Annotated in this window: 42 protein-coding genes and 3 pseudogenes; 19 read left to right on the top strand and 26 right to left on the bottom strand. The window is 55.1% G+C overall.

From position 1 onward, the window contains the following. Nucleotides 1-253, top strand: a pseudogene (locus AC1Q8Q_RS28335) (hypothetical protein); the annotation flags it as partial. A gap of 45 nt (nt 254-298) precedes the next feature. On the opposite strand, the gene AC1Q8Q_RS28340 reads toward AC1Q8Q_RS28335, so the two are convergent. Continuing rightward, complete coding sequence (locus AC1Q8Q_RS28340; protein WP_205896172.1) at nt 299-1252, bottom strand: LLM class oxidoreductase; 954 nt, start codon at nt 1250-1252, stop codon at nt 299-301. Between the two features lie 370 nt (nt 1253-1622). On the opposite strand from AC1Q8Q_RS28340, the gene AC1Q8Q_RS28345 reads away from it, so the two are divergent. Beyond that, nucleotides 1623-2060, top strand: coding sequence for a nuclear transport factor 2 family protein (locus AC1Q8Q_RS28345; protein ID WP_168758110.1), 438 nt, complete (start codon nt 1623-1625; stop codon nt 2058-2060). A 61-nt stretch (nt 2061-2121) separates the two neighbouring features. Beyond that, nucleotides 2122-2472, top strand: coding sequence for a hypothetical protein (locus AC1Q8Q_RS28350; protein WP_168758109.1), 351 nt, complete (start codon nt 2122-2124; stop codon nt 2470-2472). Between the two features lie 51 nt (nt 2473-2523). Here the strand turns inward: AC1Q8Q_RS28350 and AC1Q8Q_RS28355 are convergent, their stop codons facing one another. The 4 genes from AC1Q8Q_RS28355 to AC1Q8Q_RS28370 all read right to left on the bottom strand — a co-directional run bounded on the left by AC1Q8Q_RS28355 (nt 2524) and on the right by AC1Q8Q_RS28370 (nt 8439). Continuing rightward, nucleotides 2524-4146 (bottom strand): acyl-CoA synthetase, encoded by a 1623-nt coding sequence (locus tag AC1Q8Q_RS28355; RefSeq protein WP_017338345.1) that lies wholly within the window; start codon nt 4144-4146, stop codon nt 2524-2526. 133 nt (nt 4147-4279) lie between these two features. Further along, the gene (gene gcvPB / locus AC1Q8Q_RS28360; protein ID WP_150636859.1) at nt 4280-5836 is read right to left on the bottom strand and encodes an aminomethyl-transferring glycine dehydrogenase subunit GcvPB; all 1557 of its coding nucleotides are present in this window, start codon (nt 5834-5836) and stop codon (nt 4280-4282) included. Beyond that, nucleotides 5833-7236, bottom strand: a complete 1404-nt coding sequence (gene gcvPA, locus AC1Q8Q_RS28365) for an aminomethyl-transferring glycine dehydrogenase subunit GcvPA (RefSeq protein WP_168758108.1) — start codon at nt 7234-7236, stop codon at nt 5833-5835. The genes gcvPB and gcvPA overlap by 4 nt, the downstream gene beginning before the upstream one ends. A gap of 36 nt (nt 7237-7272) precedes the next feature. Beyond that, nucleotides 7273-8439: an ATP-NAD kinase family protein gene (locus AC1Q8Q_RS28370; protein ID WP_017338342.1), complete on the bottom strand. Its 1167-nt coding sequence runs from the start codon at nt 8437-8439 to the stop codon at nt 7273-7275. Between the two features lie 160 nt (nt 8440-8599). On the opposite strand from AC1Q8Q_RS28370, the gene AC1Q8Q_RS28375 reads away from it, so the two are divergent. Further along, on the top strand, nt 8600-9184 hold the full coding sequence (locus AC1Q8Q_RS28375) for a TetR/AcrR family transcriptional regulator (protein ID WP_168758106.1): 585 nt from the start codon (nt 8600-8602) through the stop codon (nt 9182-9184). Between the two features lie 31 nt (nt 9185-9215). After that, nucleotides 9216-10133, top strand: a complete 918-nt coding sequence (locus tag AC1Q8Q_RS28380; protein ID WP_492615785.1) for an AraC family transcriptional regulator — start codon at nt 9216-9218, stop codon at nt 10131-10133. On the opposite strand, the gene AC1Q8Q_RS28385 is transcribed toward AC1Q8Q_RS28380, so the two are convergent. The 9 genes and pseudogenes from AC1Q8Q_RS28385 to AC1Q8Q_RS28425 all read right to left on the bottom strand — a co-directional run bounded on the left by AC1Q8Q_RS28385 (nt 10078) and on the right by AC1Q8Q_RS28425 (nt 19513). Continuing rightward, complete coding sequence (locus AC1Q8Q_RS28385; RefSeq protein ID WP_168758104.1) at nt 10078-10842, bottom strand: cytochrome c oxidase assembly protein; 765 nt, start codon at nt 10840-10842, stop codon at nt 10078-10080. The two genes, AC1Q8Q_RS28380 and AC1Q8Q_RS28385, sit on opposite strands and share 56 nt — an antisense overlap. A 57-nt stretch (nt 10843-10899) precedes the next feature. Next, nucleotides 10900-12876: a primary-amine oxidase gene (locus AC1Q8Q_RS28390; protein WP_492615786.1), complete on the bottom strand. Its 1977-nt coding sequence runs from the start codon at nt 12874-12876 to the stop codon at nt 10900-10902. A 346-nt stretch (nt 12877-13222) separates the two neighbouring features. Then, nucleotides 13223-14629, bottom strand: a complete 1407-nt coding sequence (locus AC1Q8Q_RS28395) for an APC family permease (protein ID WP_168758102.1) — start codon at nt 14627-14629, stop codon at nt 13223-13225. Between the two features lie 81 nt (nt 14630-14710). Continuing rightward, the gene (ucpA, locus tag AC1Q8Q_RS28400; RefSeq protein WP_240963484.1) at nt 14711-15544 is read right to left on the bottom strand and encodes an SDR family oxidoreductase UcpA; all 834 of its coding nucleotides are present in this window, start codon (nt 15542-15544) and stop codon (nt 14711-14713) included. 42 nt (nt 15545-15586) lie between these two features. Beyond that, the gene (locus AC1Q8Q_RS28405) at nt 15587-16585 is read right to left on the bottom strand and encodes a helix-turn-helix domain-containing protein (RefSeq protein ID WP_017338335.1); all 999 of its coding nucleotides are present in this window, start codon (nt 16583-16585) and stop codon (nt 15587-15589) included. A gap of 271 nt (nt 16586-16856) precedes the next feature. Further along, nucleotides 16857-17006, bottom strand: coding sequence for a hypothetical protein (locus AC1Q8Q_RS28410; RefSeq protein ID WP_168758101.1), 150 nt, complete (start codon nt 17004-17006; stop codon nt 16857-16859). 67 nt (nt 17007-17073) lie between these two features. Further along, nucleotides 17074-17333, bottom strand: a pseudogene (locus AC1Q8Q_RS28415) (SulP family inorganic anion transporter); the annotation flags it as partial. Nucleotides 17334-17757: 424 nt separating this feature from the next. Next, nucleotides 17758-18597, bottom strand: coding sequence for an NAD(P)-dependent oxidoreductase (locus tag AC1Q8Q_RS28420; protein ID WP_492615787.1), 840 nt, complete (start codon nt 18595-18597; stop codon nt 17758-17760). A gap of 4 nt (nt 18598-18601) precedes the next feature. Next, nucleotides 18602-19513, bottom strand: a complete 912-nt coding sequence (locus AC1Q8Q_RS28425; protein ID WP_492615788.1) for an SDR family NAD(P)-dependent oxidoreductase — start codon at nt 19511-19513, stop codon at nt 18602-18604. A 275-nt stretch (nt 19514-19788) separates the two neighbouring features. Here AC1Q8Q_RS28425 and AC1Q8Q_RS28430 point away from each other — a divergent pair, with 275 nt between their 5' ends. Further along, nucleotides 19789-20709, top strand: a complete 921-nt coding sequence (locus tag AC1Q8Q_RS28430) for a LysR substrate-binding domain-containing protein (RefSeq protein ID WP_168758098.1) — start codon at nt 19789-19791, stop codon at nt 20707-20709. Nucleotides 20710-20885: 176 nt separating this feature from the next. Here AC1Q8Q_RS28430 and AC1Q8Q_RS28435 read toward each other — a convergent pair whose 3' ends face one another. Further along, nucleotides 20886-21806, bottom strand: coding sequence for a LysR family transcriptional regulator (locus AC1Q8Q_RS28435; protein WP_168758097.1), 921 nt, complete (start codon nt 21804-21806; stop codon nt 20886-20888). Between the two features lie 70 nt (nt 21807-21876). Here AC1Q8Q_RS28435 and AC1Q8Q_RS28440 point away from each other — a divergent pair, with 70 nt between their 5' ends. Further along, entirely contained in the window at nt 21877-22791 is a 915-nt protein-coding gene (locus AC1Q8Q_RS28440) for an SDR family oxidoreductase (protein WP_492615789.1), read from the top strand. Between the two features lie 253 nt (nt 22792-23044). Here AC1Q8Q_RS28440 and AC1Q8Q_RS28445 read toward each other — a convergent pair whose 3' ends face one another. After that, nucleotides 23045-23929 (bottom strand): LysR family transcriptional regulator, encoded by an 885-nt coding sequence (locus tag AC1Q8Q_RS28445; RefSeq protein WP_179053938.1) that lies wholly within the window; start codon nt 23927-23929, stop codon nt 23045-23047. Between the two features lie 166 nt (nt 23930-24095). Here AC1Q8Q_RS28445 and AC1Q8Q_RS28450 point away from each other — a divergent pair, with 166 nt between their 5' ends. The 3 genes from AC1Q8Q_RS28450 (at nt 24096) to AC1Q8Q_RS28460 (ending at nt 27351) form a co-directional block, all read left to right on the top strand. Beyond that, on the top strand, nt 24096-25451 hold the full coding sequence (locus AC1Q8Q_RS28450) for an MFS transporter (protein ID WP_492615790.1): 1356 nt from the start codon (nt 24096-24098) through the stop codon (nt 25449-25451). A 15-nt stretch (nt 25452-25466) separates the two neighbouring features. Continuing rightward, nucleotides 25467-25922 (top strand): type II 3-dehydroquinate dehydratase, encoded by a 456-nt coding sequence (locus AC1Q8Q_RS28455; protein ID WP_492615791.1) that lies wholly within the window; start codon nt 25467-25469, stop codon nt 25920-25922. 133 nt (nt 25923-26055) lie between these two features. Beyond that, a complete protein-coding gene (locus tag AC1Q8Q_RS28460) occupies nt 26056-27351 on the top strand; it encodes an OprD family porin (RefSeq protein WP_492615792.1) in 1296 nt (431 codons plus the stop codon). A 432-nt stretch (nt 27352-27783) separates the two neighbouring features. Here AC1Q8Q_RS28460 and AC1Q8Q_RS28465 read toward each other — a convergent pair. The 9 genes and pseudogenes from AC1Q8Q_RS28465 to AC1Q8Q_RS28505 all read right to left on the bottom strand — a co-directional run. Beyond that, nucleotides 27784-27971: pseudogene (locus tag AC1Q8Q_RS28465) on the bottom strand (histone-like nucleoid-structuring protein, MvaT/MvaU family); the annotation flags it as partial. Between the two features lie 54 nt (nt 27972-28025). After that, nucleotides 28026-29444: an aldehyde dehydrogenase family protein gene (locus tag AC1Q8Q_RS28470; protein ID WP_020797504.1), complete on the bottom strand. Its 1419-nt coding sequence runs from the start codon at nt 29442-29444 to the stop codon at nt 28026-28028. Between the two features lie 12 nt (nt 29445-29456). Further along, nucleotides 29457-30497: a homoserine dehydrogenase gene (locus tag AC1Q8Q_RS28475; protein WP_489325016.1), complete on the bottom strand. Its 1041-nt coding sequence runs from the start codon at nt 30495-30497 to the stop codon at nt 29457-29459. A 114-nt stretch (nt 30498-30611) separates the two neighbouring features. After that, on the bottom strand, nt 30612-31049 hold the full coding sequence (locus AC1Q8Q_RS28480) for an Lrp/AsnC family transcriptional regulator (RefSeq protein WP_020797502.1): 438 nt from the start codon (nt 31047-31049) through the stop codon (nt 30612-30614). Further along, nucleotides 31046-32434, bottom strand: a complete 1389-nt coding sequence (thrC, locus tag AC1Q8Q_RS28485; RefSeq protein ID WP_033045436.1) for a threonine synthase — start codon at nt 32432-32434, stop codon at nt 31046-31048. The genes AC1Q8Q_RS28480 and thrC overlap by 4 nt, the downstream gene beginning before the upstream one ends. An 18-nt stretch (nt 32435-32452) precedes the next feature. After that, nucleotides 32453-33343: a LysR substrate-binding domain-containing protein gene (locus tag AC1Q8Q_RS28490; RefSeq protein ID WP_033045435.1), complete on the bottom strand. Its 891-nt coding sequence runs from the start codon at nt 33341-33343 to the stop codon at nt 32453-32455. Between the two features lie 51 nt (nt 33344-33394). Then, the gene (locus AC1Q8Q_RS28495; protein ID WP_020797499.1) at nt 33395-34831 is read right to left on the bottom strand and encodes an amino acid permease; all 1437 of its coding nucleotides are present in this window, start codon (nt 34829-34831) and stop codon (nt 33395-33397) included. Nucleotides 34832-34965: 134 nt separating this feature from the next. Further along, nucleotides 34966-36234 (bottom strand): cystathionine gamma-synthase family protein, encoded by a 1269-nt coding sequence (locus AC1Q8Q_RS28500; protein ID WP_489325017.1) that lies wholly within the window; start codon nt 36232-36234, stop codon nt 34966-34968. A gap of 475 nt (nt 36235-36709) precedes the next feature. Further along, entirely contained in the window at nt 36710-37603 is an 894-nt protein-coding gene (locus AC1Q8Q_RS28505) for a transporter substrate-binding domain-containing protein (protein ID WP_492615793.1), read from the bottom strand. Nucleotides 37604-38124: 521 nt separating this feature from the next. Between AC1Q8Q_RS28505 and AC1Q8Q_RS28510 the strand changes: the two genes are divergently transcribed. The 9 genes from AC1Q8Q_RS28510 to AC1Q8Q_RS28550 all read left to right on the top strand — a co-directional run bounded on the left by AC1Q8Q_RS28510 (nt 38125) and on the right by AC1Q8Q_RS28550 (nt 45371). Next, nucleotides 38125-38553: a thiol-disulfide oxidoreductase DCC family protein gene (locus AC1Q8Q_RS28510; RefSeq protein WP_492615794.1), complete on the top strand. Its 429-nt coding sequence runs from the start codon at nt 38125-38127 to the stop codon at nt 38551-38553. A 105-nt stretch (nt 38554-38658) separates the two neighbouring features. After that, nucleotides 38659-39219, top strand: a complete 561-nt coding sequence (gene folE, locus AC1Q8Q_RS28515; protein WP_033044513.1) for a GTP cyclohydrolase I FolE — start codon at nt 38659-38661, stop codon at nt 39217-39219. A gap of 35 nt (nt 39220-39254) precedes the next feature. Further along, the gene (locus AC1Q8Q_RS28520) at nt 39255-39965 is read left to right on the top strand and encodes an SDR family NAD(P)-dependent oxidoreductase (RefSeq protein ID WP_492615795.1); all 711 of its coding nucleotides are present in this window, start codon (nt 39255-39257) and stop codon (nt 39963-39965) included. A 14-nt stretch (nt 39966-39979) separates the two neighbouring features. Next, the gene (locus AC1Q8Q_RS28525) at nt 39980-40285 is read left to right on the top strand and encodes a DUF6482 family protein (RefSeq protein WP_083350156.1); all 306 of its coding nucleotides are present in this window, start codon (nt 39980-39982) and stop codon (nt 40283-40285) included. 25 nt (nt 40286-40310) lie between these two features. Next, the gene (locus AC1Q8Q_RS28530) at nt 40311-41849 is read left to right on the top strand and encodes a cryptochrome/photolyase family protein (protein WP_492615796.1); all 1539 of its coding nucleotides are present in this window, start codon (nt 40311-40313) and stop codon (nt 41847-41849) included. Beyond that, nucleotides 41846-41986 carry a DUF2256 domain-containing protein gene (locus tag AC1Q8Q_RS28535; RefSeq protein WP_080725393.1) on the top strand — a complete coding sequence of 47 codons (141 nt, stop codon included), beginning with the start codon at nt 41846-41848 and terminating at the stop codon, nt 41984-41986. The genes AC1Q8Q_RS28530 and AC1Q8Q_RS28535 overlap by 4 nt, the downstream gene beginning before the upstream one ends. 637 nt (nt 41987-42623) lie before the next feature. Next, nucleotides 42624-43082 (top strand): hemerythrin domain-containing protein, encoded by a 459-nt coding sequence (locus tag AC1Q8Q_RS28540; protein WP_492615797.1) that lies wholly within the window; start codon nt 42624-42626, stop codon nt 43080-43082. 769 nt (nt 43083-43851) lie between these two features. Further along, nucleotides 43852-44424, top strand: coding sequence for a TetR/AcrR family transcriptional regulator (locus tag AC1Q8Q_RS28545; protein ID WP_168758092.1), 573 nt, complete (start codon nt 43852-43854; stop codon nt 44422-44424). Continuing rightward, on the top strand, nt 44421-45371 hold the full coding sequence (locus AC1Q8Q_RS28550) for a DMT family transporter (protein ID WP_492615798.1): 951 nt from the start codon (nt 44421-44423) through the stop codon (nt 45369-45371). Before AC1Q8Q_RS28545 ends, AC1Q8Q_RS28550 begins: the two co-directional genes overlap by 4 nt. Nucleotides 45372-45519: 148 nt before the next feature. Here AC1Q8Q_RS28550 and AC1Q8Q_RS28555 read toward each other — a convergent pair whose 3' ends face one another. Beyond that, a complete protein-coding gene (locus AC1Q8Q_RS28555; RefSeq protein ID WP_492615799.1) occupies nt 45520-46422 on the bottom strand; it encodes a TerC family protein in 903 nt (300 codons plus the stop codon). Nucleotides 46423-46485 lie beyond the last annotated feature (63 nt).

The following is a 46485-nucleotide window of genomic DNA, read 5'->3' on the forward strand; positions in this document are numbered from 1 at the left end:
GCGTGCTTCCCTGCTGGCCAATGTAGAGATTTTGCCGCAGGCCAGACAGGGGAGCTACTTTTTCAACAGAATCGGCCAAAAACAGTCGTTGGAAAACTCTATGGGTCCAACAGTTTTTCCCACCATTGCTAGGTTTTCCAACTGTTCCGCGTTAGCCGTCTTCGTGCTGGCTATGCTCCATGGTAAAGCGATTCAAGCCAAGTCGGGCTTCAGTCGCGATACCCTGGACGCGGTAGTCGACCAAGCCTTGTAGCCTTGTCCATCAAAATCGACCGTTCCGTTTTGCTTAGCTTCATTGTCACGCTTCTGGATAGTTGCCAGCAAAATAAGGAACCACGTACTCACCCAGCTCCTGAACGACTTCGTGCGCAGGGCGGCGACCGTATTTGAGATTCAAGCCGACATGGTTGACCCCTATCTCTCTCAACGTTTGCAGGTAATGGATCAGGAAACGATGGCCTGACCTGAATCCGAGATGAATAGGCGTGGCTGCTTCTTCCGGATCTGGCGAGAGATCAACATAAAGTGACTGCGAGAATGGCTTGAAACCTTGAGTCAACGACCGCCATTTTTTAATCGTCACTGCCTGTTGCACCACGTCCTGCGGATAGTAGAGCCAACCGTCGGCATGATTGGCGATCCACTCCAGCGATTGACGCGAGTGTCCCGTAACCATAACAGGGATGGTGCCCAGTAGAGGCTTGGGTAGAAGGTCTGCGACGGACAGTTCTACCCTAGACGTGGAGATCCTTGGCGACTCTTCGCTCCATACACGGCGCATCACCGCCAATGCTTCCTGAAACAATTCCTGGCGTTTTTCGAGAGAGGCGTTGAAGGCCGAGAACTCGGTTGGCCGGTCCCCTGTCGCAAGACCAAGCACGAGGCGCTGCCCCGACAGTCTGTCTACCGAAGCTGCTGCCTTGGCGAGATGCAAGGGATGACGCAAGGTCGAAACGATGCTGCCCGTCGCGAGCGCGATACGGGTCGTCTGCGCCGCCACATATCCCATGAATACCCATGGGTCATAAATGTGGCCCACATCACCGAACGAAGGAACATTCAGAGGAACATCCCTGAAATACACCGCCGAAAATCCGTAGAGTTCCGCCATTTGCGCGGTACTGATCTGTCGCGCTAAATCCATCTCCGGGATAGCCCCTGCGTAGGATTCAATCGCGAAGTAAAGCCCAAGAGTCAGGTGCCCCTCGCGGTACATGGCCGAGTATCCGCGGTGATCTTTGAAGTCATGCATGTTTGACGATTGATCCAAGTGAAGAAGTGCCGCAGGCAATCTCCTGGCCAAGCCTGGTTGGACAGAAGCTTGCTACATACGCCATGTATGCAGAGCAAAATACAACATACAATCCGTATGTCAATCGACAGATGTGCCCCTTCACCACAAAAAATCCCCTGCTGCTCAATCGATTTCTACGAAAGCCCAGCCTTCCATCGCTCCAGGATTTACGAAAAAACATACGGTATGCATGCCGCTTGACATGCGTAGCGTATGTTAAATGGCATTACTAACATACGCAGCGTATGAGAAATTCCGCCACACGGACGCCATACCTTCATCACCCGCAGAAAAGTTCCAACACCACGTAAGCAAACAGGGAGTATTCATGATCGACAGTCTCGTTGGGTACCAGTCGCCCTCCATGATTTCCGACACCGCGACCCGGGAGTCACTCAATGCCTTTATCACGAAAGTCCTGCAGGGTTTTTCCACGCCTAGCTCGGACGTCGCCAAGTACTTCACCGATCCGGACGTCGCGATCGCCGGCTCAGGCCTGGACGAGTTCTTCATGGGGACCGAAGCGGTACAAAATGGCGTGACGTGGGTGACCACCCTGAACATCCGATGGGAACCACGACTGGTGGTGTCCTGGATACGCGGTGACATTGCCTGGGCGCAGATCCGAATCGACGGCCACACGTTTGAAAACGCTGAGCCAACGGTCGTCCAGTACGTTACGACCGGGGTATTCCAGCGCAAGGGCGACGGCTGGACCTGGTTGTACTGGGGTGGCAGCGAACCGCAAAAAGTAGCTCGGCTGTAATCAGATACTGCCGCAAGTTCGACCAGATCCGAGGCCGTTAACTCCTAGCATTCCTTTACAGATGGACGACAACGGTGGTCAACAAACGAGTGGATTGCCGCTTACGGTCAAGGTTCGTAATCCCCCAACCCAGCCTGTTTACCCAACCTCGATTTCCCGTCTCCTCCCCACCATCGGTATTGCACCGGAGGCCCAGATGCCTTTTTTCAGAACCTATGCCTTTCATCTCGACAATGCTTCGCTTGAGAAGTATTGCCGACCCGCTGATTTTTTTGCCTGCGATACGTTGATGCAGGAAGAGGTCGGCGAGCTTGGCGTCCCCCACGCCAATAAAACCTGCGAACAGGATCTGCAAACGCTGAAGCCTTCAGCCAACCATCAGCCTTCTCCATTTAAACTGGAGAGAGGCTGATAGCCTTTGCCGGCTACTCCAGCTAACGCGCTCTAAACTTGGGCACTCTTTTCAGAGTGCCTTGGCCCAATCGCGCAACAAGTACTTTTGGATCTTGCCTGTCGATGTTTTCGGCAACTCGATGAACACCACGGTTTTCGGCAATTTGAAGCCCGCCAGATGTTCACGACAGAACAGGATGATATCGGCTTCCCGGGTGTTCTGATAATCGACTTTGAGCTTGATGAAGGCGCAAGGAGTTTCGCCCCACTTTTCGTCCGGACGGGCGACCACTGCGGCCTCCAGTACTGCCGGGTGACGATAGAGAACGTCTTCGACCTCGATGGTGGAAATGTTCTCGCCGCCCGAGATAATGATGTCCTTTAGGCGATCCTTGATTTCGACATAACCGTCAGGGTGACGCACCGCCAGGTCGCCGGTATGGAACCAGCCGCCTTCGAACGCTTCACTTGTCGCTTCGGTGTTCTTCAAATAGCCCTTCATGATCGTGTTCCCGCGCATGAAGATTTCGCCGACACTTGTGCCGTCCAAGGGGACAGGTTCAAGGGTTTTCGGATCGGCAACCATCAGCCCTTCCAGGGTCGGATAGCGCACGCCCTGGCGCGACTTGATCCTTGCGCGCTCATTCAGCGGTTGCTCGTCCCACTGGTCATGCCAGGCGCAAACGGTCACCGGGCCGTAAACCTCAGTCAGCCCATAGACGTGTGTGACCTTGATGCCCATCTCCTCGACCGCACCGATGACTTTGGCCGGCGGTGCGGCGCCCGCCAGCATGGCGTCGACCGGATGATCGAAGGCAGCCTTGGACGAGTCTGGCAGATTGACCAACGCATTGAGGACAATCGGCGCACCACACAAATGGCTGACCCGATGTTGATGAATCAAAGTGAGAATTTTCTGCGGATCGACCCGACGCAGGAATACATGAGTCCCAGCCAACGCAGTCACCGTCCATGGATAGCACCAGCCGTTGCAATGAAACATCGGCAAGGTCCACAAATACACCGGGTGGTGCCCCATGGCCCAAGTCATCTGATTTCCCAGTGAATTGAGATAGGCCCCGCGGTGGTGGTAAATGACCCCCTTGGGATTCCCCGTGGTGCCGGATGTGTAGTTGAGCGAGATGGCTTGCCATTCATCCTCAGGCCATTGCCAGGCGAACTGTGGATCACCTTCAGCGAGGAAGGCTTCATAGTCCAGCGTGCTAACCGCGCTGCCTTCGCCGTACTCCGGGTCGTCCACATCGACAACCAGTGGCGGATGAGAGAGCAAGCTTAAGGCTTCACGAATAACAGCGTGGAACTCCCGATCGGTGATCAACACCTTGGCTTCGCCGTGCTCAAGCATGAAGGCAATAGCTTGCGCATCCAGCCGCACGTTCAGGGTATTGAGTACAGCGCCGATCATCGGCACGCCAAAGTGGGCTTCGAGCATGGCCGGGATGTTGGGGAGCATCACTGCCACGGTATCGCCCTTGCCGATACCCCTCTGGCTTAGTGCGCCAGCCAGGCGCCGGCAACGTTCATAGGTCTCTTGCCAGTTGCGGCGGATGGCGCCGTGGATCACGGCGGGATACTCACCGTAGACAGAGGCTGTGCGCTCGATGAAGCTCAGCGGAGAAAGGGCGATATGGTTGACTGCCGAGGGCGCCAGGCCCGTTTCGAAAATCGACATGAGGTTATCCTGTGGGGGAAATCACCAGCCTGTTTTACTGTGCTGGAAACCTCCGATGGCTGATTGTTAGCTCTGATCAGGTTTCAAAACGGCCCCGCCTGATCAACGGGGCCGCTGCGTGCAAACGCCAGGTTCAAGCAGTCTGTTGCTTGGTTTTGCGCAGGTGCGCACGCCAGGTCATGGCCCAATGAGCCGGGTCTTCCAGCGGTGCGCTCTTCAACCGGTGAATCGCCTGGTTGTGCGGCGAGGTCTTGACGATCGCCGGATTCGAGTAAGCCTCGTCGGATATGTGCGCAAGCACCGCAATCCAGGTGTCCAGCGCCTCTTTACCGTACATCTCGCCTGCCTCGGGGGTGAACGGCTCCGGTACCAGCCACGGGTGGTGACTGCTCCACATCGGATCAATACCGAAATCGCTCATGCGGTTTTGCACGTCATGGACGTCGACTCCGGTTTCCTCCTTGAGTTGCTCAAGGCTGTAGCGCGTCATCTCCATCCGGTGGCTTTTAGCCTCAGGGTGTGAACGAGTCACGCCACGAATAGCCAGCAAGCCTTTTTCCATGTAGTTGTTGGCCAGTACCGAAATGTCCGACGCCTCAGCCATCCCTTTTGCGCCCATGGCGCGGGACCAAGCGTAGGCCTTGAGGATGACCGGAACGTTGCCCCAGAACTCGCGGATCTTGCCGGCACTCTGCGGACGGTCGTAATCCAGGCTGTATCGTTCACCGTCAAAGGCCACCACCGGTGCCGGCAGGAACGGTGCAAGTTCTGCCGAACAACCATAGGCGCCCACTGCCGGGCCTCCCACTCCACTTTTCGGTGCGCCGAACGTCTTGTGGAGCATGAACATGCACGCGTCGAAACCGAGCTCTCGCGCACGAATCTTAGTCATCGCGCCGTTGAAGTTTGCATGGTCGTAGAAGCACAGACCGCCCGCTTCATGCACCACGCGCACCCACTCACGAATTTCCGGGTTGTACACGCCCATGTCGTCGGGGTTGTTCACCATCAGCGCTGCCGTGCGGTTGGACACGGCGGCCTTCAGGGATTCGAGCGACGGGTAACCGTTCTCTTCGATCATCAGGGTGATGACCTTGAACCCGGCGGCAGCTGCCGTCGCGGCGCTGCTGGGGTGCGTCTGGATGGTGGTGATGATCTCGTCACGCTGCTCCAGTTCGCCACGGGAAGCATGGTAGGCACGGGTCACCGCGCAACTGGTGTACGCCGCGTCAGCACCGCCGCCTGCCTGGAAGATGAACTGGTCCATCCCGGACAACTCGCGCAGAATCGTGTCCATGCCATGCACGACTTCGAGCGCGCCTTGCAGGGTGTCCTCGTCCTGATGTGGATGCACGTGAGTAATTTCAGGGCGCCATGCCATCGCCTCGTTGATCTGCGCGTTGTACTTCATGGTGCAGGTGCCGAACAGGCTGATGTTCATCATGCCCAGGGTCTGCTGCGACAGGCGCAAGTAGTGATACAACACCTCGGGCTCGGACAGTTCCGGCAACGCCGGTTTGCTGGAGCGCCTCATGTTCGCGGGAATCAAATCGACGGCGCTGCCGACAGCCGCTTGCACGTCAGCCTCAACGTCGGAAAAGATCACACCGCGACGGCCGGGATAGCCCATCTCCAGAATGACGGGTTCGCTCCAGACGGGAGCATGGTATTCCTTGAGTGGAGTGCTCATTGTGCGATTACCTCTTTAAGTGCAGCAGTCAGGCGCTGAATATCGGCTTGTGTGTGAATCTCGGTGACGCAGTACAGGGCGCTGGCCCCAAGCGCCGGAAAGTCGTGAGTCAGATCTTTGCCGCCGAAGATCCCGAGCGCGAGCAACTGCTTGTTGATGTCCTTCACGCTCAGCCCAGTGGCGTCGAAATTCACCACGAACTCCTTGAAGAAACCGGAAGGGAATGTCACTGCCAGACCGGGAACTTCACTCAGCAACTTCGCCGCGTAGTGAGCACGTTGCAGGATGAGATTGCCTACATCCTCGAAGCCCTTTGGTCCCATCATCGCCATGTAGACGGCATTGGCGATGGCCCACATGTAGACCGAATGACCGGTCCAGTCATTCCCCTTGTCACGCAAGCCGTAGGACGATTGTTCGAACAAGCTCAGGCCAAAACCATATTCGCCGGGCTTGGTGGTTTCGGCGATACTGATGAACAGCGTCGGGTATTGGTGGGCGTACAGTTCTGAGTCGCGGGTTGCAATGAAGCCGCTGACCCCGCCACCACAGTTCATATGCACGCCGAGCGGCTGAGTGGTACCCACTACGATGTCGGCGCCGAAATCAATCGGTGCGGCCATCACGCCGAGGGAGATCGGATCGACCCCAACGATGACTTCGGCACCCGCTGCATGGGCAATGGCGGCGATTTCGGCCCCTTGCTGTTCGATCACACCGAAATAAGACGGTGTTTCGAAATAGACCGCAGCCGTTTGCGCACCGATCGAGGCACGGAGGTGATCAATATCGAGCAAGCCGGTTTTCGGGTCAAAGTCGACGAGTCGCACGACGATGTGGCCCGGCATTTCCACGGGTTCGCAGTAGTTGCGGATGATGGAAAGCCGCTCAGGATCGATGGCACGGACCACCGCCACTTCGCTGCGCCCGGTAATTCGGGTTGCCATGCGAATGGCGTGACCCGCAGCGCAACCCCAGCTGCGCACCGGCAGGCCGACCAGATCCATGTTCAGCAGCTCGCCGAGCTGGCTGCAGAACTCGAACCAGGCTTGATTGCGACCGTGGTCGGAGCTCGGCTCACCAAACACCGAGGTCAGCCATTCATTACGGCGCACGACTTCGTCGCACGCTGCCGGAACGTGATGCTGCCAACAGCCGGCGCCCAGGAAGTTAAGGTTTTGCTCGCAGGTCTTGTTTTTCGACAGCGTGCTGAGCAGATGCCGACGCAGCTCGCTCTCGTTGAGCGCCGGCGGCAAATCAATCGGACGTTGCAGGCGGTGTTCATTGGGAATTTGCTGGAACAACTCCTCAATGCTGTCTACACCGATCGAGTCGAGCATCTCCTGTTTGAGTGCAGGAACAGAATTCGCCATGTAGGGGTGGGCGACATGATTACTCATGGGGTTATCCTCGTTTTTATCGGATGAAACAATTGATCAGGATCGAACCCTGAAGAAGACGGACCGGTCAGGCCCTGTGTGCACGCGTATGTGGCCGCTGAGCATGGCATCGACTTCGGCGTCACCCGTGTCGACGCGCAAGCAGCCGGTATCGAGGGAAAGGAGCTTGTCCATCGAGGTGATCACGATGATGTGTTCGCGCCCTGCCCGGCGAATGACCTCGGCGCTGATCTGCTGGTTGCCACGGCCGAACAAGCTGCCGTGACCGCCCAGAACGCCGACGATGATGCGTGTCTCGTACCCTTCCATCAGACGGATCAACGCGTGTTCATTGAGGTCGGCACCCACCAGCGCACCGTCCATGACCGCGTCTACGCCCAACAGCGTCGACGGCAGGCCGAGCTCGGTCATAATGCGTCGCGTGGTGGTGCCTGGCCCCAGCAGGTATAGGCAGCCGGGTTTCATGTCCCTGACAACCTGTCGGGACACGGCGTCGAGCGCCATGTTTTCGTTGGCCAAGGAACCGGCCTTGGCGTTTTGCGTCAGGTGACGTTGGTGCGGGCTGCGGGCGTAGCCATACAGCCGCGCCGACACCTGATCGTTGCGCATGGCAGCCTCGTCGATGTCCATGACCTCGGCTTCGCGAAAGCGCACCGACGAGTCGCCGGCAACGAAGCGTGCCGCAAGATGTCCAGCGTTCTGCGGATTGGTGCCGAACACGGCGGAATACATCTTCACACCCGTAGGGATACCGAGGATCGGTACACGATCACTGACCTTTTCCAGCACATCGCGCGCGGTGCCATCTCCGCCGGCGAACAAAAGCAGATCGACCGAGGCATGCGCCATGACGAGCGCGGCATTTCGGGTGTCATCGGGCCGGCTCGCTCCCGGCGACGACGTATAGACGACAATCGGGTCGAGACCGGCGGCGCGCGCGACATCTTCGCCCAGCTCACCCGAGCCGGTGATCAGCCGGAATGGCGTCGTCGAAGCCGCCAGACGCTTGAGCGCGATCAAGGCCCGATCGCTTGAAACGGGTTGCGCACCGCGGCGCCTTGCTTCCTGCAAAACCTCGACCCCGTCGGTGCCCTTTAGCCCCACGCGTCCGCCCATTCCGGCGACCGGGTTGAGGATAAATCCCAGGGTTTTCCCCTGACCTGCGGGGTGCAGTGAAATATCGGAATCGCGCTGTTCACGCATTGCTCGGTATCCTGTGCGAAATGGCGGGGCTCCCGAGGCTGAGAGCACACAGCTCAGACTCATTGCATACGCCTCGTATGTGATACACAATACGACATACGCGAAGTATGTCAACTTACATACGCAATGAATGTTAAATTCTTTATAGGGAACACGACCGATGGCGCAGAAGCGTGCGGACATGATTGCGGAGACTCGCGGCAAACTGATCAAGGCGGCGCGAGACGCATTTGCTGCGAAGGGATATGCGGAAAGTTCGATGGACGATTTCACCGCTCAAGCGGGTCTGACCCGGGGTGCGCTGTACCATCACTTTGGCGACAAAAAGGGCTTGCTACAGGCCGTCATCGCCCAGATAGATGGAGAAATGATGGAACGGTTGTCGGTCATTATCGAAGAGGCCAGCACAACCTGGGACGGCTTCATCGATGAGTCCATCGCCTACATCAAGATGTCCCTGGAACCTGAAATCCAGCGCATTCTCTTCCTCGACGGGCCAGCGGTACTGGGCGACCCGTCGCAATGGCCGAGCCAGAACGCGTGCATCCGAAGCACCCAACGCAGCATTCAAAAGCTGATTGACGAAGGAACGATCCGCGTGGTCGACACCGAAACGACGGCGCGCCTGATCATGGGTGCCCTGCTCGGCGCTTCCTTGTGGATTGCACATGCTGAGGATCCCCAGACCGCCTCTGAAAAAGCCGTCGAAAGTTTCCGGGCATTGGCGTCCGGATTGCTGCTGTAAGGACAAGCGACAGGCGTAACGGTGCCGCACGATGCACAGGCAGACTCAACACTTCGACGAAATCATCGAACACGCCGCATCACTGGCGCACTGGTCGCAACACTACGAAAAGCTGACGCCCGGTGCTTTTCACGGTGCCCTGCAGGACGTGCAACTGAACGGCGTCCGATTGTTCCGTGAAACCCTGAGCAGCGCTGTTGCCCAGCACACGCACACGCCTGCCCAGTGCATAAACCTGCTGCTGCCGGTGAACCTGCCGAGTCAGCCCGACGTGGCGCCGAATCGAAGCCTTCTTGCCGACGGGCTGAACTTCCTGCCCTACGACGACGATTTTTTCTTCGTCACACCGCCGGACACTGACTACATTGTGGTTTCGTTAAATTGCCAGGTGCTTGAACAACTGTTGGTCGCTGAGGACGTTGAACTGTTCTACCGTCGACCCAGGGGTTACGGAATGAAGCTGTGCGCCGGGGGTCTACAAGGTGCCCAGGTTGCCATGACCGGCCTGCTTGATCAGCTCCAAACCCTTGACGACCTCAATGATCAAGCCCTTCAGAACTGCGTACTCGATACGCTGCTCGACGTGCTGGAGCCGCAAAACCCGGTGCGCTTACAGGGACTGGGCGGCAGCCACCAGCACATTGTCAAATACTGCCATGAGCGCGTGCTGCAAAGCCCTGCAGGGGAATCGCTGTCGATCCTGAACTTGTGCAGGGAGTTGAAGATCCCCCGCCGCACGCTGCATTACAGCTTCGAAAAAATCGCCGGCAGCTCGCCTCTGACGTATCTGCGCGCCGTCCGTTTGAATGCCGCCCAGCGCAGCCTTACCGAACACCCGGCCCCCAGCGTTGCCGATGTGGCGTACCGCTGGGGGTTCACCCATCAAAGCTATTTCAGCCAGGAGTACAAACGCCTGTTTGGCCATTCACCCTCGGCCCAACGGCGTTGATAGTCGGCCCAGGTTTGCGGTGCATAACACGATCGACCCACAGCAGAAGCAACGCCGACAGGCACATCAGCGCGCCCCCCAAAAACTGATCCAGTTGAGCACTCATGTTCCCGACACCGTGCATGTGCATCATCGAGTGACCGTGCATGGGATACAGAGGTGGACTGAGCAGCAGCATCACACCGACCAGCACTTGCGGTAGCGCCACCCCCAGGCTGAAGCTCCACTGCTTGCGCAAGGGAACATCCGCGCGCTGGCAATAACGCCCCATTACCCGGCACAACCACAACCCACTCACGGCCATGGCCCATTTCATCAGCGCATACAGCGTGGCATCGTCCATCAATCGTTGATGCAATTGCGGCAGCATCCATACGCCGCTCATTGCACCAAACGCAATCACCACCCAAATGCGCACCGCCCTCCCTTCCTTTGTGAAACCCGCTTCACTGGCCGGCTCCCGGGCGATGGCAAACAGTAAAAGGATCGGCGCCAGGTGATGAATCAAGGCGCTTTGCAGGCAGTGCAGCCAGACGCTGTGGCGCGCAGCGGCGTCCAGCGCCGGCTGCATGCCCAGCAAAAACACCAGCGCAGCACCGCCCAGCAACAACGGTTGACGCTTCCAACCCTTAGGCCCTCCGCTCACCCAGCAAACAAACACGGCTATCGGCAATAACTCCAGCCAGGCCCAACTCGAAAATCCAGACATGACAACCACCCTCGACCCAAGCGCAGAGCGCTTGGGCATTCATCGATAGAGACCTGATCAGGCGTTGTGTTTGCAGCAACTGGCCGGCTGACCGTCCTGGACACTGGCTTGGTCCCTGCTCGCCGGCAAGTCCATGGCCGGGTTGCCGTTGAAGAAGTTATTGGGCTTGAGTTTGAACCCAACGTATTCCACCGGCATCACCGGGAAATCCTCCGGTTTGCAGATGTGGGTATGGCCAAAGGTGTGCCATACCACCAGATCCTGGTTCTGGATCTCGCGGTTGTTCTGCGTGTACAGCGGGAGGCCGTCACCCCGATGCTGGTTGGGGTAATCGCCGGAGCCGTAACGCTCGCCGGGCGCGTAAGGCGTCACCCACAGGTGCTTGCTGGCAAACCCTGCACGTCGACCAAACGAGCTGTCGGGTTGGGCGAGCATGACCGGATTGTGCTCGGCCATCAGCTTGTAGCCGGGGTGATTGCCGACGGCGTTCTTGACGTTCGGATTGATGATTTTCCAGAAGCGCCCGGTCTGGCCGTTGGCCTCACGGGCGGCGTCCAGCTCATGGGTAAACGTGGTGGTCACACTGTCGAAGACGTTGCCCCAGGTATTTCCCTCGCCTTGCGGGCGCGACTGGAAATTGGTTTCGGTCACAGAGTTGTGCTCGCCATCCACCATCATGTGCAAACGCGCACTGAAAAAATGCTGGTGGGTCGGACCATAGAACTCGGGTGTGACCATGCCGCCCCCGCTGGCGGGGCGTTGACCGGGAGCTAACGCGGCGGTCTGGATGATCCCGGTCAGCTTGGCTTCGAGTTGAATCGTACCGTCCTGATAGAGGTACCAGAAAAACCCGTAGTCGTAGTTGGCCACGGTGCAGAAGAAGCTGATCACCAGGCGCCGGGAGCGACGCATTTCGAACACACCGGTACGAAACTCATAGTGTTTCCAAAGCGTGCCGTAATCTTCCTCGTGCATGCAGATAGCATTCTTCATGACAAAAGGTTCGCCCTGATCATTGACCGAAGGCACATCGAAATAACGAATCGCCCCCAGGCAATCACAGCCCAGCTCCAGTTGGTTGGCCAGACGACCGAGCCCGTATTCGCCGCCATCGAACGCGCATTTCCAGTAATGATTGAGCTCGTTGTCCGAATAGGGAACGCCCATGTCGGTGACACTGGCGCGATAGAGGATCGGGCGCACGACGTCACCGTCCTTGTAGCCCAGTTGGTGCAGAACCAGCCCTTCGCGCGGCGTGAAGCCGACGCGGAACTCCCAGTTCTGCCAACTCACTTTCCAGTCATCGACAGTGAAGCTCACGCCCTCGGGCTGCGTGATGTGCAACGGTTTGAGTCCGTCACGCGGCTGGCCCAGGGACGCGGAATCGTAGTTGATCGTGGCTTTGGGAATCGGCGTCAGACGACCGTCGTCCAACAGCTCGATGACCTCGCCTTTGTTCAGGTCGATGATAGCAACCAGTCCTTCGATCGGGTGGGCGTAGCCGTTGTCGGTCAGCTTGTCACGGTAGAACGCGACACCGCGCATCAACCGCTTGCCCTGATAACGTTCATCATCGCCGAAATGCCCGAATGACCAGGGATCGATCTGTACGTTTTCAATATCGGCATCGGTGAGGCCCCGGCGCTTGACAGCCGCACGCCACTCGGGGTCGTTTTGCACAGCTTCCACGCACAGGTCGAACTCCTCAATCATGATCGGTGCATGACCCTGGGTTTCAATGTCGACCGCTTGCCAATCGACAAGGGTTTGGCTGTTCAAATCAACCAGCGCTTCGAAGGTGTTGCCCGTCAATTTGTCCAGCACCAAGGCAAATGCACGCCTGGAAAATGCCTGGCCTGGCACATGGGCCAATACCTCACGCTTATCCGGCTCGGCGAGATGCAGGTACGGGAAGCGGCATTTGTCGTGAAGGTTTTTTTCCCGTTTCAGGATGCCGCTCGCCAAAGCAAGCTCCTCTAGCGAAAGCGGGTCAAGCGGGTGGGTCGCGGTGGTTATTTTAAGATTAACGTTCATGCTTCGTACTCTTCCAGTCAAATGTACTTTTGGGTTTAAAGGCATTCGGATGATGAAGAAACTGCAGCACTGCGGTAAGTCGGCCTATAAAGGCTACGACCAACTACCGCAGGCGCATTAACACAAATTGGCAGAAACATAGCGGGCACTCGCCAAACTAAAAGAGCTGGCATGTTTCTGGCTTTTTAATCGCTCAAGGCACAGCGGATAAGTGATCCGGCAACGCTGCGGTCAGGTCGGCAACCCTCCTGCGCGTTCCAGTTATCCAGACTTTAGTCATCACTTTGCACTATCAAAGAGCAACCTGCACTAATGCGGTGCTTACAGCGTCCGACGGACTGTTGAATTAATTGTTCTTTGAATGGCCTTTAATCACGCCGTAAAAGAACAGCACCACCAGAAGTAATGGCGTTCCGTTCACCCAAGCAGATTCACTGCCGGTCAGCAGCCCGTAGTTCTCATAGATCAAGTAAACCGCCACGCTAAGCCCCGCCAGTGCAACCAGTGGGCTGACCAAGACTTTGAGATACTTGCGAGAGCTGACTTTCTTGAAATGGGCAACCACCGCCAGCGAAATGAATGCCTGAAGCCCGATGAGCCCAATCGTTCCCAAAGCCAGCGTCACCGGGAAAAGGAAGACAAACGCGTCGTAACCCAGCGACGATGGGACGGCGATGCAGACTGCAACCAACACCGTTACTAGAAGACTCGCATTGGCCGGGGAGTTTTTTTGCGGATGAATGTTCGATAGCACACGCGGCAAATGTTTATCTTTGGCCAGCACATGCACGTAGCGAGTGGCCGCGTTGTGCAGCGACAACAAACAGGCGAAATTGCTGGTGCACAGCATGATCGAAACAAGGGTGGCCGTTGTGCCTCCCAGGCGTGTCGAGAACAGGTTGATGATCAGTTCGCCTTGCGCCGATGCCGCTTCGCCCTTGATCGCTTCTACCCCGATGCCACCTACAATCAGCCAGATAATCACAAAGTAAGCGACAGCCACCAAAGCTACTGCGAGACGCGTGGCACCCGGAATGGATTTTTCCGGCCGCTTGGCTTCCATCGCATACAGCGCTGCGGACTCGACACCGAGGAACGCTGCCAGCGCGACCATCATTCCGACCCCGAGGCCGGGCGACGTTATTGCATCAATCGATACCGCTTCAACTGGAAACGCAGCGAGGCCTTTATCCATGAAAATGGAGATACCGAGCAGAAACAGCATGAAGAACTCAGCAAGCACCAATGGCACCAGGATCTTCGCGGCAAAATCAATGTTCTCCCGGCCTAGATAAGACGCCAGCGCCATGAGCAACAATGTCCATGACGTCCAGCCAATATCCACGCCAAATGTTTGCAAGGTCAAATTGGTGTAGTAGCCCGACACAATGGCCAGGGCAATGGTAATTGCCAGGTAGGACGCCAATGCTACCCATGCCGCGCCCGCGCCAACTCGCGGACCAAACACCACTGATAGATACTTGTAAAACGCGCCAGCACCCGGGATCGCGCGAATTAACTCGCCATAGCCGACCGAGAAACAAACCATCAAGAATCCGGCCAGCAAAAATGTTCCGGCCAGCCCCGGACCGTTGCCGAGTTGAAAGCCGATGGGCGCGGCTGTGAGAACAGCGCCCAAAGGTGCGGCGGCGGCAATCACTAACAATGCGATCTGATAAGTACCCAGGTTGCCCTTCAGCTTTTCACTGACTATAGGCGCCTCTTCATGCAGGGATTCGGTTAGCTCTGTCATCACAAAAGCTCCACTCTTTTATTGTTATGGATCACGCCAATGGGTCGATGCAGTAGCGTCCTTGCTGAAAACTCACGTGGGTTACATCCCGATGCTGACTGTCTCAGGCAGCGTGCTGGCACCATCGATCACGATTTGCGCACCGTTGATGTAACTGGACTCGTCGGACGCGAGGAATGCCGACAACTCACCGACTTCATCGGGCCTGCCCAGGCGTTTCATGGGAATGGCTGTGGCCAGTTCATCAAGAACCGACTTCGGATCGTCCGGATTGACTTGCCTGGCGACCTGCTCCGCCATCGGTGTCCATATGAAGCCCGGGCAAATGGCATTGACCCGAATGTGATGGGGAGCCATTTCCACCGCCAGCGCCTTGGTGAAGCCAATCAGCGCGGACTTGGACAAGGCATAGGCCACCTCACCCGGATCGGCCGTCAGGTCACCGGTGACGGACGACATGACGACCACCGCACCGCCGCCGGAGTTGATCATGTGCGGCAGAACCGCCCGGGCGGTATGCCATGCACCTTTGACGTTAACGTTGATGTGCAAGTCGAGATCGGCATCGCTGGAATCCAGAAACTTCGCCAGTCGGCAAACGCCGGCATTGCAGACCAGCGCATTCAAGCGGCCAAAACGCTGCATGCCTTTTTCGGCAATCAGGCGCATGGCCTGCGGATCGGTCACATCACCGACGTGCGCAAGTACCTCCACGCCGTAGGTATTTTTAATCTCTGCTGCCACTTCATGGATTGACTCATCAAGATCAACCAGGATCAAGCTGGCCCCATATTTTGCGTAGATGCTGGCATGAGATTTCCCCATTCCTTTTGAAGCCCCGGTAATCAAGGCCACTTTCCCGTTCAACTTACTCATGATGTCCTCCGGTTTTTTTGAACAAAAAAATCCCGTCATGCCCGGGTCGTGTCCCCGGGCATGCTGTTTCACAATCAGGTATTAAGTAATTACCGTCGAACGATGGTTTTTAAGTGTTTCCGACGGCCGTTCGCCAAACAGATGTTTGTAGTAGACGCTGAACATGCCCATATGCCAGAAGCCCCAATTGGCGGCCACTTCACTAATCAAGGTTGGCTTATCGCTGGAGACAAGTTCTGCCCTGACGCCGTTCAAACGTATGTAGCGCAGATAAGTCACGGGGCTGATCCCCAAGACTTTGTTGAAGGCATAATGCAGCGAACGATGACTGGTGCGCAGCCCCTCACACAAATCTGTCACCGTTAACGCTTCACTTTTTCTTGAAAGAATATAATTGCGTGCACTGTCTACAACATGGCGATGAATGAACTGCTCTGCGTGAGATTTCTTCGAAACGGGCAAGTCTGCTGTCATGCCAAGGAGCAATTGCATGATGTCGAAGGTGAGTTGTTTTTTGGCTGACGCCGATTCGAGAATTGAAGGATTGTCCTCGACGGCACGGAAAAAGTTATCAAAGCCTTGCCGGAAGGCTGCACATTTTTCGGGCGCCAGTGCACTGACTTCCTTGGTCAGCGCGATGACACTCTTGTCATCAAACTCATCATCAAGCGAGTATTTCCTGAAGGCTTCAACATCGACGGATGCACCATAAATATCCGAATAGCCGGGGGTCTTGAATTTGAGTTCGGAATCCGGCCGGAGAAAGAACACGGAATCAATGCAATCTAGCTCTTTACCGCACCAGTAACCGTGGCCGCGCAACGCGATGGGAATGCCCAAGGCAAACTTGCCAGGCAGGGTTTGCCCATGTTGATCCACCGCTTGATTCATCACCTCACGGAAAATCTGCACCACACCCACGGAAATTTCAGTGACCGAACCTGCGAATTGCCCCGGGCTTATCTGCAGATACTCTTGCTGCCACTCCGACAAAGAGTTCGCCAGCACATTGGCGTCGGTGACAGAAACGCTCTGTAATCCTGCTTGCTGAGATTTTTGCTGGACCGGTTGCGATCTCATGGCATATCTCCTGGGCGCATCAGTGTTCTTTTTATTATTCGAATGGCGGCTTTACCGACTATCGAGCCTGTGCCTCGCGTCCTATGCTCAATGGCTACAGTTTCAAATTTACACGATGCTTATTGAGCCGGGGGGCAAGGGGCCCGAGATTGCGCATTTTTTTGATAGCCACGTCATCCTGTAGCAACGGCGGCACCACTCACTGCCCCCTCGTTCTCCCAATCCGCCAGATCAACCGGATGACTCTGCACATAACTGCCAACGGCATCGTCTAGCGTGGGAAAATCCGTACCTTCCCCAGTAACGTGTAAAACTCGAATCGCTTGAACTCACCTTGACTGGGGTCTTTCATCTCGGTCACGCACAATGTGATGCCCGCTGCGCGCTGGGTTTCCTCCACTTCGACCAGAATGTCGGCCAAGCTCACATCCAACAGCGGCTTCGGCCGCGGGCGTGCGTTACGAACTGCAGTTGATCGCAAAACCTTAGAAAAAACCGGCGGCCAGGTTGACTACGCCTGGCCGGCCATTTCCTGGTTGGGATCCACGTAGGTTCTGGTCCGCGCCGCGTAGACGCGAGACAGTAGGTCGGTGTCGGCGAAAGAAACCAGCGCCACGGCGCAACCGACAATCAGCATGGGAACGATATTGGCGTTGGTATTCCAAGAGATGGTAAATCCCGGCATCCCTTGTGGGAGAGAGTCGAGGACCGACAGCCCGGAGCTTGCTGCAAGGTTCGGCACAGCCAAGCCAGACTTCTTTCTCCCAAGGCATCTCTTGGCTCAATTTTGCAGTTGCTGAACGTCATCTATGGGTCGATTCTGTTGAAAAAGTCGGTCCTTCCAGACTGCGCTCGCACTGATAGCTGAAAATGCCTTTTATTCGCGCAGCTACGCGAAATCTGAGCCCGGAATCCTCTCCTCTAAATGAAGATTTCAATCTCAAGCGCGTACTTTACTGCCGTGGAAACCATGGCCGACTTTTTCAACAGGATCGGTCGATAACTGCCTGTTGTGTAGGGCAGAAACCGGCCAGCAGCGGGCATTCGCCAACAACCTGAACACTTTCGATGCCCAGGTGCCCAGAGCGCTAGGTTCAGGGCACCCGCGCAGCCGGCAGCCTGCACCTTGTTTACGCCAGCTGACATCGATAAGAGTTTCTGATTGGCGGGCTTCAGCCGGCGAGCTGTCCTACCAACTCCACTAGTCCATCAGCACCTGCAAGGCAGCGGTCACGCATGACTTGGGGATTCAAACCAGCGTCAAGAATAGCGTCGGCAAAATGCTCTATGTCTTTGTGCATAAGTCCCTGAAGATGCGGAGCAATATCTGCGGTGATCTCGTTATTGATCGCTCGCAAAACTGTGCTCGAACCGCTGCTCATAGCAATGACCTCATGCAGCTGTACCAAGTCCATCCCTACAGATTTACCCAAGCTGAAGACATCCACTGCGTTCTTCAAATTGGACATGGTCAAGGCGTTATTCAGTAGCTTCGTCATCTGGCCGGCGCCTGACGGTCCTAACAGGGAAACTCTTCGGGAAAAAGTCTCGAAGACTGCACGCACTTTGGAAAAAGTCTGCGACTCACCACCCACCATAGTGGTCAACGTACGAGCCAGCGCGCCTGGTCTTCCTCCGCTTACAGGAGCATCAAGGTACGGGATTCCCCGCTGTTGAAGTTCAGCAGCCAGACGGCGACTTTCTCCCGGGTCTCCGGTGCCATGGTTTACAAGAACGGCGCCGGGCTTCAGCCCATGCCGAAGCCCGCTGTCCAGGAGACTGACGATATCTTTGTCGTCGGTGAGGCATAGACAGACAACATCACAATTCTCGGCAAGCGTCTGAACCGTTTTCTCAACGATGTGAGGAGCCCCTGCCAAGGCTTCCAATGAATGGGGGCGACGAGCCCAAATGTGCAGCTCAAATCCAGACTCGGCGATTGCTTGAGCCATCGGACCTCCTTGGTCACCGAGCCCGATGAAGCCTACCTTCAAGGTTGTTTTTTTGGACATAACCTCACCCAATCATCCGCGTGGCAACTTCCCACAACCGCTGCGCGTTATCTGGGTCAACGGCGTAGGGTGCCACGCCTGTGTAATCGGCAGGACGCTTGGTGACCACCAACGCTTCATTACAGTCCTCGAAATAACGACCACCAATGCCTTCCAACAGTGGAGACGCCGCCAGTAATACAGATGTCGCTGCACCCTGTTGCACGTTCTTCTGACGTTCAATTGGGGTCTTGAGCCCACCGGTGTGCTTCTGAAGGTTGGTTGCGATTGCCCCAGGGTTCAAAGCGTTCGCGAAAATGCCTTGCTCCGCCCAGCGGCGGGTGGTTTCTACGGCAATGAGTGCGCATGCCGACTTGGCCTGAGCATATGATGCGAAAGCATCGTATGTGCGGAAGTCGAAATTGATGTCATCGAAAACCACTGGCCCTAATAGATTAGCGTTTGAACTCAGCGATACAATTCGCGCACCTTCAGCTTTGATCAGGGCGTCTTGCAAGCCAAGCACGAGCGCAAAATGACCGAGAAAGTTGGTTGCAAATTGCATTTCCCAACCCTGTGATGTCAGCTCCCTCTCAGGAACGGCCATGATCCCTGCGTTATTGACCAGGATATCAAGTGGCTCTGACCAAGACACAGCAAACGATTTCACAGAGGACAGATCCGCCAGATCGATTGAGCGGATTTCAACGGTGCCCCTGCCCCCAGAGCGCAGTTCGGCAGCAACCGATTCCGCCGCTTCCGGACGCCGTACTGCAAGCGTCACGTCTGCGCCGGCATTGACCAATGCGCGCGCTGTCTCAATACCGATACCAGAGGCTCCGCCGGTTACGATCGCCCGTTTACCAGTGAGATCGACCCCTTCAATGATCTCTTGTGCAGTTGAATGAAACCCGAACGGTGTAGTGATACGCGTCATGAATTATTGCTCGCATGTTTAATGGCCGCTGAGTCGAACTGACTTGCGGGATCACCGGATGACCGGCGGATGAAGATGCCTTCAACTCCAAGCGGCAACTGCACTGGGTACCGAGCCGGATCGTGCTGAGCCGAATCAAATCCCTGAATGCTCTGGATGCCAACATCCCCCTATGAAATCCGATCCGCGCAAAGTTGCTGTGGACCAAGATAAGCCTCAGCACTGTCGCAAACAATCGGGCTAATATTGGATGAACTGATGCAGGAATTAGCACAATGCAGAAATCCGGGCTGCTCGAACTTAACGCCGTGGTCGCAGTTTCTACTCATCGCAGCTTTCGTCGTGCGGCCGTGGAATTGGGAATGTCGCCATCAGCACTCAGTCATGCGATCGCTGCACTGGAGAAACGCCTTGGCGTGAGGTTGTTCCACAGAACCACGCGAAGCGTTTCTCTGTCTGAAGCCGGGGAGCAATTTCTGATTCGTGTGCAGCCCGCTCTGCGTGATATTTCCGCGGCTATGGAGGCGGTAAGCGAATTCCGCGATACACCGGCGGGAACCCTTCGTCTGAACACCTCCGAAGGTGCTGCGCAAATGGTGCTGACTCCAGTGGTACTGGAGTACCTAAGGCGCTATCCAGACATGCGGGTAGACATCGTTACCGATAGAAGTCTGGTTGACATCGTTGCTGGTGGATTCGACGCCGGCATACGGTTGGCGGAAAGCGTTCCGCAGGACATGATTGCCATTGCGATCACTCCCCCACTCCGCTTTGCAGTGGTCGGTTCCCCTCAATACTTCGCGAAATGCAAAAAACCAAAGGTTCCGGCAGATCTCCTCGTACATAACTGCATACGCGTGCGCTTCCCCAGCGGCACGATCTACAAATGGGAATTCGAGAAGCGCGGTGAAGAGCAAGCAGTAGACGTCAGCGGATCGTTGACGCTCGACAGCCACCACCTGATGTTAGAGGCGGCTTTGCAAGGCGCCGGTATCGCCTGGACTAATGATTTCGCCGCTTCTGCCCATATAGCGTCAGGAAGCCTTATCCGCGTATTGGAGGACTGGACTCCTTCGTACCCGGGGCTGCGCCTTTACTATCCTGCGAATCGCCATATGCCAGCGGGACTCAGGGCTTTCGTCAACATCGTCCGTGAGATTGTGTCGCAGACCTCAAACATGAAAAAGAGAGGCTGAGCTTTTACACTCAAGTTGGGGGCTCTACCCCATCTACCTGCCTTCGCATTAACGTGCGAGGAGTTTTTAGCGAAGGTGATACTGCCTGTGCTTTATATCCATCGGAGGATCCAGTGAATTCGATCTTGATCTTGTAGCGAAGCGGAATTGTGGCGTGTGCTCAAATGGAGTAGGCGTCAATCGGCACGAAAGTGTTGGCAGAGCGATTGTTGAAAATGCTCCAACAGAAAGTCGACGAACACCCGGGTTTTGGCCGGCAAAGATTTTTTGGAGGAGTAGTAAATCGAGACAACGCCTAGATCCACATACCAATCTGGCAACAGTCGAACCAGCTCACCGCGCTGCAACCTGGGCCACGCGCGATCCAAGGGTAGCAGTGCGACACCTAAACCCATCACGGCACAGCTGCATAGCGCTTCCGGGTCGTTCATGATCGCAGCTGGTTTCAGGTTAAGATCGAACCGTCCCTCTTCAGAATCACGAAGCGTCCAGCTCAGCAAACGCCCTGAGTTTGTCGAACGCATCACGATGCCATCTACCCCCTGCAAATCGCTGGGCGTAGTGGGTAGCGGTTTACCCTCAAGCCATGACGGAGCTGCGACAGCCACGAGATGAAGTTTGGACAACTCGCGCGCGATGACGCCAGGTGACAGTTCCATTCCACCACCGATAGCGACGTCAAAACCTTCGCCGATCAAATCTACGCGTCGGATTTCCAAGTGCCAATCCGGTACCACAGCGGGGTAACGCTGCTTAAAAGTCTTGAGCAATGGCAATACATAATCATAAGCGAGTGATGGGGCCAAATTGACCCGCAATCGCCCTTCGGGGACTTCTCGGGCATCACCTATTTGAGCGATGGCATCCTGGATAGTCTCAAGACCTTGGGAGACCTGTTGATAGAACAACTCTCCCGCCTCGGTAAGGGTGAGGCTTCGGGTGCTGCGTTGGAACAAGCGAGTCCCCAAGTTGGCTTCAAGACGAGCCACGTTTTTACTCACGGCAGCAGAGGAAACCCCCATCCGCCGTGCGGCTTCGGAAAAGCTGCTGGCTTCCGCGGCACGGACGAAGGATTCGAGATTACCTAGGGTTTCCATATTCATCTCCAACTTTTGGTTAAAGCTGATACTACCTTTTGAAGACTAATTTATCCTTGATGCTTTGGTCATGATGGCTTCCCACCTGGTTATCAAGATTGGACATCAAAGCACCATGGCAAAAATTCTCGTTACTGGCGCGACAGGCAGATTGGGCAATGCTGTCCTGCGTTCACTGGTACAAAAAATCCCGGCATCGGAAGTCGTAGCAATGGCGCGTGATACTGAAAAGGCCAGGCCTCTGGCCGAATTAGGTGTTGAGGTACGCTACGGGGATTACACGGACTACGATTCGCTGGTGGCAGCTTTCAGGGGATTAGAAAAAATCTACCTGGTGTCCGCCGTCGCGTTCAGTGATCGTATTGGCCAGCATAAAAACGCGATCACTGCCGCCAGCCGGGCGGGTGTTCGTCATGTGGTCTACACCAGTATTCAACGGATCAACGACGAGCTGGCGCCTATTGAAGGCGTGACAGAGAGCGATATAGCTACCGAGCAATTGCTGGTGAAGTCCGGCCTCACGTACACAATCATTCAACACCCGTTATACGCCGACGATTTGCCCTTCCTCATTGGTGCTAATGCAGCAAAAGAAGGCTTCAGTGCCCCAGTAGGTAAAGGTCGCGCTAGCTTCGCCACCTATGCAGAGCTGGCAGAGGCCGGTGCTTCACTGTTAACCCAAACAGGATATGAAAACCGCACTTGCCTGCTGAACGCGGGACAGACTTGGTCATTCCAGGAGATCGCTGACGGCCTGGCCTTACTGACGGGCAAGGCGATTAGTTACCAACCGATTTCCGTTGAAGCATTTATCGCCGCTCGAGAGGCTGAGGGCTGGCCCACTGCGGTCGCGAAATTCCTCAGTGGCTGGGGTAATGCCATCGACAAAGGCGCTTTCGACCAGAGCAGTCATGCCTTGGAAAGACTGCTGGGGCGTAAGCCAAAATCCCTACACGAAATGCTTCGGAAAGTTTACTCCCTGTGAGTCATCATTCTTAGCTTCTGTGTGAAGAGCCGGCGGGTTGAGGCCTGAATGCCAGGACGTATGTACTGGTCAAGCAGCTGCGAAGTCAGGTCATAGAATCAAACTCCTTCCAGTTTCCAGCTATCATTACAGCTCGAAATTGGAAGGATTAACATGCCAAACCGCCGCTCGCCTTCGACTTTGAATTGCTGGAGTCAAAGAATACCTTCATGCGCGAAAATGTAATGACCAGGCGATTAAGTTCGCAATAGCATCAACCCCAACCATGAGCTTCCTCGATGAAGTGCAACACTGCGCTGGAACGCTCATCAATGCGCGAAATCAGAGAAAGCTCGCTGACCATTTCCGGCTGAGCCAACGGAATTATCCGCACGCCAGGCATGGTCAGTCGGGTCATGGTTTCCGGCACGATACTCAAGCCAATACCCGCTGCGACCAGTCCGGGGATGCTCATCAACGAGGGCACATACATGATGTTCTCCGGATGCAGTTGATTCTGTCGGCAGGCCTGGAGTGTGTGCGAGGTTAAGCCGATACCGGCAGTGTCCTGCAAAAATACGAATTTCTCGTGCCGCAGCATCGCCAGCTCGCCGGTAAAGCGTTCGGCTAGTTCGTGGTTGTCCGGCATGAGCAGGACGAGATTGGACTGACTGAAATGATGCGTGCGCAACCGGTCTGGAAGGTGATCCTTGAACACCCTGGCAAAGGCCAGATCCAGCTTGTGATCGAGCAGCATTTCAAACTGCGCGCGAATACCCGCATCCACCAGCGACACTTTGACTTCGGGGAAAGTGCTGAAGTAATGCCGCAGCAATTGCGGCAAGTTGGCCTCGAACAATGCCGAATGGTAGCCGATGTTGATTTCGCCGACTTCACCCCTCCTGGCACGCCGCGCAGCCGCAATCGCCAGTTCGCTAGACTCAATGGATTGCCTGGCATGGGGCAGAAACGCCAGGCCGGCAGCGGTCAATGCCACGCCACGGTTCTCACGCCTGAACAGTGCCAGGCCTAACTCTGATTCAAGGGTACGCATCAATTGACTGAGCGCCGGTTGTGCAATGCCCAGCTGCTCGGCGGCCTTGCTGAAATGCTGGAGGTCGGCCGCAACGACAAAGGCCTTCAGATGTCGCAGTTCCATTAGGCGTACTCATAAGGTTGGCTTATGTATTTGTGCAGATTTCGATAATTATTCTGCAAGCAGGATGCGTTAACGTCTACCCACTTCGACGCGTCCTTCCAGTGGCCCTGCCCCGAATGGGAACGTGTGAGTACCCATAACCATAAAAACAACGACGAGCACCTCTATGAGCACGACAAGTCACGAGACTCATGATTCGCGCATGCCTCGCAAAGCGGTGACCGCCGCGACTATTGGCACCGCGCTGGAATGGTTTGACTTCACGCTGTATGGCGCGATTTCGGCAACCATTTTGCCTAAGCTGTTTTTCCCGGCGATGGAACCAACGGCGGGCCTTCTGGCCTCGCTGGCAACCTTCGGTGTGGGTCTGGCCGCTCGCCCATTGGGCGCGATTACCTGTGGCTACCTCGGCGACAAACTGGGCCGTCGCAACCTGATGCTGGCCACCGTGACCCTGATGGGGCTGGCGTCGGTACTGATGGGCCTGTTGCCGACTTATGGTCAGATCGGCGTCTGGGCACCGATCCTGCTGGTGCTGCTGCGCATCATTCAAGGCTTCGCGCTGGGCGGTGAGTCCACCGGCGCCCAACTGATGGCCTTGGAACACGCCTCACCTGATCGCCGTGGGCGCTATTCGGGCATGCTGGGCCTGTGCTCACCGCTTAGCCAGATTTTGGCCAACGGCGTGCTCATGGGCCTGGCCGCCACATTGTCCAGCGAGCAGTTTGAAAGTTTTGGCTGGCGAATCCCCTTCCTCCTCAGTTTCATACTGGTGGCGGTCGGAATCTTCATCCGCCTGAAAGTCGATGAAACACCCGCGTTCGTTGCCTTGAAAAAGACTCCGGTCAAACAGGAAAAAAGCCCACTTAAATCCGCCGTCGGCAGCCACTACAAGACCATCCTGCGCTTGATGCTGTTCTTCTGCTCGCCCGCCGCCCTGTTCTATCTGATCGTGATCTTTTCCCTCAGCTACCTGACCAAGCACCTGGGCTTTAGCCAGCAGACGGGTTTTATGTCGCTGATGGTGGCAAACGTCTGCGCGATTTTCGGTGCACTGGCCGGTGGTTACCTTGCCGATCGCTGGGGTCGAAAAAAGGCGCTGGCGCTGGGTTCGTGCATGACCTTGCTGATCCTGTTCGTGTACTTCCCGATCCTCAACACCCTGAACGTCCCCGCCATCATGGCAATCATGGGGCTGTTCCTGGGCTTCACCCAGTTCCAGAGCGGTATCCAGCCCGTGGCATTCGCGGAAGCGTTCCCGACCCAGGTTCGCTATTCGGGTTCCGCACTGGCCTACACCGGCGCCAACCTGGTCATTGGCGGCCCAATGCCAATGATCGCGGTCTATCTGATGGCCCAGTCGAACAACTCGCCGTGGCCTCTGGTGACGCTGCGCGCGGTGATCAATCTGATCTCGCTGGCGATGATCGTCATCGGTCCGGAAACCCGAGGTATTGACCTAAATACCGTCGCCGCACAAGACACCGTTGATACCACCCCCACCGCCATACTTACTAAATAAAGCAGCAGGACGACCATGAACCGCACTGTCTTCATCCTCAACGGCCCTAATTTGAACCTGCTGGGTCGTCGCGAGCCGCACATTTACGGCGACACCACGCTTGATCAGATTCGCCAGGCCAGTGAAAGACTGGCCGAGGAACTTGACCTGGTCTGCGACTTTCGCCAGACCAACCACGAAGGCGTGATGGTCGACTGGATTCAGGAGGTTTTTGAACAGGGCGCGGCGCTGATCATCAACCCGGCCGGCTTTTCGTTTCACTCGATTCCGGTACTCGATGCCCTGAAGCTGCTCGACACACCGCTGATCGAACTGCACCTGTCGAACATCCACGCCCGCGATGAACTGCATCGTTACTCGATCATGTCCGGCGTGGTCAACGCCGTGATTTGCGGCATGGGGGCCGACGGTTATCCCCTGGCTATCAGGGCCATTGATGAGCTGCTGCGCCGCAAGGCCCTGGGCAACTGACGCATCTCATCGCTAACCCCTGATACGGCGGTCTCTTTGGCAGAAGGTTGCCCGGGCCGCCTGCGCCTGAAATCCAGGTGCTGACCTCATAAGTGCACACAAAAAAACAATAATCCACTGCGAGAACACCTCCATGTACTCCCCTCTTTTTCACTGCAACGTGCCCGTACGACGCTCCTTGATAAGCCTGGCCCTGGCACTCGGTGCAGGACAGGTCGCCGTTGTCCAGGCCGATGAAAACAGCGGTTTTATCGAGGGCGCCAGCGCCACGCTGAATCTGCGCAACGCTTACATCAACCGCAATTTCGTCAACCCCACCTACCCCAGCAGCGCCGCGCCTCAGGGTAAGGCTGAGGAGTGGACGCAAAACTTCATCCTTGACGCCCGCTCCGGTTATACCCCGGGAGTCGTAGGGTTTGGTGTTGATGTGCTGGGGCTTTATTCACAGAAACTCGACGGTGGCAAAGGCACGGGCGGCACTCAGCTTCTGCCTATCCATGATGACGGACGCCCGGCCGACAATTTCGGACGGCTTGGCGTTGCCGCCAAGGCCAAGGTGTCGAAGACGGTGGTCAAGGTAGGCGAATGGGTCAGCACGCTGCCGATTCTCCGTTCCGATGACGGCCGTTCGTTGCCGCAGACCTTTCAAGGCGCCCAGATCACCTCCCAGGAAATCAGCGGATTGACGTTGTACGGCGGTCAGATCAGGCAGAACAGCCCGCGTAACGACGCCAGCATGGAAGACATGTCCATGAACGGCAAAGCGGCGTTCACGTCTGACCGATTCAACTTCGGTGGTGGTGAATACACCTTCAACGAGAAACGCACCACCATTGGACTCTGGTATGACGAACTCAAAGACATCTATCAGCAGCAATACATCAGCTTGACCCACAGCCAGCCGGTGGGCGACTGGACGCTCGGCGCCAACATGGGCTTTTTCACTGGCAAGGAAGACGGTGCCGCCCTCGCTGGCGACATGGACAACAAAACCGCCTTCGGCTTGTTCTCGGCAAAACTGGGGGGCAACACCTTCTATGTGGGCTTACAGAAACTGACCGGAGACACTGCCTGGATGCGCGTCAACGGAGCCAGTGGCGGCACGCTGGCGAACGACAGCTACAACTCCAGTTTTGATAATGCTCAGGAACGCTCCTGGCAGGTGCGCCATGACTTTAATTTCGTCGCAGTGGGCCTCCCGGGACTGACCATGATGAACCGCTACATCAGTGGCGACAACGTGCACTCGGGAGCGTTTACCGATGGCAAGGAATGGGGGCGCGAGTCAGAACTGGCTTATGTGGTGCAGTCCGGCACGTTGAAGAACCTAAGCGTCAAATGGAGAAACTCAAGTATCCGCAAGACTTTCAGCACCAATGAGTTTGACGAAAACCGGCTGTTCATCAGCTACCCAATATCGTTGTTGTAGGGGGGGGGGGGCAGTTGAGCCAACTGCGCTCATCGGTACCCGGCCTTGCGAACCAAGGCCGACCCACAAAGGCAAACAGTAACCGGAGTGCAACGAGCTGAGCCGAACCTGAGTAGAGGAGCCGTGTCTCCTCCATACTCTTGCCTAGCGACATTCCCATCTCAATAGCCATAAACCCGGTAACCAGCCCGAATGGAACCACTGCGGGAGTCAGTGGGATGAGCGTCCGAATTACGAATTGATGTGTCAACAGCGCTCGTGAATCTTTTTGCTTTTGCGTGATTGACGGTCGCAGGCATAGGCGCTGATTCGCACCAGGTGTCGATGGGAGGGATGAAGTTGGGTTTAAGCCCGCGACGTGTACGCGGTGTGCGAAATTTAGGAGCCCACAAAAAAGGGCCCTCGACGGGCCCTTTTGTTCTCAAACCAAAATCACTTGGTCAGCCAGGACTCAACGGTCGCGGAGCCGTGTTGCACTTTCCATTCCTTCAGCGTTTTGTGATTGCCGCCTTTGGTTTCGACGATCCGCCGGTGTGCGGCTTTTTGTAGACTTTTACCTGACGAGGCTTACGAGTGCTGGTCCTGGACTCAGTAACTGGTGCACGACGACCGGACATCGGGCGTCAGAAAAAGCGTCCACCCGATGTGAGTCAATCGCAATTTTTTTTGTAGGTTTAATCCAACTCGCTGATGCAGACCACTTTAGGCTGCGTCATGTCCTCATACGCAAATCGAACACCTTCGCGCCCCAGACTTCCGTACTTGAAACCACCGAAAGGCATGGCATCGAAACGATAATCCGAAGAGTCATTGATCATTACGCCACCCGCTTCAATCTGACGCGATAGTTTTAAAGCCTTGGAAATATCACGTGTAAAAAGACCTGCATGCAGGCTGTACTCTGTTGCGTTAGCCAGAGCAACGGCGTCGTCCAGATGATCAAAAGGTTCCAGGATAACCACCGGCGCGAAGACTTCCTGCTGCCAAATCGTACTGCTATGTCTCACATGCTCGAGCACGGTCGGCGCATAACTTCCAGCTTGGCGTTGGTGCCCACACAGAAGGACAGCACCTTCGGCCAGTGCTTCATTGACCAATTGCTCCGTACGGCGCGCCGCCTGCTCCGTAATCATCGGGCCTACATCCGTTGCTCGCTGGTTAGGATCACCTACTACCAAGGCGCGCGTTTGACTGACAAAACGCTCACGGAACTCCTCATAAATTGAACTATGTACGAGGATGCGTTGAGTGCCGATGCAATTCTGCCCTGCTGCCCAAAAGGCACCCGACACACAGGACTCAACGGTCGGGCCGATATCACAATCTTCAAGCACAAGAACCGGGGCATTTCCCCCCAGATCCATTGCCAGCTTCTTCAACCCGGCGGTACGAGCAATGGCCTCACCCGTAGCAAAACCACCCGTGAAGGAAATCATCCGTACGTCGCGAACCTCCACCAATGCTTTACCCAGGTCAACGCCACCCGTAGCCGGGGTAATCACAGAGGGTGGAAGCCCCGCTTTCACCAAGCACTCGACGAGCTTGAGAGCAGACAGCGGCGCGAGTTCCGAGGGTTTCAAAATCACGGCATTGCCGCCGGCGATGGCCGGGCCGAGCTTATGGGCGACCAGATTCAGCGGATCGTTATAGGGCGTGATGGCGACGATAAGTCCCAACGGCTCCCGTGTGAACCAACCTTGCCGCGATTCCGATCCTTCATAAGCCCCAAATGGAATTACTTCACCGGCGTTACGACGCGCCTCTTCCGCCGATAGCTTCAACGTGTTCACGCAACGCTTCACCTCCTTCTCTGCTTGTCGCAGCGTTTTTCCCGCCTCTGCAACGATCAGCTTGGCAAATGCATCAGACTCAAGCTCCACACACCGAGCGGCATCCTCAAGAATGCGCGCACGCAGGTGACGAGGCATTGCCGCACTCTCGCGCACGCCGATTCGCGCGCGCTCCAGCAAGCCAGGAACGGCGGCTGCATCAAGGCAAGGGACGCTCCCTACCAAGCGACCATCGAATGGACTGAACACATCAATCTGTTTGGCTTCCACAAGCTGGATACTGGCCATGCTGGATACGCTCATGACAACCTCCTGTTACTTGCCGTGGGTGGTGTGAATGGCGACGATGTCCGACAGCAATGCAAAGGCCGTCTCGATACGCCCTGCCCCAGGCCCGGACACCGTGACAGCTCCCAGCAGTTCGGTATTGAATGACACGGCATTCGTGGCGCCGGCGATACCTGCCAGAGGATGCGAATCCAGCAGCAGCCGGGCCTCGACACTCGCTCGAACCGAGCCATCGGCTGCTCGATCGGCTGAGCCAATCAGTTTCCAGCTCGCACCATTGGCACTTGCCTGAGCAATATCTTGCGCACTGATATTGCTGATGCCCGAACACGCTACATCACTGACATTCAGTCGTGCATTCAGCAGTTCATTGGCCAGGATGACCACCTTGAGGCGTACGTCAAACCCTTCTACATCGGCGGTTGGATCGGCCTCGGCGTAGCCGAGTTGTTGCGCTTGCACCACGGCATCGTTAAACGCAAGGCCATCTTTCATCTGGCTGAGCACATAGTTGGAAGTGCCATTGAGGATGCCTTCAAAACCTTGGACGTTAGCACCCGCCAAGGCCTGCTTGGCCAGGCGAATCACAGGAGTGCCACTCATCACCGCCCCCTCGTATTCGAAAGCCACCTGGTTGCGACGGGCCAACGCTTTGAGCTCGGCCCCGTGCAGCGCAATGGGCCCCTTATTGGTGGTGACTACATGAATGCCACTTTCCAAGGCCCAACGGCAAAAGGTAGTTGCGGGCTCACCATCCACCGGGTTTGTGAAAGTGGCCTCAGCGATGATGTCTGCACCGGAGTTCTTGATCACGGCTTCATTGAAGGCCTCAGCCTTGCCGCCAGGCAGGTGAGCGAATGCGCCTTTTTCCACCGGTAGCGCGACCAACTGCTTTGCATCAAGACCCTCTTTGGCAACGATGGAGCCAAGGAACAGATCGGTAACACCGACGATTTTAACCGTGAAACCCAGGGAGTTTTTCCACTCGGCATTACGCTCGGCGACCAATTGGGCAAAGCCACGGTTCACGCCACCAAACCCTACCAAGGCAATTTTGTACTCAGTCATAACAGCTGTTCCTTTATTGATGTTGTTCGATAGGAACATCCTAAGAGCGGAGCTTTGGCAGTTGAATATGGCAGTCTGCTGTATTAGTTGAGCGTTTTGCCCAAGCGCGATCTTTTAAAACACCGCGGAAAGAACGAACGATGTCACGGTGTTTTCCACCCCCGACATGGCCGCAATTTCCTTCCACACGAGGTGGACACGTTCAGGTGTGGCGGCATTCACGCGCAACATCAAATCGAACTCACCACTGAGTACTTCACACTGCACGACTTCGGGAATGGAGCGCAGAGCCGCGAGTACTTCTTCGCCACGCATGCGGTCATAGCGGTAGACAAAGATCACCGCGCTGATAAGCGATGTAGGTCGTCGTGACTCACCGAGAAGGACTGTGTAGCCCTGGATCGCACCATCGCGCTCAAGACGCTCGATACGCTGACGCACAGCATTGCGGGACAAGTTGATCTTGGCACCCAGTTCGATATGGGCTATTCGCGCATTGGCGGTCAGTTCGGCCAGTATGCGTTCGTCCAGCGGATCCAGAATGCGCTTCATGAAAGCCTCTGCTGTGCCAGACGGAGAGCCTGGCACAGGCCCTCCAGATCGCCCTTGGCCAGGTAAGGCAGTTGCTCGCGCACCTCGACAGTCCTCGCAACGCTTGCTTGCCAGACGCCGAGCTCTGCCAACAGCGCTGCTGACTTGGCCGGCGCTATTTGCCCGAAGGTGACCATTGGCGCCCCCAGGCTGCGTCGATGAAGCCGGCCGGCCAGCACACCGACAGCGGTGTGAGGATCGATGGCAGAACCTGTCTCTCGAAACAGTTCGACCACCTCATCGCGTACCTGGGATTCGTCTACCGCATAGGAATCGAAGAGTACTCGGGCACGCAGCCATTGCTGATTGCCAATGCTCATTTCTCCGCAACTTTCAAATTGCTCCATCAGCGCTTTTGTTGAGCAGCCATCGTGCTCGTAAATCTCCCAGATAAACCGCTCCAGGTTGGAAAACAACGAGAAATCCATCGCCGGCGAAACTGTACGACTGGTCATCCGGGTGGAGTAGCGATTGCAATGAAAAAACTGGTGCAGCGCATCATTGCTATTGGTAGAGATGATCACCTGATTGATGGGTAATCCCATTTTCTGCGCAATGTAACCTGCGTATATCTCGGCTGAGCTGGCAGCGGGAACGCTAAAGCCGACGGGACGTGAACCACCGCCCAGTTGCAACGCCGCGTGGAAGTAAAAAACGATTTGGGCCAGGACGCCGATCCAATTGGTCGAGTTGAAACAGACCGGCATCACTGCGTCCAACGGCCACTCACGCAAGAGTCGGGAGACCAGCGTCTGGCAATCATCGAAATTTCCGTCAACCGCAAACAGCTGAACCCGCGTTGGGTCGGCTGCCTGCAAGGCACTGAGTTGCTCAGGCGCAAGCCCCTCGCGCGGATACAGTATCGCCATGCGGGCAGCCGGGCAGTCAGCAAAGGCTTCAAGCGCCGCGAGACCTGTATCACCATTGGTTGCACCGACCACCAACGCCTCTCTACCCACCTCCTCCAGAAAATGCTTGACCAGGCGCGACTGCAACTGCGCGGCGAAATCCTTGGAAGAATGCGTCGGGCCATGAAACAGCTGGAGTATCCACTCGTTATGCCCGATCTGCTCAAGCGGGGTAATAGCGCGGTGCTTGAATTGTCGATAACTGTCGCTGAGCAAGGCTCGGAGGGTGCTTTCGTCCATGGACGAACCAACAAATGGCGAGATTACCCGCCATACCAGCTCATCAAACGGCAGCCATGACCAGCTGGTGATTTGTTTCTCTGTGAATACCGGCAAACGGGTTGGTACATACAGGCCACCATTCTCGGCGAGCCCCGACAGCACCACACGGCGAAAGTCCGCCCGCATGTCACCGCCGCGTGTGCTTACATAATCCATGGTCACTCCCAATCGGTATTACAAAAGGCGATGGGCTTGAGCCACCAGCCAAGTAGAAAAATTTGCGGCATCAGGCGATAGCACTTCGGACTGCTCGTGCACCAGATAAAAAGATTCGCTGGCCTCTATTCGGTGATTGAATGGCGCAATCAATTGCCCACTCTGAAGCAAATCCTCGACAACGGAAGACCGCGCCAGCGCAACGCCCTGCCCCAATTCGGCCATGCGAATCGTGGAAATCAGCGTGTCAAACTGAAGCCCACGGGAATAATCGACGTCGTCTGCTCCAACTCGCTTCAACCAATAGCCCCAACCTTCTTCGTAACCCAACACGTGAAGCAGGGAATGGTTCATCAAGTCGCGAGGCTCATGTATGGGTGATCTGACCATGAGATCTGGAGAGCAAACAGGTTGAAGGATGTCCCAGGTCAATCGCTGAGCGTGCAAGCCAGACCACTCACCGCATCCCCACCGGATCTCCAGGTCATCCTCACCATCCGGTTCTTTCACCCAAAGATTGCTGATGTATCGAATATCAATCTGGGGATACTCCCGACAAAAGTCTGCGAGTCGGGGGGCCAACCAATAATGAAGAAAGGAAAGGCTGCCGCGCACCTTCACATGTCTTCGATTGTGCTGACCGAAAATCTCGTTCGTGCCAACGGCAAGGCGACTGATCGCGTCCTGAACAACAGGCAGGTACGACTGCCCCTCCTCGGTCAAGCCAAGCCCTCGGGGTAAGCGCTTGAACAGCGCCACACCGAGGTGACTTTCTAACTGACGAATCTGCTGACTCACGGCCCCTTGAGTCAAATGAAGCTCTTGCGATGCGTGGGTAAAGTTCAAACAACGCGCCGATACTTCGAATGCCCTCAACCAATTCAAGGGTGGTAGTGACTTTTGACTCATCGGCGCAACCTCATCAGGGCGTTATCTATACTCAATCATTGCCTGAGAAATTCACGCAGTGCTAGAAGAATGAGCAGCTGCGGCTAATGCCAACCTTTCTGCTCTCTTGTTTCGAGTGATCCAATAAACGAAATAGCACCACGCAATAAAGGGCAGGCCGAAATAAAGCGCCACTCGCTGCTCCGGATCAAATGCAATACCGACGCAGGCCAGGAGGCAGCACAACATTGCACCGATAGGCACCCACGGATAGCCACGCACACGGAAATGCAGGTCTTCAACGCGTCCGCCATTGGCAACGTATTGACGACGGAACGCGATCTGGCTTGCAGCAATGCTCATCCACACGACGACGACCGCCAGACCGGAAATGGACACCAAAGCCAAGTAAACCGTATCAGGGGCAAACACACTGCTGAGCAGAGAAGCCACTGCTCCTGCCATGCTAAGAACGATGGCGTTTACGGGCGTTCCGCGCCTGGAAAGCCTGGCGTAGCGCTTAGGCATATGTCCTTGATCGCTCAATGTCCACAGCATGCGCGATGCTGCATACAGCCCAGAGTTGGCGGCAGAAATCAGTGCAGTGAGAATGACAAAGTTCATAATGTCGGCGGAGTATGGGATACCAATCAACTCAAACACCATGACGAATGGACTTTCTACAAGTCCCGCCTGCTCCCGTGGCAGTAAGGTCGCAAGGACGAAAATTGTTCCCACAAAGAACAACGCCAAACGCACCACTGTCGTGCGGATTGCCTTCGGTACACTGGTTTGTGGATCTTTCGCTTCGCCTGCAGCAATTCCGATCAGCTCTGTTCCTGAAAATGCGAAGGAAACAGCCAGGAGGGTCATTGCAATGGGCAAGAACCCGGTGGGGAACAGCCCCTCACGAGTGAAGTTGGAAAGTCCCGCCCCCTGCAGACTCTGTACTTGCAAAAGTCCGATAATTGCCGCCCCCCCGATCGCTATGAACGTGATAACGGTCAGGACCTTAATCAGCGAAAGCCAAAATTCAGTTTCCGCAAACAACCGGACAGAGACAACATTGCTTAAGAAGACTGCAATGGCAAACAACGCACTCCAAATCCAGACCGGCGTTTCAGGAAACCACCGCACCATCAGTATACCCGCGGCTGTAAACTCTGAACCGATAGCGACTGCCCATGTGAGCCAGTAAAGCCAGGCCACTGTATAGCCGGTGCCTGGGCCAAGGTATCGCGTTGCGTAGCTACTGAACGATCCGGTTTCTGGCATCTGTACAGCCAACTCACCGAGACAGACCATGACTAAATACACCATCACCGCACCGATGATGTAAGCGATCACCGCACCGAGCGGCCCTGCCTGATTCACGGTGTAACCGGAGGTAAGGAATAACCCCGTACCAATCACACCGCCCAGTGCCAACATAACGATATGACGGGTTTGCATTTCCTTTTTAAAGCGCGAGTTTGGATCGGGCTGATTATTTTCTATACGCGTGGACATAGTTGTATTCTCATGAAATGTTCGGACAAAACTTGTAACTGGTTTTTTGGCAGTACAATTTTTTCGTCGCTGGATATTATTATTTTCATTCTTCATGAATGGCTTAAGATGAATATCGAAAGTCCTGCCTGCATTCAGGCTTCTATCTCAATGAAACGTTTGGCACTGTCAGCGTGAAGGATTGCATCATTTTGTTTACTTCGCACTAAAGCGAAGGCTTGCTTTAGATCAGCCAGTAAATCTGCTGAATCTTCAATTCCTACAGACACCCGAACCAGACCTTCGGAAATTCCAAGTGCCTGACGTTCTTCCGGGGTATTTTCCACATGACTGGTTGTCCGAGCAGGCCCATAAATAGTCTCGACCGCACCCAAATTACCCGCCCGATGCGCATATCTGAGCAGCGGGAGCAAACGAGTGACAGTGTCCATGCCTCCTTTAAGCACGAAGCTGACGATGGCTCCGAATCCGTTCATTTGCGATCGAGCAATGTCATGACCAGTGTGTTGAGGCAAGCCCGGATAGTTCACGGACTCTACCAACGGCTCGGTACAGAGGTACTCGGCCAAAAGTTGTGCGCTCGCCTGTTGCTGACGAAGGCGCAGAGCCAGAGTCTTGATGCCACGGATGATTAGATACGCCGAAAAAGGATCCAGCGATGCCCCATTGATTTCGCGGTAATGGCGAACTTGAGACATCAGATGCTCAGCGCCGCAGACTACACCGCCGAGTACATCACCATGACCGGACAGAAATTTGGTCGCGCTGTGCACAACCACATCAACGCCTAAAGCGAGCGGATTCTGATTTAGAGGCGTCGCGAATGTGTTGTCCGCAACAACCAAAGCACCCACTCGCTTCGCCGCTGCCACAAGGCGCCGAATATCAACAATTTTCAGCGTAGGGTTCGTGGGTGTTTCCAAGTACAGGACGCTGCATCCTTTAGCAATCTCCTGCTCAAGAACCACAGTGTCGAGCGTATCGCAAAGGGTTACCTCTACCCCCATGCGTGGAAGGAACTCCTCAAAAATCTTGTTCGTACCACCGTAGCTGTCACGTGTAGATATCACACGCTGCCCATAGGATAGGAAGGTGTGTAGTACACCGCTGATTGCGGCCATTCCGGTGCTGAAAGCTACGGCCGACTCTGCGCTTTCGAGTTCACAGAGTTTATCTTCCAGGACAGAGACCGTGGGATTGCTCATTCGGCTGTAAATGAAGCCGGGCTCCTTTCCCAATGCCACGTCATACCACTTGTCGATATCGTCATAGCCGTAGGCGGCACTGACCACTATGGGAGCTTGGGTCGCATTGTAGGGATGTTGAACCTGCTCTCCTGCCCATACGACTCGAGTTCCCATCCCAACCTCTGAAGCTTGGACGGTGCGTTTTTTGTTTTCCATAAAGTTGTCTCGCATCAAGGGAAACACAACCGTGTTCCTGGTGGGCTTGGGAGGACTATATGGAAGGCTCGTGCTTGTGAAAAATCATGATATCTGGGAGTAAGGGGTGCTTTTTTTAATGGCTGGATGCCAGGTACAGAGTGTCAAACCGTTACTCGCTGAGAAGTTCTCACCAACATTCAGCTGCTCAGGCCCCTCAGTGCCGTGGATTTGCTCATCATTGAGCGTCACTGCGGATGAAGGCACTGGTGGTGGTTTATAAGCGCTGCTGGTCGAGCAACCTGCCAGGGTAAGCAACAAAAATGGACGTGCAGCACTTCAATAACGTCATGCCACACCTTCCTTGTATTTTCCGGAATAATTTCCGGTAAATCAGAGCTTAGGCAGCGTTAGCATGGCCGGTTGACGCAGACGCCGAACGGAAGGTTGTTCATAACCGGCTTTCAGCAGAATCGGTCGTTTTCACCCGGTAGCTTTACAGCGCTGGTTTGTCACTGCGGGCCTTGAGATTGGCTTTGAGCTGTTCGCTCATTGGCATGTTCAGGTTCATTCCTTTCGGAGGTATCGGTGATTGAAACCACTTGGTGTATAGCCTTTCGAATTCGCCTGACGTCATGAGACGGGTTATGGTGTCATCGACCAATTCCTTGAACTCAGGATCATCTTTGCGAAGCATGCAGCCATAGGGTTCAACTTGCAGCGCATCACCCACTACTTCGAGCGCGTCGGGATTTTTAGAGTTCGCCATGAGGCCAAACAGCAGTACATCGTCCATAGCAAACGCCACGGCACGATCATTTTCAACCAGTGCCAAGGAGTCGTCGTAGTCTTTGCCCAGGACGATCTGTATGTCTAGATTGTGGTCGGTACTGTATTGGCGGATGACCTTCTCGTTGGTGCTACCGGCGGTGCTGGCGACAGTCTTCTTTGCGAGATCGGTATAGTTCTTTATGCCGGAGTTCTTCTTAGTCAGTAGGCGCGTACCGGTGTAGAAATGGCTAATTGCAAAAGCTACGTCCTTGCCACGCGCAGCGTTGTTGGTGGTGGATCCGCACTCCAGATCGTATGTGCCGTTGACCAGCAACGGAATGCGGGTTTGCGAAGACACAGGAATGTAAGCCACTTCCAAGTTCGGCTTCTTGAGCTTCCTGCGCACATCATCAACGATGGCATCGGTTAAATCGACTGAGAAACCCACGGCTTTGGTAGGGCTAATCAAGTAGCTGAAAGGTACCGATGCCTCGCGGTAAGACACGGTGATTTTGTTACTGTCGGCAACTTTTTCGAGTGTCTGCGAGTTGGCGTGAGGGGTGATGGCAGACAAGCCAGCAGCGAGAATTGCCGCTGCTACGAAATATGAGGTTTTCATGGGACTCCCTTGAAAGTATGAAAAAACACACTGACAAACGTAAAGGATGAGCGCCAATTTCCAGCATTTCTAAAAAATGTTGTTAGAAACATAAAAAAGATACGCCCAAGGAAGGTAGATACTTTGCGCCAGATCAAGAAAATGCGACTCACCTCAGCCCGCTATGCAGCGATGCGCGATGTAGTGCCGTCTGTCAGGGGGTGATGAAACCCTCCCCTCGTATGCTGGTTAAACCAGCCTGGTCGGTGCCCGGCAAGCTGATGTTCTATGTCTTTGTCGCCCTCTTGATCTTCGCCGTACTGGGGCGTGGTGTGCCGCATTTCCGGGGGCAGCCTGTGGCGCTTCCTGAAATACGTCAAAGATAGTCTCGTGATGTTTGCTGCTACGGTGACTGCAGTCGGTGTGCCGCGGGTGAAGCCTGCCTGCCGTGATTGGTTCATTTAACGGCAAAGGAATGCCCGTGATTGTCAGGTCGTTTTTTTGAGCTTATCTTATACAAAACCTATACAGAGACATGATCAATGTATAATAAAAGGTGTTGGCCACTGACGCTGTACTTTGACGGCGATTGCCCGTTGTGTGCGCGAGAAATTAAGGTTCTGCGCCGACACGCCGCAGAGAGCCGACTGCTTTTTGTTGACATAAACAGTGCTGAGTTTGACGCCAAAGCACTTGGTTTCACGTTGGAGCACATGCAGGCGACGCTTCATGCCTGTTTCGCCGACGGCCGCTGGGTTAGCGGTCTGGATGCCACCCTATGGAGCTGGCGTGCCGCTGGCCTGGGATTTTGGGCCCAACCGCTTAGCTGGCGTGCACTCAGACCGCTGCTTGCACTCTGTTATCGGCTGTTTTGTCGTCTTCGTCCCCATTTAGCGTGGTTACCTCACCCCGATGGCCGCCGTCGATGTATCGGTGACCGGTGCGCGACGAAGAGCCTGAGCCACAGGTGATCTCGCGCAACTCGTGTTATCTGCCTCATATCGTGCGCAGTAGAAACGGCCCTACCACCAAGGATTGCCGTCTGATGAAGCGCAGCATGGCTGCGAGGAGTCTAAATGAACCCATCAATAGCCGAGCATTACCGTGAAATTCTCGTCGCCATAGGCGAGAACCCTGACCGTGAGGGACTGCTGGATACGCCCAAGCGCGCAGCCAAAGCGATGCAGTACCTTTGCAACGGCTACACGATGAATCTTGAGGAAGTTATCAACGGCGCACTGTTCGAATCGCTGAACGACGAAATGGTCATCGTGCGCGACATCGAACTGTATTCATTGTGCGAGCACCACATGTTGCCCTTCATCGGCAAAGCTCATGTCGCGTACATCCCGACAGGCAGGGTATTGGGCCTGTCCAAGGTCGCACGAGTGGTGGATATGTTTGCCCGACGCTTACAGATTCAGGAAAACCTCACCAAACAAATTGCCGACGCCCTTCAGCACATGACCGATGCAGCCGGTGTGGCTGTGGTTATTGAGGCAAAGCACATGTGCATGATGATGCGAGGCGTGGAGAAGCAAAACTCGGTGATGACCACATCGGTGATGCTGGGCGCCTTTCGCGATTCGTCCGCTACGCGTCACGAATTCCTTCAGTTGATAGGACGAATCGGTTAGCGCCGAAAAAACATGTCTTTCTGCGCAGAGGCTAAATGAACAGTTCCTTCCGTATGAACTCCCTTGGCGAGGGCTACCGTGCTTTGGTGATAGGCGCCAGTGGAGCGCTTGGCACCGCGTTTTGTGAGTTGCTCAACGAAGATCCAAAATGTTCGGTTGTTCGTGAACTGGGGCGCAACAGTGCTCCAGGATTGGATCTGGAAAAGCCCGACAGTATCGCCAGCGCGGCCGTCGAATTAGCTGAAGAAGCTCCTTACCAGTTGATTTTGCATGCTGCCGGTCTGCTTCATCGCGAAGACATCAAGCCTGAAAAAAGTTACACATCTATTGAATCGGATGCGCTCCAGGCGATATTCCAAGTCAACACACTCGGGCCTGCACTTGTTTTGCGTCACTTCCTGCCCTTGCTTGACCCCCACGGCGTGATGGCGGTGCTCTCCGCCAAGGTGGGCAGCATCGGCGATAACCGTTTGGGGGGCTGGTACGCCTATCGCGCCTCCAAGGCAGCATTGAACATGTTGATTAAAACGGCTGCGATCGAACTCGCACGGACACGCCCTCATACCCGCTTATTGAGCCTTCATCCTGGCACCGTTGTTTCGGGCCTTTCACAACCCTTTCGTAGTGCCTCGGCAGCCAGGCCGGCAAGTATTGCTGCCGAGGAGTTGTTATCACTGATTGATCGTTTGGCGCCTGCCGATAGCGGCAATTTCTTTGCATATTCCGGAGAACGCCTACCTTGGTAGGCAGGGAGTGAATGTTGAATCTGCAAGCGTTGACCGAACGGGCCGCGAAGGGAGAAGTACGAGAGCTGGAGCTGCTGTCTCTGGAAGGCGGTTTTTATCTGGCGCGAGTCAGACTGGATCACGGCCAGTTCACGCTGCTGAACGATGAAGCAAAGCCTATTCACCTTCACTCCATTAATCATCTGCGTGAGTTGTTGCAGTTTGTCCCACCATTCCCCTGCGTGCTTGTGCAGCAGTGTGTCCATGACGAGATGTGCGGCTCACGGGAAGGGCCCATCGAGTCGTTACGCATTTCTTTTTCGCTGACTGCACCCTGGTGATTCTCTTTCCTTTGGAACCTGTCGAATGAACAAGACTCACCGACTATGTTTGGTCTTGGGTGACCAGTTGTCCTTCGACCTGCCATCATTAAAGGGGCTGGATGCCGAGCAGGATACGATTCTGCTGGTTGAGGTGATGGAGGAAGCTAGCCATGTGCCTCATCATCCGCAAAAAATCGCGCTGATCTTCAGTGCGATGCGCCATTTTGCCGAAGCATTGAAGCAGCTCGGCCTGCGAGTGCAATACGTCACCCTTGACGATCCGCACAACAGCGGATCGGTGCCAGGAGAGTTACGACGTTGGCAGTCGCTGCTGCACCCAGTGGAACTGCACCTGACCGAGTGTGGAGATTGGCGCCTGGAGCAGTCGCTCAAGGACTGTGGCTTAGCGATCCATTGGCATAGCGATAGCCGTTTTCTCTGCACCCGCGCCGAGTTTTCGTCCTGGGCCAAGGATAAAAAACAACTGCGCATGGAGTTCTTTTATCGTGAGATGCGGCGCAAGAGCGGCTTGTTACTCAATGGTGACGGCAGCCCGGTCGGCGGCGCCTGGAACTTTGATGCCGAAAACCGAAAGGCACTTCCCAAAGGCTTAAGAGCCCCCTCGCCCATGCGCTTTTCGGCCGATGCGATGACACAGCACGTGCTGGAGCTGGTCGCAAAAAACTTCTCCGGCCACTATGGCGCCCTCGACAACTTTGACTACCCGGTGACCCACGACGATGCCCAAGCCTTGTGGGACTACTTCCTCGACTGGGGGCTGGCAGCCTTCGGCGACTACCAAGATGCGATGGCCAGTGATGAGCCCTTCCTGTTTCATGCGCGGATAAGCGCCGCGCTGAATATTGGTCTGCTGGATCTGCGTAAATTGTGTAACGACGTGGAAGCTGCTTATTGGGCGCACAGGATCCCGCTGAATGCAGCTGAAGGCTTTATCCGCCAACTCATCGGCTGGCGTGAATACGTTCGGGGCGTCTATTGGCTGAAGATGCCCGACTACGCCTATGGCAATCTGTTTGGCAACAGCAGACCGCTCCCAGAGTTCTATTGGACGGGCGACACCAGGATGAATTGCATGGGCCAAGCGATCGGCCAAAGTTTGAAACATGCCTATGCCCACCATATCCAGCGGCTGATGGTGACCGGCAACTTTGCACTGCTGGCCGGCATCGCGCCAACCCGGATTTGCGACTGGTACCTGGCGATCTACATGGACGCATTCGACTGGGTCGAACTACCCAACACACTGGGCATGGTCATGCACGCCGATGGTGGTTACCTGGGCTCCAAGCCTTACTGCGCCAGTGGCCAATACATAAAGCGCATGTCCGACTACTGCCGTAATTGCGTGTACAAAGTCAGTGAAAGCACGACGGACGACGCCTGCCCTTTCAATTCGCTTTACTGGCATTTTCTAATGCGTCACGCCGACCTTTTGCGCTGCAATCAGCGCATGGGCATGGTCTACAAAAACCTCGATCGCATGACTGAATCAAAGCAGCAAGCGCTATGGGATCGTGGCCAGAAACTGCTCGCCAAACTGGATGCCGGGGAGTCGTTTTGAAGAAGAGTGAACTCCCGGTCAAAACCTGTGCGGTCTGCGGACTGCCCTTCGCCTGGCGCAAGAAATGGGCGCGCTGCTGGGCTCAAGTGCGCTATTGCTCGCAGCGTTGCCAACGGCGCAGGAGCATTGAATGGTGAGAGTGTGAAACAGATAAGAGTACGTCTCCTGCAGGGACTCAAAGCACCCGAGGATCTACGCCTTCAACTTGAGTCTGGTAGGTGGTCTTCAGTCGCAGCTTCTACACATTAGGCACAGAGATTAAAAGCTCTGGTCGTGGTCTCGCAGTAGAAATCCGTTTTGTTTCGCATGGATCCCCTTTCCGTTCGAATTTCAGGGACAACAGCTCTCGATATCATCTTCACGCCCTATCCAAGCCCCTTCGCTATTAGTGGCCATACGACATCATCGCAAACGACCGTTGTCAATTTCCGATTTGGAGCATGAGCGGACATGAGTTGACTGGAAGCTTCCTAAAAAACGCTCGGGATCTACCTTATGGGCGGCACCGCTCTCTCCCTCGTATTCGCGCGACGACATCCGAAAGATCTAAATGGTGCATATGATTATTCATTTAATATTTAATTCTTTCAAAAGGCGGCAAATTTTCGGGGATGAGAGCTCTATGCTCGCCTATACTAAAAATGTTAAGTCATTTTGGCGAGCTCGATTAACAAGGTATTGATATATATGGAAATTTAAATATTGGTTGCCTTTGAGGGTGCTAGTTAATAAATTTTTCTGTGAGATGGTTTGGTGTCGTGACGAGGTTTTGATATGAACGTCTTGTTGAAAGAACTTCAGGCCTATCATCATGAGGCAGCTATAAAAATCACTCAGATCAAAGAGTTGCTGAGGAAGATAAGGCATGAATCCGATGGTTCTGATGACTGCAAGTTGTTGTTCAAGATGCTGGAAGCCATGCATGGTGACGCAGAACAACACCACCATGAAAATGAAGAACTTATTCGGCTGTATTTGCTAGGGACTGAGGCACCGATCCACCAACGGGTCAAGGATATCGAGCGAGATCATCAAGCATTTGGACGCATTGCTGGACAGCTAAAGATGTTGGAGGATACAACTCAGGAAACGAGAGTAATTGCTGACACTATCGATGACTTTATCAAAAAATACTTCGATCATATGGACTCGGAGGAAAATATTTTCTTTCCGTTGGCAGATAAGTGGCTGTCAGACGAGCAGTGGCAGGAAATAAAACGTCAGTGGCATTAATTGGGTCTTATCGTAGACCTTAAAATTCTAGCTACTACTTAGTCCGCGATCTAACAAGCTCGGTTTGCTTTACTTGATTTGGTAATCGGAAAATTGAAATGCGCTCATTTAAGCCTCTTCACTTTTTCTCCGGTGAGAAAAATTATAAACTCGGAATCGCTGATTTGACTGACCGGCCAAAAATCTATCGCGCGCAAATATGATGATCCGTTAACCCACTTTGACTCATCGCCAATCATGGCATCTCGTGACGACTGGCTCGTTGATTCAACAATCGTGTATTGCCGTCCAAACTTACCTATTGCTTCGAAGCGATCGGTTTCTTGAAGACGACCTCCATTTCGGTTCATAGATGTTAAAAGATAGCATCGTGGCGCTAAATTGCCAGAAAACGGGCTTGTTTCAGCTTCAGTGATTTATCCGATGTAATAGGCAAGCCCTCAAACGTCGCTGCAAGCGTAATCGGCTTCAAAGATGATGTTATTGGCGCTTTGCCGACCTCTACAACTAGCCCCATAAATGCACATCCTTACCCAGTGGATCGATTCCCGTCACATACCAGAGGCAAGAGCGTATGCGTTAACCACTCGGGTGCAGGGTGCGTTTAGCTAGCGTAGCGAACGTCCTGATTGGCCAAACCTACGATTTACTGCCGCCTTAGCATGCTGTGGCTTGTGTCGTAGCGGCCATGATTCAGGTCGTATTTGGGTACATCCAGATCTTACCGGTCAGTATAGTCAATTCCGTCCCTATGCCGGAGTGCCTTAAGTTGGACAATACCCGCGAGCGCTTGATTGACTCAGCGCTGAAGCTATTTCTGTCACAAGGTATAAACATTACTGGTGTGATGGCCATCGCCGCGATGGCGGGCGTTACCAAGATGACGCTCTACAACCATTTCCCCTCCAAAGATGCGCTGATAGTGGCTTGCCTTGAGGAGCGTGACCGACGCTGGCGTGAAGAGGTAGCGCGCACCTTGGCAGGGCATCCTGACCCGGTCAGTGGCATGCTCGCTTTTTTCGATTTGTATCAACGCTTTCTTTTGCAAGATAGCGAGCGCGGGTGCCTGTTCGTCAACAGTGCGGCTGAATTCCCCAAGTTTAGCCACCCTGTGCATTTGGCAGTGAGCAGGCATAAGCAAGGGATACGCGAAAAACTTACTGACTTGGCTGTGAGCGCCGGTACAAGCGACCCTGACGCAGTTGCTGAGGGGCTCTTTATCTTGCTGGAGGGTAGTTTTGTCAGCGGCGCCATGGGCCAGGATGTGCGGGTATTCGACACTGCCCGGCACGTAGCTCATTGCTGGATCCGGAAGCTGTGCCAGAAGGAGCAGAGCGTATGACCCTAGGTTTAATAGCGGCCATTGCCGCCACTTTTTCCTGGTCACTTCTCTACATCTTTCCGGGGTTGGTCGGCGATTACAGCCTTTTTGATCTGGCTGTGGTGAGCTATGCCTTTGCCGGTTTAGGTAGTCTGCTTGTGCTGTTTGTTTACCGTAGCGAAGTGAGGCAATTGCGACTTACCGACTGGGCCTGTGCAGCACTGCTGGGCTTCTTGGGATACATCGGCTACTTCTTCCTGATCACCACTGCGGTCTTGGCAGCTGGGCCGGTGATTCCTCCGGTAATGATGGGGTCAGTACCGATTGTGCTAGCGATTGCCGGCAACATGCGAAGCTCCAGCGTGCCCTGGCGCGCCATTGCCGGGCCGCTGCTGGTGGCCGCATTGGGCATAAGTTTGGTCAACTTGAGCGTGTTTGATTTTAGCGCCGCAAAGGTGGTGCTCCCGACCCATTCGATACTGCTGGGGCTGCTCGCATCGTTAATGGCAATTGGATTTTGGACGGGCTTTGGATTGTTAAATGAAAGTGCTTTGGCTCAGCGCCCAAGCATGTCGCCCATGTTGTGGTCAGCCATGCTGATCTTCATGTGCAGCGTCGAGATACTGGCGTTCATACCCGTTGGTCTGCACTTGAACCTGTCCCACTTCGCTAGCCATCCGAGCGGGTTAGCAGGTACTCAGGCGCTATTAGTCTGTGGGTTGATTCAGGGGTTAGGGGCTACCCTTGCGGGTGCCTGGGCGTGGTCAATTGCAACTCGACGTCTACCTTTGGCGCTCAGCGGGCAATTGATCGCCAGCGGAACCATTTATGCAACTACGATGGGCCTGCTGATCAACCAACGCTGGCCCTCTCCTATGGAAGCGCTTGGGACAGGGTTGCTATTGGTCGGGGTGGTATGGGCAATTCACGCCTTTTATCGCAGGCAAACACGCCTCGTGGTGGGATAACTGACCTTGGCCAAAACTAATTCGACTGCGCCGGCAGCAGTAATAGCCCCTTTGGTATCCTTTGCAGCGTCTTGTTCATCACTACCCCATTTCTCAGAGTCGCCAATTCGCTAGGAGGTAGCCGACCGGGGCCACCACCTTTTTGGATTTACTCCTGCGTGCCAGCAGAGGCCTGGACGCGGGTTTTCCACAGCGACAGCAGCACACCGCCCAGCAGCAGCACCAGGGTCACGCTCAGGGAAATAACCGCCGGAATCTTGCCGATGATGCCGACCAGGAAGATCTTGCCTCCGATAAACACCAGCACCAGTGCCAGCGCGTACTTTAGGTAGGCGAAGCGGTGAATCATCGCCGCCAGGGCGAAATACAACGCACGCAGGCCAAGGATGGCGAAGATGTTCGAGGTGTAGACGATGAAGGGGTCTTGGGTGATGGCGAAGATCGCCGGCACACTGTCCACGGCGAACACCAGGTCGGCACACTCGATCAGCACCAAGGCCAAGAACAACGGCGTCGCCCAGACCACGGACTTGCCGCTGGCATCTGCCTGACGGACAAAGAAGCGCCCTTCATGCAGTTGCTCGGTCACCCGCATGTGTTTGCGCAGGAACTTCACCAGCAGGTTTTCGCTAAGGTTTGGATGGGCATCGACCTTGCTGAACAGCATCTTCACTCCAGTTAACAGCAGGAAGATGCCGAACACATAGAGAATCCAGCTGAACTCGGCGATCAGCGCCGCCCCCAGGCCAATCATGATCGCGCGCATCACGATGACACCGAGAATGCCCCAGAACAGCACCTCGTGCTGATACCTGCGCGGGATAGAGAGGAAGCTGAAGATCATCGCCATCAGGAACACGTTGTCCATCGACAACGATTTCTCGATCAGAAAACCGGTGTAGAAATCCATCCCGGCGTCAACCCCCTTGACCTGCCAGACCCAGAGGCCAAACAGCAAGCCAGCCGTGATATAGCCAGCAGACAGCAGCAGACTTTCAGTAACGCCGATTTCTCGCTGCTCACGGTGGAGAACCCCGTGAACGAGCCCCATGAAAGACAGGACACCGTTTCCTCCTTACGATAAGGGATAGGCAAACGGTTATGTTTATGACTA

Source organism: Pseudomonas sp. GW823-FHT06B06, from assembly GCF_058795195.1.

Bases quoted from the DNA above. Each gene is read 5' to 3' on its own strand.
- AC1Q8Q_RS28340 (WP_205896172.1), bottom strand. From the start codon at position 1,252: ATGCATGACTTCAAAGATCACCGCGGATACTCGGCCATGTACCGCGAG.
- AC1Q8Q_RS28345 (WP_168758110.1), top strand. From the start codon at position 1,623: ATGATCGACAGTCTCGTTGGGTACCAGTCGCCCTCCATGATTTCCGAC.
- AC1Q8Q_RS28350 (WP_168758109.1), top strand. From the start codon at position 2,122: ATGGACGACAACGGTGGTCAACAAACGAGTGGATTGCCGCTTACGGTC.
- AC1Q8Q_RS28355 (WP_017338345.1), bottom strand. From the start codon at position 4,146: ATGTCGATTTTCGAAACGGGCCTGGCGCCCTCGGCAGTCAACCATATC.
- gcvPB (WP_150636859.1), bottom strand. From the start codon at position 5,836: ATGAGCACTCCACTCAAGGAATACCATGCTCCCGTCTGGAGCGAACCC.
- gcvPA (WP_168758108.1), bottom strand. From the start codon at position 7,236: ATGAGTAATCATGTCGCCCACCCCTACATGGCGAATTCTGTTCCTGCA.
- AC1Q8Q_RS28370 (WP_017338342.1), bottom strand. From the start codon at position 8,439: ATGCGTGAACAGCGCGATTCCGATATTTCACTGCACCCCGCAGGTCAG.
- AC1Q8Q_RS28375 (WP_168758106.1), top strand. From the start codon at position 8,600: ATGGCGCAGAAGCGTGCGGACATGATTGCGGAGACTCGCGGCAAACTG.
- AC1Q8Q_RS28380 (WP_492615785.1), top strand. From the start codon at position 9,216: ATGCACAGGCAGACTCAACACTTCGACGAAATCATCGAACACGCCGCA.
- AC1Q8Q_RS28385 (WP_168758104.1), bottom strand. From the start codon at position 10,842: ATGTCTGGATTTTCGAGTTGGGCCTGGCTGGAGTTATTGCCGATAGCC.
- AC1Q8Q_RS28390 (WP_492615786.1), bottom strand. From the start codon at position 12,876: ATGAACGTTAATCTTAAAATAACCACCGCGACCCACCCGCTTGACCCG.
- AC1Q8Q_RS28395 (WP_168758102.1), bottom strand. From the start codon at position 14,629: ATGACAGAGCTAACCGAATCCCTGCATGAAGAGGCGCCTATAGTCAGT.
- ucpA (WP_240963484.1), bottom strand. From the start codon at position 15,544: ATGACGGGATTTTTTTGTTCAAAAAAACCGGAGGACATCATGAGTAAG.
- AC1Q8Q_RS28405 (WP_017338335.1), bottom strand. From the start codon at position 16,585: ATGAGATCGCAACCGGTCCAGCAAAAATCTCAGCAAGCAGGATTACAG.
- AC1Q8Q_RS28420 (WP_492615787.1), bottom strand. From the start codon at position 18,597: ATGTCCAAAAAAACAACCTTGAAGGTAGGCTTCATCGGGCTCGGTGAC.
- AC1Q8Q_RS28425 (WP_492615788.1), bottom strand. From the start codon at position 19,513: ATGACGCGTATCACTACACCGTTCGGGTTTCATTCAACTGCACAAGAG.
- AC1Q8Q_RS28430 (WP_168758098.1), top strand. From the start codon at position 19,789: ATGCAGAAATCCGGGCTGCTCGAACTTAACGCCGTGGTCGCAGTTTCT.
- AC1Q8Q_RS28435 (WP_168758097.1), bottom strand. From the start codon at position 21,806: ATGGAAACCCTAGGTAATCTCGAATCCTTCGTCCGTGCCGCGGAAGCC.
- AC1Q8Q_RS28440 (WP_492615789.1), top strand. From the start codon at position 21,877: ATGATGGCTTCCCACCTGGTTATCAAGATTGGACATCAAAGCACCATG.
- AC1Q8Q_RS28445 (WP_179053938.1), bottom strand. From the start codon at position 23,929: ATGGAACTGCGACATCTGAAGGCCTTTGTCGTTGCGGCCGACCTCCAG.
- AC1Q8Q_RS28450 (WP_492615790.1), top strand. From the start codon at position 24,096: ATGAGCACGACAAGTCACGAGACTCATGATTCGCGCATGCCTCGCAAA.
- AC1Q8Q_RS28455 (WP_492615791.1), top strand. From the start codon at position 25,467: ATGAACCGCACTGTCTTCATCCTCAACGGCCCTAATTTGAACCTGCTG.
- AC1Q8Q_RS28460 (WP_492615792.1), top strand. From the start codon at position 26,056: ATGTACTCCCCTCTTTTTCACTGCAACGTGCCCGTACGACGCTCCTTG.
- AC1Q8Q_RS28470 (WP_020797504.1), bottom strand. From the start codon at position 29,444: ATGAGCGTATCCAGCATGGCCAGTATCCAGCTTGTGGAAGCCAAACAG.
- AC1Q8Q_RS28475 (WP_489325016.1), bottom strand. From the start codon at position 30,497: ATGACTGAGTACAAAATTGCCTTGGTAGGGTTTGGTGGCGTGAACCGT.
- AC1Q8Q_RS28480 (WP_020797502.1), bottom strand. From the start codon at position 31,049: ATGAAGCGCATTCTGGATCCGCTGGACGAACGCATACTGGCCGAACTG.
- thrC (WP_033045436.1), bottom strand. From the start codon at position 32,434: ATGGATTATGTAAGCACACGCGGCGGTGACATGCGGGCGGACTTTCGC.
- AC1Q8Q_RS28490 (WP_033045435.1), bottom strand. From the start codon at position 33,343: ATGAGTCAAAAGTCACTACCACCCTTGAATTGGTTGAGGGCATTCGAA.
- AC1Q8Q_RS28495 (WP_020797499.1), bottom strand. From the start codon at position 34,831: ATGTCCACGCGTATAGAAAATAATCAGCCCGATCCAAACTCGCGCTTT.
- AC1Q8Q_RS28500 (WP_489325017.1), bottom strand. From the start codon at position 36,234: ATGGAAAACAAAAAACGCACCGTCCAAGCTTCAGAGGTTGGGATGGGA.
- AC1Q8Q_RS28505 (WP_492615793.1), bottom strand. From the start codon at position 37,603: ATGAAAACCTCATATTTCGTAGCAGCGGCAATTCTCGCTGCTGGCTTG.
- AC1Q8Q_RS28510 (WP_492615794.1), top strand. From the start codon at position 38,125: ATGTATAATAAAAGGTGTTGGCCACTGACGCTGTACTTTGACGGCGAT.
- folE (WP_033044513.1), top strand. From the start codon at position 38,659: ATGAACCCATCAATAGCCGAGCATTACCGTGAAATTCTCGTCGCCATA.
- AC1Q8Q_RS28520 (WP_492615795.1), top strand. From the start codon at position 39,255: ATGAACAGTTCCTTCCGTATGAACTCCCTTGGCGAGGGCTACCGTGCT.
- AC1Q8Q_RS28530 (WP_492615796.1), top strand. From the start codon at position 40,311: ATGAACAAGACTCACCGACTATGTTTGGTCTTGGGTGACCAGTTGTCC.
- AC1Q8Q_RS28540 (WP_492615797.1), top strand. From the start codon at position 42,624: ATGAACGTCTTGTTGAAAGAACTTCAGGCCTATCATCATGAGGCAGCT.
- AC1Q8Q_RS28550 (WP_492615798.1), top strand. From the start codon at position 44,421: ATGACCCTAGGTTTAATAGCGGCCATTGCCGCCACTTTTTCCTGGTCA.
- AC1Q8Q_RS28555 (WP_492615799.1), bottom strand. From the start codon at position 46,422: ATGGGGCTCGTTCACGGGGTTCTCCACCGTGAGCAGCGAGAAATCGGC.